General features: G+C 64.5%; 50 protein-coding genes and 1 pseudogene. 21 read left to right on the top strand and 30 right to left on the bottom strand.

Annotated features, from left to right (window positions below; all coding sequences use genetic code 11):
• Positions 1-201: 201 nt before the first annotated feature.
• Positions 202-762, top strand: coding sequence for a TetR/AcrR family transcriptional regulator (locus tag BN1233_RS25175; RefSeq protein ID WP_046866367.1), 561 nt, complete (start codon positions 202-204; stop codon positions 760-762).
• A 422-nt stretch (positions 763-1,184) separates the two neighbouring features.
• On the opposite strand, the gene BN1233_RS25170 is transcribed toward BN1233_RS25175, so the two are convergent.
• The 5 genes from BN1233_RS25170 to BN1233_RS25150 all read right to left on the bottom strand — a co-directional run bounded on the left by BN1233_RS25170 (position 1,185) and on the right by BN1233_RS25150 (position 4,980).
• Positions 1,185-1,790: a glutathione S-transferase family protein gene (locus BN1233_RS25170; RefSeq protein WP_046866366.1), complete on the bottom strand. Its 606-nt coding sequence runs from the start codon at positions 1,788-1,790 to the stop codon at positions 1,185-1,187.
• A 66-nt stretch (positions 1,791-1,856) separates the two neighbouring features.
• The gene (locus BN1233_RS25165; RefSeq protein ID WP_046866365.1) at positions 1,857-2,705 is read right to left on the bottom strand and encodes a 23S rRNA (adenine(2030)-N(6))-methyltransferase RlmJ; all 849 of its coding nucleotides are present in this window, start codon (positions 2,703-2,705) and stop codon (positions 1,857-1,859) included.
• Positions 2,706-2,813: 108 nt separating this feature from the next.
• Positions 2,814-3,491: a ribonuclease T2 family protein gene (locus tag BN1233_RS25160; protein WP_244470732.1), complete on the bottom strand. Its 678-nt coding sequence runs from the start codon at positions 3,489-3,491 to the stop codon at positions 2,814-2,816.
• On the bottom strand, positions 3,488-3,919 hold the full coding sequence (locus BN1233_RS25155) for a hypothetical protein (RefSeq protein WP_147707519.1): 432 nt from the start codon (positions 3,917-3,919) through the stop codon (positions 3,488-3,490). Before BN1233_RS25155 ends, BN1233_RS25160 begins: the two co-directional genes overlap by 4 nt.
• Positions 3,920-4,008: 89 nt before the next feature.
• A complete protein-coding gene (locus tag BN1233_RS25150) occupies positions 4,009-4,980 on the bottom strand; it encodes an extensin-like domain-containing protein (protein ID WP_046866364.1) in 972 nt (323 codons plus the stop codon).
• Between the two features lie 119 nt (positions 4,981-5,099).
• Here BN1233_RS25150 and BN1233_RS25145 point away from each other — a divergent pair, with 119 nt between their 5' ends.
• On the top strand, positions 5,100-6,350 hold the full coding sequence (locus BN1233_RS25145) for an amidase (protein WP_046866363.1): 1,251 nt from the start codon (positions 5,100-5,102) through the stop codon (positions 6,348-6,350).
• A gap of 350 nt (positions 6,351-6,700) precedes the next feature.
• On the opposite strand, the gene BN1233_RS47270 is transcribed toward BN1233_RS25145, so the two are convergent.
• The 6 genes from BN1233_RS47270 to uvrC form a co-directional block, all read right to left on the bottom strand.
• Positions 6,701-7,018, bottom strand: coding sequence for a hypothetical protein (locus tag BN1233_RS47270; protein ID WP_147707518.1), 318 nt, complete (start codon positions 7,016-7,018; stop codon positions 6,701-6,703).
• 29 nt (positions 7,019-7,047) lie between these two features.
• Complete coding sequence (locus tag BN1233_RS25140) at positions 7,048-7,302, bottom strand: hypothetical protein (RefSeq protein ID WP_046866362.1); 255 nt, start codon at positions 7,300-7,302, stop codon at positions 7,048-7,050.
• Between the two features lie 60 nt (positions 7,303-7,362).
• The gene (locus tag BN1233_RS25135; RefSeq protein WP_046866361.1) at positions 7,363-7,833 is read right to left on the bottom strand and encodes a molybdenum cofactor biosynthesis protein MoaE; all 471 of its coding nucleotides are present in this window, start codon (positions 7,831-7,833) and stop codon (positions 7,363-7,365) included.
• A 6-nt stretch (positions 7,834-7,839) separates the two neighbouring features.
• Positions 7,840-8,091, bottom strand: a complete 252-nt coding sequence (moaD, locus tag BN1233_RS25130; RefSeq protein ID WP_046866572.1) for a molybdopterin converting factor subunit 1 — start codon at positions 8,089-8,091, stop codon at positions 7,840-7,842.
• 73 nt (positions 8,092-8,164) lie between these two features.
• A complete protein-coding gene (pgsA, locus tag BN1233_RS25125; protein WP_046866360.1) occupies positions 8,165-8,764 on the bottom strand; it encodes a CDP-diacylglycerol--glycerol-3-phosphate 3-phosphatidyltransferase in 600 nt (199 codons plus the stop codon).
• Positions 8,765-8,837: 73 nt separating this feature from the next.
• Positions 8,838-10,883 carry an excinuclease ABC subunit UvrC gene (uvrC, locus tag BN1233_RS25120; protein ID WP_046866359.1) on the bottom strand — a complete coding sequence of 682 codons (2,046 nt, stop codon included), beginning with the start codon at positions 10,881-10,883 and terminating at the stop codon, positions 8,838-8,840.
• A gap of 136 nt (positions 10,884-11,019) precedes the next feature.
• Here uvrC and BN1233_RS25115 point away from each other — a divergent pair, with 136 nt between their 5' ends.
• The 9 genes and pseudogenes from BN1233_RS25115 (at position 11,020) to BN1233_RS25075 (ending at position 19,030) form a co-directional block, all read left to right on the top strand.
• A complete protein-coding gene (locus BN1233_RS25115) occupies positions 11,020-12,171 on the top strand; it encodes a M24 family metallopeptidase (protein WP_046866358.1) in 1,152 nt (383 codons plus the stop codon).
• A 152-nt stretch (positions 12,172-12,323) separates the two neighbouring features.
• Positions 12,324-12,860: a hypothetical protein gene (locus BN1233_RS25110; protein WP_046866357.1), complete on the top strand. Its 537-nt coding sequence runs from the start codon at positions 12,324-12,326 to the stop codon at positions 12,858-12,860.
• Positions 12,861-12,946: 86 nt separating this feature from the next.
• Positions 12,947-13,927, top strand: a complete 981-nt coding sequence (locus tag BN1233_RS25105; RefSeq protein WP_046866356.1) for a ribose-phosphate pyrophosphokinase — start codon at positions 12,947-12,949, stop codon at positions 13,925-13,927.
• A gap of 227 nt (positions 13,928-14,154) precedes the next feature.
• Positions 14,155-14,775 (top strand): annotated as a pseudogene (locus BN1233_RS25100) (50S ribosomal protein L25/general stress protein Ctc); the annotation flags it as partial.
• A 96-nt stretch (positions 14,776-14,871) separates the two neighbouring features.
• Positions 14,872-15,495: an aminoacyl-tRNA hydrolase gene (gene pth / locus BN1233_RS25095; RefSeq protein ID WP_046866354.1), complete on the top strand. Its 624-nt coding sequence runs from the start codon at positions 14,872-14,874 to the stop codon at positions 15,493-15,495.
• A 66-nt stretch (positions 15,496-15,561) separates the two neighbouring features.
• A complete protein-coding gene (gene ychF / locus BN1233_RS25090; protein ID WP_046866353.1) occupies positions 15,562-16,659 on the top strand; it encodes a redox-regulated ATPase YchF in 1,098 nt (365 codons plus the stop codon).
• 169 nt (positions 16,660-16,828) lie between these two features.
• Positions 16,829-17,107, top strand: coding sequence for a hypothetical protein (locus tag BN1233_RS47265; RefSeq protein ID WP_147707516.1), 279 nt, complete (start codon positions 16,829-16,831; stop codon positions 17,105-17,107).
• 369 nt (positions 17,108-17,476) lie between these two features.
• Entirely contained in the window at positions 17,477-18,157 is a 681-nt protein-coding gene (gene nfi / locus BN1233_RS25080; RefSeq protein WP_046866351.1) for a deoxyribonuclease V, read from the top strand.
• A gap of 81 nt (positions 18,158-18,238) precedes the next feature.
• Positions 18,239-19,030: a DUF2189 domain-containing protein gene (locus tag BN1233_RS25075; protein ID WP_046866350.1), complete on the top strand. Its 792-nt coding sequence runs from the start codon at positions 18,239-18,241 to the stop codon at positions 19,028-19,030.
• 494 nt (positions 19,031-19,524) lie between these two features.
• Here BN1233_RS25075 and BN1233_RS25070 read toward each other — a convergent pair whose 3' ends face one another.
• Positions 19,525-19,779 (bottom strand): DUF6894 family protein, encoded by a 255-nt coding sequence (locus tag BN1233_RS25070; protein WP_046866349.1) that lies wholly within the window; start codon positions 19,777-19,779, stop codon positions 19,525-19,527.
• Positions 19,780-20,056: 277 nt separating this feature from the next.
• Between BN1233_RS25070 and BN1233_RS25065 the strand changes: the two genes are divergently transcribed.
• Positions 20,057-21,061 (top strand): MaoC family dehydratase, encoded by a 1,005-nt coding sequence (locus tag BN1233_RS25065; RefSeq protein ID WP_046866348.1) that lies wholly within the window; start codon positions 20,057-20,059, stop codon positions 21,059-21,061.
• 6 nt (positions 21,062-21,067) lie between these two features.
• On the opposite strand, the gene mtnA is transcribed toward BN1233_RS25065, so the two are convergent.
• The 7 genes from mtnA to BN1233_RS25030 all read right to left on the bottom strand — a co-directional run bounded on the left by mtnA (position 21,068) and on the right by BN1233_RS25030 (position 28,839).
• Complete coding sequence (gene mtnA / locus BN1233_RS25060; protein WP_046866347.1) at positions 21,068-22,162, bottom strand: S-methyl-5-thioribose-1-phosphate isomerase; 1,095 nt, start codon at positions 22,160-22,162, stop codon at positions 21,068-21,070.
• Positions 22,163-22,196: 34 nt separating this feature from the next.
• A complete protein-coding gene (locus tag BN1233_RS25055; RefSeq protein WP_046866346.1) occupies positions 22,197-22,742 on the bottom strand; it encodes an adenine phosphoribosyltransferase in 546 nt (181 codons plus the stop codon).
• 47 nt (positions 22,743-22,789) lie between these two features.
• Positions 22,790-23,668 carry an S-methyl-5'-thioadenosine phosphorylase gene (locus BN1233_RS25050; RefSeq protein WP_046866345.1) on the bottom strand — a complete coding sequence of 293 codons (879 nt, stop codon included), beginning with the start codon at positions 23,666-23,668 and terminating at the stop codon, positions 22,790-22,792.
• A gap of 200 nt (positions 23,669-23,868) precedes the next feature.
• Entirely contained in the window at positions 23,869-24,750 is an 882-nt protein-coding gene (locus BN1233_RS25045; protein ID WP_082145658.1) for a cytochrome c1, read from the bottom strand.
• A gap of 23 nt (positions 24,751-24,773) precedes the next feature.
• Positions 24,774-26,054 (bottom strand): cytochrome b, encoded by a 1,281-nt coding sequence (locus tag BN1233_RS25040; protein ID WP_046866343.1) that lies wholly within the window; start codon positions 26,052-26,054, stop codon positions 24,774-24,776.
• A gap of 55 nt (positions 26,055-26,109) precedes the next feature.
• On the bottom strand, positions 26,110-26,646 hold the full coding sequence (gene petA / locus BN1233_RS25035; protein ID WP_046866342.1) for a ubiquinol-cytochrome c reductase iron-sulfur subunit: 537 nt from the start codon (positions 26,644-26,646) through the stop codon (positions 26,110-26,112).
• Between the two features lie 333 nt (positions 26,647-26,979).
• Positions 26,980-28,839: an ABC transporter ATP-binding protein gene (locus BN1233_RS25030; protein ID WP_046866341.1), complete on the bottom strand. Its 1,860-nt coding sequence runs from the start codon at positions 28,837-28,839 to the stop codon at positions 26,980-26,982.
• 163 nt (positions 28,840-29,002) lie between these two features.
• On the opposite strand from BN1233_RS25030, the gene BN1233_RS25025 reads away from it, so the two are divergent.
• The 3 genes from BN1233_RS25025 (at position 29,003) to BN1233_RS47260 (ending at position 30,840) form a co-directional block, all read left to right on the top strand.
• Positions 29,003-29,485 (top strand): tRNA (cytidine(34)-2'-O)-methyltransferase, encoded by a 483-nt coding sequence (locus BN1233_RS25025; protein ID WP_046866340.1) that lies wholly within the window; start codon positions 29,003-29,005, stop codon positions 29,483-29,485.
• Between the two features lie 39 nt (positions 29,486-29,524).
• On the top strand, positions 29,525-30,421 hold the full coding sequence (gene hemF, locus BN1233_RS25020) for an oxygen-dependent coproporphyrinogen oxidase (RefSeq protein ID WP_046866339.1): 897 nt from the start codon (positions 29,525-29,527) through the stop codon (positions 30,419-30,421).
• Positions 30,422-30,639: 218 nt separating this feature from the next.
• A complete protein-coding gene (locus tag BN1233_RS47260) occupies positions 30,640-30,840 on the top strand; it encodes a hypothetical protein (RefSeq protein WP_147707514.1) in 201 nt (66 codons plus the stop codon).
• Between the two features lie 396 nt (positions 30,841-31,236).
• Here the strand turns inward: BN1233_RS47260 and BN1233_RS47250 are convergent, their stop codons facing one another.
• The 3 genes from BN1233_RS47250 to BN1233_RS25000 form a co-directional block, all read right to left on the bottom strand.
• Positions 31,237-31,761, bottom strand: a complete 525-nt coding sequence (locus BN1233_RS47250) for a hypothetical protein (protein ID WP_063776644.1) — start codon at positions 31,759-31,761, stop codon at positions 31,237-31,239.
• Positions 31,762-31,810: 49 nt separating this feature from the next.
• On the bottom strand, positions 31,811-32,206 hold the full coding sequence (locus BN1233_RS25005; RefSeq protein ID WP_046866338.1) for a hypothetical protein: 396 nt from the start codon (positions 32,204-32,206) through the stop codon (positions 31,811-31,813).
• Between the two features lie 465 nt (positions 32,207-32,671).
• Entirely contained in the window at positions 32,672-34,021 is a 1,350-nt protein-coding gene (locus BN1233_RS25000; RefSeq protein WP_048708245.1) for a caspase family protein, read from the bottom strand.
• 1,158 nt (positions 34,022-35,179) lie between these two features.
• On the opposite strand from BN1233_RS25000, the gene BN1233_RS24995 reads away from it, so the two are divergent.
• Positions 35,180-35,440, top strand: coding sequence for a hypothetical protein (locus BN1233_RS24995; RefSeq protein ID WP_048708248.1), 261 nt, complete (start codon positions 35,180-35,182; stop codon positions 35,438-35,440).
• A 716-nt stretch (positions 35,441-36,156) separates the two neighbouring features.
• On the opposite strand, the gene BN1233_RS24990 is transcribed toward BN1233_RS24995, so the two are convergent.
• The 5 genes from BN1233_RS24990 to BN1233_RS24970 all read right to left on the bottom strand — a co-directional run bounded on the left by BN1233_RS24990 (position 36,157) and on the right by BN1233_RS24970 (position 39,313).
• Positions 36,157-36,420: a hypothetical protein gene (locus BN1233_RS24990; protein WP_046866337.1), complete on the bottom strand. Its 264-nt coding sequence runs from the start codon at positions 36,418-36,420 to the stop codon at positions 36,157-36,159.
• 53 nt (positions 36,421-36,473) lie between these two features.
• Complete coding sequence (locus BN1233_RS24985; RefSeq protein WP_147707510.1) at positions 36,474-37,745, bottom strand: CCA tRNA nucleotidyltransferase; 1,272 nt, start codon at positions 37,743-37,745, stop codon at positions 36,474-36,476.
• Positions 37,742-37,999 carry a DUF6111 family protein gene (locus tag BN1233_RS24980; protein ID WP_046866335.1) on the bottom strand — a complete coding sequence of 86 codons (258 nt, stop codon included), beginning with the start codon at positions 37,997-37,999 and terminating at the stop codon, positions 37,742-37,744. The genes BN1233_RS24985 and BN1233_RS24980 overlap by 4 nt, the downstream gene beginning before the upstream one ends.
• 73 nt (positions 38,000-38,072) lie before the next feature.
• A complete protein-coding gene (locus BN1233_RS24975) occupies positions 38,073-38,705 on the bottom strand; it encodes a CoA pyrophosphatase (protein ID WP_046866334.1) in 633 nt (210 codons plus the stop codon).
• Complete coding sequence (locus BN1233_RS24970; protein ID WP_046866333.1) at positions 38,702-39,313, bottom strand: DUF1285 domain-containing protein; 612 nt, start codon at positions 39,311-39,313, stop codon at positions 38,702-38,704. The genes BN1233_RS24975 and BN1233_RS24970 overlap by 4 nt, the downstream gene beginning before the upstream one ends.
• A 317-nt stretch (positions 39,314-39,630) precedes the next feature.
• On the opposite strand from BN1233_RS24970, the gene BN1233_RS24965 reads away from it, so the two are divergent.
• The 4 genes from BN1233_RS24965 to BN1233_RS24950 all read left to right on the top strand — a co-directional run bounded on the left by BN1233_RS24965 (position 39,631) and on the right by BN1233_RS24950 (position 46,574).
• Complete coding sequence (locus BN1233_RS24965) at positions 39,631-40,647, top strand: AAA family ATPase (RefSeq protein WP_046866332.1); 1,017 nt, start codon at positions 39,631-39,633, stop codon at positions 40,645-40,647.
• 10 nt (positions 40,648-40,657) lie between these two features.
• Entirely contained in the window at positions 40,658-41,584 is a 927-nt protein-coding gene (locus tag BN1233_RS24960) for a DUF58 domain-containing protein (protein WP_046866331.1), read from the top strand.
• A 3-nt stretch (positions 41,585-41,587) separates the two neighbouring features.
• The gene (locus tag BN1233_RS24955) at positions 41,588-44,395 is read left to right on the top strand and encodes a DUF4159 domain-containing protein (protein ID WP_046866330.1); all 2,808 of its coding nucleotides are present in this window, start codon (positions 41,588-41,590) and stop codon (positions 44,393-44,395) included.
• Positions 44,396-44,495: 100 nt separating this feature from the next.
• Positions 44,496-46,574 carry a membrane protein gene (locus BN1233_RS24950; protein WP_046866329.1) on the top strand — a complete coding sequence of 693 codons (2,079 nt, stop codon included), beginning with the start codon at positions 44,496-44,498 and terminating at the stop codon, positions 46,572-46,574.
• Between the two features lie 10 nt (positions 46,575-46,584).
• Here the strand turns inward: BN1233_RS24950 and BN1233_RS24945 are convergent, their stop codons facing one another.
• Together BN1233_RS24945 and BN1233_RS24940 are read right to left on the bottom strand one after the other, a co-directional pair.
• A complete protein-coding gene (locus BN1233_RS24945; RefSeq protein WP_046866568.1) occupies positions 46,585-47,091 on the bottom strand; it encodes a GNAT family N-acetyltransferase in 507 nt (168 codons plus the stop codon).
• 191 nt (positions 47,092-47,282) lie between these two features.
• The gene (locus tag BN1233_RS24940; protein WP_046866328.1) at positions 47,283-47,783 is read right to left on the bottom strand and encodes an NUDIX domain-containing protein; all 501 of its coding nucleotides are present in this window, start codon (positions 47,781-47,783) and stop codon (positions 47,283-47,285) included.
• A 475-nt stretch (positions 47,784-48,258) separates the two neighbouring features.
• On the opposite strand from BN1233_RS24940, the gene BN1233_RS24935 reads away from it, so the two are divergent.
• The gene (locus BN1233_RS24935) at positions 48,259-49,173 is read left to right on the top strand and encodes a metallophosphoesterase family protein (protein WP_046866327.1); all 915 of its coding nucleotides are present in this window, start codon (positions 48,259-48,261) and stop codon (positions 49,171-49,173) included.
• Positions 49,174-49,238: 65 nt separating this feature from the next.
• Here BN1233_RS24935 and BN1233_RS24930 read toward each other — a convergent pair whose 3' ends face one another.
• Positions 49,239-50,303, bottom strand: coding sequence for an acyltransferase family protein (locus tag BN1233_RS24930; RefSeq protein ID WP_244470734.1), 1,065 nt, complete (start codon positions 50,301-50,303; stop codon positions 49,239-49,241).
• Between the last annotated feature and the right edge of the window lie 451 nt (positions 50,304-50,754).

Raw genomic sequence — 50,754 nt, 5'->3', positions numbered from 1 at the left:
CCCACCGTCTGAATTTCAGGGATCCGGCAGCCGCAGACACGAGCGCGCCCCGGCACCGAATCAACCGGTGCCATTGCCAGCAGCTTTTTCAGTCCTATCTACCTTCCAGAAGGTAGGGGCGCCGTCAAGCTGCGGTGCCTCTACGGTGAACCTGACTGACACATTGCGACTCCCGCCTCCGGCCCATAGGCACGATGCGTCATGAATGACACCCGCGCAGAGTTGATCCTGCAAGCCGAACTCCTCGTTCGGAGACAGGGCTATTCGGGGTTCAGCTATGCCCACCTCGCGGAGGTCGTCGGCATCCGCAAGGCCAGCATCCACCACCATTTCCCGACCAAGACCGATCTCGCGCTCGCTCTCGTGGCTGCTTACGACGCTCGGTACGATGAGGCCCTCGCTGCCATCCTAGCAGACAGCGACGATGGCGTAGCCCGCGTCGAGGCTTACGCAACGCTCTATCTCGAAGGGATCGAGAAGGGCCTGGGATGCCTGTGCGCAGTGCTGGCCATAGAAATGGACATCTTGTCGCCGCAACTGCGGGCCGAGGTGGAACGCTTCTTCGCCAAGCATGTTGCATGGCTCGAGACAGTGCTCGCGGACGGCATCGCCAACGGGACGATCCGAGCCAGTGTTGACCCAGCATCCTTTGCCCGAATGGTCATCAGTACTCTCGAGGGAGCGCTGATGGTGGAACGGCTCCTTGGGGATGACGAAGGCTTTCACCGCACGATCTCTGCACTGAAGGACAGTCTTCGGTAGGCTGTGCACGAGATTGGGCGACAGAGATTCCGCTCCGCCACTGATCGCGTGTCTCTTAGCCTTCACAACCACGCGGCCGCACGCGACTGGCGAACACGAGTATTAGCAGTTCTCATTTTGACCTGAGGGGTCGATTCTTGCCGGCCACACCGGCCTGGAAGTGTCGTGGAGGGAGTTTGCGCGAGCGGAAATTTCTCAATCATATTTGCCGTCCGATGCTTCGATCCTCGAGCGGCGCGTCGTTCGACGCCGAAAAGTGGACCCACTTTTTCGCACGATGCGCTAGGTGATGATTGTTCACCCGGCTGCCGTGCAGCCGGCCTCTCCCGTCAAGGGTGATGTGCGCGCTGGATTGAACTTCGAGTTCTGAGCCTCATGACAGAGGTCCGGCGGGACCGGACCTCCACCTGCCCTACCTGTGCTTACGAAGTCGCGCGGGTCCGCTCGAAAGCCGGGACGCGCTTCGCGAAGTCGTCGAGCCAGGCGACGAGGCGCGGATACCGCTCACGCCAGCGCCCTCCCATGCGGAGATCGAGATAGCCGAGCGCGCAGGCTTGCGCGATCTGTCCGACATGGATCAGTTCGTCGGGGCGCGAGAGCTTCTCCTCGGCAACGGCGAGCCCGCGGTCGATCTTGCCGGCCTGGTGTGCGAGCCAGGCCGCCTCGCGCCGATCCTCGGACCGCCAGCGGCCCTCGTAAACCTGCAGCAGGGCGGCATCGAGGATCCCGTCGGCGAGCGCCTGCTGGCGTAGCGCAGGAAACCTGGCTTCTCCCGCCGGAATGACCTTCCCTCCCCCGGCCAGCCAGTCGAGATATTCCACGATGACCCGTGAATCGTAGAGCGTCTCGCCGTTTTCGAGGATGAGGGTCGGAATCTTCCCGAGCGGGTTCTCGTGACGCAGCCTCTCGTTCGGATCCATCGTATCGGCGAAGTCGACCTTCAGGCGATCGGTTAGCCCGAGGAGATCGGCGGCGATTTTGACCTTGCGGCCGAACGGCGATGCGGGCGATGAGCGCAGGACGAGCATTGAGAGCCTCACGAGTTTGTGCCTCACGCGTTCTATGCGGCCGCCGCCGCCGACGGCAACCAATGATTACGCGGTTTGGCCGAAACGCTCGCAGCGAAAGGCTCCATACCCGGAGCGGGACAGCCGCTCTGCAAGCGCCGGCAGAAGCCGCTCCGCCTCGTCCTCCAAAGTCCAGGGCGGATTGACGACCACGAGTCCGCATCCGTTCAGGCGATCCGGGATCGCGGGATCATCGACGAGAAGTTCGAGACGCAGTGCCGGCCGATCGAGACCTTCGGCAAGCGTACCATACATGGCTTCGATCACGCCGAAGCTCTTGATCGGATACCAGCCCGCGAAGACTCCGGTTGCCCATTTCCGCAGGGCTGTCCTCAAGGATCGGGCGAGACGATCGTATTCGTCGGGCTGTTCGAAAGGCGGATCGACGAGCACGAGACCGCGCTTCTCCTTCGGAGGCACGAGCGCTTGCAGCGCAACCCAGCCGTCGAGGTGCATGACCTTGATATTCTTCACCGCATTGTAGCGCGCGGCGAGCGTGGCGTGATCCGCGGGATGGAGCTCGACGAGAACTCCGCGATCCTGCGGCCGCAGCATTTCGCGCAAGATGGCGGGAGATCCCGGATAGGCATATTCGCCATACCGAGCCCGAACCGCTTCGAGCACGTCGCGATACGGCTTCAGGAGATCCTCGATGTCGGGCGCAAATGGTGAACCCAGTCGCCCGACTCCATTCTCCCATTCGCCCGTACGCTCGGCCTCGTCCGCCGTAAGATCATAGAGGCCGATGCCCGCATGAGTATCGATGACGCGAAGCGGCGTTTCCTTGCGCTGCAGGTAGGCGAGCGTGCGCACCAGCAGCGCGTGCTTCATCACATCCGCGAAGTTGCCCGCATGAAAGGCGTGTCGATAGTTCATCGCGCGCGACTCGGAATCACGCCTCTTCGCTCCGCGAGCGAAGCGAAAACATGACCTGCCTGAAACGTGTTTCGCTCATTCATCGGCGTGGCCGCGTCGCCGCGTCGCTCAACGCGGCGGGTGAATATCGATGGCGCCGGCGCGGCAACCATCGCGGTCGACCTCCGGACACGTTCGGAAGGCGCGTAGATCGCGGCTCAAGCAGATCCGGATCTCCTGGAAGATCCGCCGTCCGCAGACGACAGCCATCATGTCCGGGCGCAATCCCCGATTTGCCTCGGCAAAGGCCCGCTCGATCTCGATCGGCAAAGCCTTCGTGAAGGTCGAGGTCGATTCGAGACCATCGGGGATCTGCACGAGGGCGCGCGCCCGGCGAACGGCCGAGAAATACGCGCTCGGGCTCAAGCCGCTGCAGCTCCCGTGCTTGCGCCACTGATAGCGGGCAAGCCCTTCGCTCGGGAACAGATCGCGGGCATCCTGAAGGGCTGGCCTCGGGATCGGGCGTCGCCCCGGCTCGCAGAAACTCGGATATCCTTGCTCACTCTGCGGCCAGAGGCCGTGCACCACGAAGCGGAGGCCTGACCCGGCTTCACACTGGTCACGATCGCGGTTTCCGTTCGCCTCGCAGAAACCCGGGGACCAAGATAGGGCGAGTATATAGAAATCGAACTGTCCGGCCGGCGCGCCTCGCGTCTCCCTCGGGGCCTGCGCCCAAGCAACGGATGCGGTGCCTGCGATCACGAGAGCGCTCGCCGCGACCGCGGCAAGCGCCCGAATCAACGTCACGGGCGTGCCTGGCGGCAGGCCGGGGCATAGGCGTAATGCCGGTCGAACCCAGCAACGCAGAATTCCGTTCCCCATCCGACGCCGATGAAGCCGAGGTCCTCACGGATCGAGTAATCGATGCGGCGCTTGAGTCCATCCGAGGTCAGCACGGTACCGGAGCAGAACCGCCGGGGGATGTAGTCGAGCCCCCAGGGCCGCCAGGCGACCTCTTGGACACGTTCGAATGCGAGGATCTCGGCCCCGCTGTTCCAAAAGCGCCACTCGCTCGAGGAGAAACGGTTCTGGATATTCCCGAGGACTCCTGCGTCGCTGCAGGCCGGGAGTGATGCATCGTAGGGCACTTCCCGACGCTCTGCCGGGTCGATCTCCCGGGCGAGAGCGGGCGCCACCGACAGCGCTCCCAGGATCAGAACGGCCAACCAGCGCATATGAGGCTCCACGTGATGAACTTTCCGACCATGTGGGCGCAGCGCACGGGCGTCAAGATTGACGATACGATCGCGCCCGCTCGTCGACATCAGTAGAGGCCATGCCCATTCGAAATCGCCGGTGCGGCGGGTGGCCGATTGTAAAGTGGCAGGCCGGCCGGCTCCCGAATCGGCCGCGGCAAGGGATCCGAGACGCCGGGACCGGAGCGTGGTCCCGACGTCAGAGGAACACCCAGAGCCCGCGAGACCGGCTCGTCATCGGGAGCCGGTTCCTCCTCAAAGTCGAGCGGCGGGAGGTCTGCGTCGCGCTGTGGAAGGTCCGGCGAGAACCGGGACCAGTTGCGCGAAGTCGCAGCCGGGCGCCCGACCGCGGGCTCGATCCTCGGCGCGAATTTCAGGACCGGCTTGCAGATCCGCCGCTGCCCCACGGGATCATGGCGCGCCAGATCGATGTGAAGGTGATCGGAGTGGAAGCGATCCGCGCCCGGCCCGAGCACCGTCGTGAAATGGCGGCAGGCGCCGACGAACACCTCGCGGAGGAACTCCTGCTCGGCAGGATCACCGCGCCAGCCGCGCAGGACGGAGACCTCGCGCCCATCGGACAGCACGAAACCCATGACGTCGACGGCATTGCCGAACGAGTGCTCCGACAATTTCGCTCCGCGCTGATTGTTGCGGGAGCGGCAGGAATAGGAGCCGGCTTTCAGATCGACCACGCGCTGCCCGAAATAGAGGAGAGCTGCAGGCTTCACAACTTCGTCGAGCCAGGCATCGACGCGGGGAATGATGGGACAAGCGAGCGTCGCCTGCTTGCGCAGGGCAATCGAGCCGCCGGCGAAGGCCGAAACCTTGAACGGATAGTCCATGCCGCAGGAGCCCGGGCCGTCGATCCGCGACGCACGCGACATATAGGCATTGGGCTGGACGAGCCGTTGCGAGAGGCACGCTTCCTCGGCCTCCGTTCGCCAGGGCTCGCGCTGCTCCCAACGGAACAGCCCGCACCCGCTCAGGCCGAGCCCGATCATCACCAGAGTGGATAACGCAACCAACGCACGACGCATGGTGCGGAGAATGCGCAGAACCCGGTAAACGGCCGGTCAACCGCATCGCAACGGAGACGACAGCTTGCCCGCGCAGTGCAGAGGGGCGATAGCAGCGCAGCCAGGAGGGATGGTTCTTCATGATTTCACTTCTAGATCTGTGCCGGCGCATCGAGTCAGGTGCGCTCTCCCCGAACGATGCCTTGTGCGAATCCCTTGCCACGATCGCACAAGCCGACTCGGAGATCGGCGCCTTCGTTGCTGTCGATGCCGGCGTCCGCCCGGGAGGCGCGGGGCCCCTCCAGGGCATCGCGGTCGCCGTCAAGGACATCATGGACACGGCCGATTTACCGACCGAATACGGCTCCCCGATCTATTCGGGTTGGCGTCCCAAGGCCGACGCTTCGATCGTGGCGCTCCTGCGGCGAGCCGGCGGAAGCGTGATCGGCAAGGCGGCCACCACGCCCTTCGCCTTTCTCGACCCGGCCGCGACGCGCAACCCGCACAACACGGCCCATACCCCGGGCGGATCCTCATCGGGCTCTGCCGCGGCGGTTGCAGCCGGCATGGTGCCCCTCGCCTTCGGAACCCAGACGGGCGGATCGGTGATCCGGCCGGCCTCCTATTGCGGGGTGGCGGCCATCAAGCCGTCCTTCCGGATTCTCCCGACCGTCGGCACCAAGACCTATTCTTGGTCCCTCGATACGCCCGGCCTCTTCGCCGCCACAATCGCCGATGTCGCCTATGCCCTCGCGGCCCTCACGGGTCGCGACGAGATGAGGATCGATCAACGCGCCCCCGAGGCGCCGAAGATCGGACTCGTCCTGCAGGACTTCGCAGGAGATCCGGAGGACGCCAGCCGCGAGGCCCTGGAGCGAGCCGTCTCGGCCGCTTCCCGAGCCGGCGCGACCGTCATCGATCTTTCGCTCCCGGATCCGGTTTCGGCTGCCTTTCCCGAGCATCCGACCATCCAGGATTTCGAGGTCCGGCAAGCACTCGCGTGGGAATACGATCACCACCGGGATGCCCTTCCACCAATCCTGCGCGAGTCCCTCGATGCCGCGCAGGGCATCACCCCGGTGCAGTACGATGCCGCCCGCCGCATCACCAACCGTGCGCGTATCGCGCTGCGGGACGTCTTCTCGGATTGCGACGTGCTCCTGACCTACGCCGCGCCGGGCGCAGCGCCGAAGGGCCTCTCCTCGACCGGGAACTCCCGTTTCAATCGGCTCTGGACATTGATGGGCAACCCTTGCGTGTCCGTGCCGGGCCTGTACGACGGAGCCGACCTGCCGGTTGGAATTCAGGTGATCGCCTCATTCGGAGCTGATGACAAAGCGCTCGCGGCGGCAGCTTTCCTCGAAAAAGCGATCCAGGACTACCAGTCCTGAGTATCCGTCGAGCATAGTTACGGGCACGGAAAGCTATGACTATACAGAGCCTTAACACTTGAGAAAGGATGATCGACGCCGGCTATCCACCGACAGCCTCGCTTTTGGGCTTCTCTACCGGAAAAGGATTTGCTAGCGTCCGCGCCGCAGAGTTCAGACAGGAGGTTCTGGATGGACCTGATCACGAAGCTTGATTGGGCTTCGAAAATGAACATCGCTGCGGTCTGCGCATCGCTCGTGTTCATCGCCGCAATCATTGCAGGCGCTCTTTAAGAACGATGCGCGAGGGCGCTCAGGCGCCCCGCCTCACCAGCCTTACTGCCGCCGGTTTCGCCGGCGGTGGTTACACTTCAATAGAGTCTTTGAGAGTAGAACGCTGCGCGATCGTGCAGTGATCTGATGTTGCTTGAGTTGTTTTGAAAGCTGGTGCTGCCACCCTCATCCGCCCCTTCAGGGCGGGTGAGGTGGGAAATGTTGCGTTCACAATACCGGGCAACAGAACCGGCGCATATCCGCAGCATGACGTTGCACCCGCCGCCACGCAGGCGTGCATGCGACTGGCTGCTTACTCCTCCAGTAGGTGAGCGACCGAACTCATTAAAGTTTTCGGTGCCTGACATGATCGCCAGGAAGTCTTTTTCGTGCCGATGCGCCAACGCGATCTGCACGAAAGCTGATTTCCTTTACCGGTACCGGATCAGGATTGCGGACACGGAGTTTCGGTCACGCCCCAAGACATCACGTTCGTGATCATCTCGCAGCGCGCCATCCGATTGCCCTGGGCCGTCTTGAGGCAGACCATCTCGCCTTCGGCGAACATGCGGCCCTGGGCCCGGCAAAAGCACTCCATCGCGCTCTGGGCGTGAGCGGCAGGACGCGGTGTTGCATCATGAGCGTGCGGCGCCGCCGAAGCGACGGTGAGGAAAAACAGGAGCCAGGCCAGATGTCGCATGGCGGCCTTCCGACGTGATCGCCGCCCCCCGAGAGATGCTCCTCCCGGCCGTTTCTCGCGTCAAGCGGACTTGGTTTGCACCCAGCGCTCGGTCGCGGCCTCGTCAGCGTCCTTGGCTTCGACCCAGCCGCCGACCTCTCCTCCCGCGAGATGTTCCCGCTTCCAGAAGGGAGCCCGCGTCTTCAGGTAGTCCATCAAGAATTCGCCGGACTCGAAGGCCGCCCGGCGGTGACCCGATGCGGTCACGACGAGAACGATGTTCTGACCCGGCAGGATGCGTCCGAAGCGGTGGATGATCGTGAGGCCCGAAAGGGGCCAACGCCGCTCGGCCTCATCCGCGACCCGCGCGATTTCCGCTTCCGCCATGCCGGGATAATGCTCGAGCTCGAGAGCGGCCAACCTGCCCCCCTCGTCCCGGCAGAGGCCCGTAAAGCTCACCACCGCACCGATATCGGACCGGCCCATCGTGAGCTCCGCGATCTCCGTCCCGGGCTCGAAATCCTCGGACTGGATCCGGATCTTGCGACGCACGGTGCGTTAGCCCCCGGTCATCGGAGGGAAGAAGGCGACTTCACGCGCGCCGGCGAGAGCAGCATCCGGCCGGGCATGCGCGCGATCGATCGCTGCCCGCACGACATCGCCGGCCTCGAAGGCATATTCGTATTCCTCTCCGCGCGTCTTCAGCCAGCGGACAAGATCGGCGACGGTCTCGATGCCCGGCGGAAGATCGACCTCCTCCTCGGGAATCCCGACCCGTTCGCGCACCCAGGCAAAGTAGACGAGCTTCACCCTGCTCACCGATCACCTTCCATCACATGCCGCCGGCGCCGGCCTCCACGGCCTCGAGCCGGCTCGAACCCGATCAATGATCATCCTCCATAACGTGGTGCAGGCCAGCCTTCAGATAGTCCCAACCCGTATAGATCGTCAGGATCGCCGCACCCCAGAACAGGACGGTCCCAATTCGGATAGTGCCGGGCAAAACGGCCTCACCGGCCGGTCCGGCGATCAGGAACCCGATCGACACGAGCTGGAGGGTGGTTTTCCATTTGGCTACCCGGCTGACGGGCACCGAGACCTTCAGTTCGGCCAGGAATTCCCGCAGGCCCGAAACGAGGATCTCGCGGCTAAGGATAACGATCGCTGCCCAAAGCGAGACTCCGTTGATGGTCTCGTCCGCCACCAACATCAGGAGGCAGGCTGCGACCAGGAGCTTGTCGGCGATCGGATCCAGCATCCGGCCGAGCGCCGATTGCTGGGCATAGGCGCGCGCGAAATACCCGTCGAGGTAGTCTGTGACTGCGGCGAGGATGAAGATCGTCAGCGCCGCCCAGCGCGACCAGGTGTCCTCCGGCCAGAAGAGGAGCGCGACCACCGCCGGAACGGCGACGAGCCGACCATAGGTCAGAAGGTTCGGGAGGCTGAGGGCCTTCGAACGGCGCATGGAGGTTGCCGTGCTCATCGGGATGGAGGAAGCACGCGTGGGTGCAAGCGTCAACCTTCGCCCGGAGCCTTGCCCATGCAGGGCGTGCAGGTCAGCCGCGCTCGTGGAAGAACTCGTAGACAGCCCTCGCCGTTGCCGCATTCACCCCAGGGGTCTTCATGAGATCCTCCAAGGCCGCGCTCTGGATGGCCTTGACGGTTCCGAACTGGTGCAGGAGCGCCCGCTTCCGGGATGGGCCGATCCCGGCGATCTCGTCCAGCGGATTGCGGGTCATCTCCCGCTTGCGCTTGGCCCGGTGGGCGCCGATCGCGAATCGGTGCGCCTCGTCGCGCAGCCGCTGCACGAAATAGAGAGCCGGGTCCCGCGGGGGCAGCTTGAAGGGCGGCTCGTCGGGCTTGAAGAAGGTCTCCCGGCCGGCATCCCGGTCGCGCCCCTTCGCGATCCCGACCAGGGCGACCTGGTCCTCGCCGAGGCCGGCTTCGGCAAGCGCGGCGCGCGCGGCCTCGAGCTGCCCCTTGCCGCCATCGATGAGCACGAGGTCCGGCCATGCCGGAAAGGGCGTCTCGTCCGTGGGCTGCTCGGACTGCTCCGTGTCGCCGCCGGCTTCCTCCCGAGGAGCCTCCTTGGCGAGGCGCGAGAACCGGCGCAGCAGCATCTCGCGCATCATCGCGTAATCGTCGCCCGGTGTCAGATCCTCCGAGCGCATGTTGAACGTCCGGTAGTGCTGCTTCATGAAGCCGGCAGGCCCGCAGACGATCATCGCGCCGACGGCACTCGTCCCCATGATGTGCGAGTTGTCGTAGACCTCGACCCGGCGGGGCGCCCGCGGGAGGCGCAGCGCCTGGCCGAGGGCGATGAGAAGCTTCTGCTGCGACGCCGTTTCGGCGAGCCTCCGGCCGAGCGCTTCGCGCGCATTGCGCAGGGCATAGTCGATGAGCTGGCGGCGCTCGCCGCGTCGTGGCGCATGAATTTCGACGCGGCTTTCGGCCCGTTCTGAGAGAGCGGCCGCAAGCAGTTCGGCATCCTCGATATCATGCGAGAGCAGGATCACCGCAGGCGCGGGCTTGTCGTCATAGAACTGCGCCACGAAGGAGGCGAGCACCTCCTCGCGCGCCATCGAGCGGTCGGCTTTCGGGAAATAGGCGCGGTTTCCCCAGTTCTGCCAGTTGCGGAAGAAGAAGACTTCCACGCAGAACTGCCCGGCCTGCTCGTCGATCGCAAAGACATCGGCTTCCGCGACACTCTGCGTGTTGATGCCCTGAACGCCCTGGATCGCCGAGAGCGCCGCCAGCCTGTCCCGGTGGCGCGCGGCGGCCTCGAACTCGAGCGCCTCCGCCGCCGACTGCATCTCGGCGGTGATCCTCTCCTTCACGGCATTCGACTTGCCCGTGAGGAAGGCACGCGCCTCGGCGACGAGCCCCGCGTAATCCTCGCTCGAGATCTCCCCCGTGCAGGGCCCCGAGCAGCGCTTGATCTGAAAGAGAAGACAGGGCCGGGTACGGTTCTCGAAATAGGAATCGTTGCACGACCGCAGAAGGAAGGCGCGTTGCAGGGCATTCACCGTCCGGTTAACGGCCCAGACGCTCGCGAATGGCCCGAAGTAATCTCCCTTCCGTTTCCGCGCGCCGCGATGTTTCACGATCTGCGGCGCCGGATGATCCCCCGTCAGCAGGATGTAGGGAAGCGATTTATCGTCGCGCAGGAGAACATTGTAGCGTGGGCGCAGCTGCTTGATGAGATTCGCTTCGAGCAGGAGCGCCTCGGTCTCCGTTGCCGTGGTGACGAATTCCATGCTGGCCGTTTCGCCGATCATCCGGGCGATACGATTCGAATGGGCCTGGCCGCGGGCATAGGAGCCGACGCGGTTCTTCAGGCTCTTGGCTTTCCCAACGTAGAGGACGTCCCCCTTCTCGTCGATCATCCGATAGACGCCGGGAGCGTTCGGAAGCGTCGACCAGAAACGCTTGATGACCTCGGTGCCGCGCTGAATCGATCCGGGATTTGCCTCGAGGTCGAACTCGACATCGGAACCCTCCTCGAGCGCGACGACCTCATCGTCGTCCTCCTGGAGGACTTCCGGCGGCACATCATTGCCGGTGCTGCGCCCGGGCAGGCTGGGGCTCGATGAACGACTCATCGCTGTGATTTAGGAGACCCTGAATCCGGAAGAAAGAGCGACAGAGAGCCCGAGATCGCACCCTCCGGGGCTCGTCATTCTTGACCCTGTCCTCCCGACATGGTGCAGACCGATCTCGCCTTGAGAGGTCTCCACCATGGCTCTGCATTTCGAACCTGCCGAATTCGACCGTCGACGGGACGCTCTTCTTGCCGCGATGCAGGAGCGCCGCCTCGACGCCATGCTACTCTTCCAGCAGGAATCGATGTACTGGCTGACCGGCTACGACACCTTCGGCTTCTGCTTCTTCCAGTCGCTCGTGCTGAAAGCCGACGGGCAGATGGCGCTTCTGACCCGCTCGGCGGATCTGCGGCAGGCGCGTCATACATCCACCATCGCCGACATCCGTGTCTGGAAGGATTCCGCCGGTGCAAATCCGGCTGTCGACCTCCGCACGCTCGCCGCGGAACTCGGCCTCGCAGGCTGCACGATCGGTGTCGAATACGAGTCGTATGGCCTCGTCGCTTCGAACGGTTTCAAGCTCCAGGCCGCCTTCGAGGGTTTTGCTCCGCTCGTCGACGCCTCCGATATCGTCACGCGCCTGCGCGCCGTGAAGTCGCCGGCGGAGCTCGCCTATGTGCGCGAGGCGGGCCGCCTCGCAGATCTGGCCGACGAAGCAGCTCTCGCCCGCATCCGCGCAGGCGCCGACGAGGGTGAAATCCTCGCGGCGCAGCATGCGGCGATCTTCTCGGCCGGCGGCGATTATCCGGGAAACGAGTTCATCATCGGCTCGGGGCGCGACGCGCTTCTGTGCCGGTACAAGGCCGGACGCCGGCGCCTCGACGCCACCGACCAGATCACGCTCGAGTTCGCCGGAGTGTTTCGCCACTACCATGCAGCGATCATGCGAACGGCGGTCGTCGGTGAGCCGCGGCCTCAGCATCTCGCCTATCATCAGGCCGCACGGGAGGCTCTCCTGGCCTGCGAGGCCGAGATGAAGCCCGGACGGACAGCGGGAGATATTTTCGCCGCTCACGCGCGTGTCTTCGCCGAGCAGGGCATGTCGGAGCACCGCCTCAATGCATGCGGCTACTCCCTTGGCGCGAAATTCACCCCGTCCTGGATGGACTGGCCGATGTTCTACGAGGGCAATCCTTGGGTGATCGAACCCGGAATGGTGCTCTTCGCCCACATGATCCTGATGGATTCCGAGTCCGGAACGGCGATGTGCCTCGGCAGGACCTCCATCGTGTCCGAGCATGGGGCCGAGCCCGTGACGCTGCCGAGCCTCGAGCTCGCGGTTCGTTAGTCGCCCCTTCGCGAATGATGTTTCCCTTTCGGGCCACCATCGTCCGGTCTGCCATGATTTTTGATGCCAGGAAGCGCCAAGCCCCTCGACTGCCCGTGCGATCCTTGTAGAAACGTTAACGGCGCTTAACCGAGTCGCTGCGGGAGGGGGGCGTGGTGACGTTGCGAGAAGGGCTGATCCTGGCTGTGCTCGGCATCGGATTGGCAGGGTGCCAGAGCAATGGCACCGCCAGTTTCGCCAGCCTGACATCGTCGCTCGATGGCACGCCACTGACGGTCGAGAGCATCGATGGTCCTCCCGAGCCGATCCTGGCCGCCATCGTGGACGAGCTTGCTTCGGCCGCGGCCCGGAACGACGTCAGGCTCGTGACGGACGGCTCGCCGGTCCGCTTTCGCATCAGGGGTTATCTCACGGCCGAGACGAGCGCAGCCGGGAAGCCAGAGCTGGCCTATGTCTGGGACGTGTTCGACGCGCAGAAGCGGCGCGCCAGGCGTGTCTCCGGCACCAGCACCCTCGAGGCTCGCTCGACGAGAATGTGGGATGAACTCGACAGGGAGGCTCTCGCCAAGCTTGCAGGCGAGAGCATGGCGGAGATCGCTTCGTTCCTCGCCGAGACCAGGACGGAAGTCGCACTCGCCGGGTCCGATGGGATGGCGCCCGACTCGGCCCTGAGCTATGCCGCCCCGTGACAACAACGCTGCGCGTGCTTCCGCGGATCGTATTGTGACGATTTGCCAACGCTGCTAAGACCGCCGCGCCCGGGGCGCCGGCGCCCATGATCGTGTGGCTCGGGACTCTGCTCGTCACCACGCCAAAGGTCAGTATGAAACTCGTCGCGGGTAACTCCAACCGTCCGCTCGCGGAGGCCATCTCCGCTTATCTCGACCTTCCTCTCGCCAAGTGTCAGGTGAGGCGGTTCGCGGACATGGAGGTGTTTGTCGAGATCCAGGAGAACGTGCGCGGCGAGGACGTCTTCGTCATCCAGTCGACTTCGTTCCCGGCCAATGATCACCTCATGGAGTTGCTGATCATCACCGATGCCCTGCGCCGCTCATCGGCCCGGCGCATCACGGCCGTGATCCCGTATTTCGGCTATGCGCGGCAGGACCGGAAACCCGGCCCTCGCACACCGATTTCGGCCAAGCTCGTCGCAAACCTGGTGACCCATGCCGGGGCGGACCGCGTGCTCACGCTCGATCTCCACGCGGGCCAGATCCAGGGCTTTTTCGACATCCCGACCGACAATCTCTTCGCGGCGCCCGTGATGGTGCGCGACATCAAGGAGCGCATGGATGGCGGCGCCCGCATGGTGGTGTCGCCGGATGTCGGCGGCGTAGTGCGCGCCCGCGCCCTCGCCAAGCGCATCGACGCCCCACTCGCGATCGTCGACAAGCGCCGCGAAAGGCCGGGCGAATCCGAGGTGATGAACATCATCGGCGACGTGAGCGGGCGATCCTGCATTCTCGTGGACGATATCGTCGATTCCGGCGGCACCCTCGTGAATGCAGCGGACGCGCTCCTGAAACATGGGGCCCGGGAGGTCTACGCCTACATCACCCACGGGGTACTCTCCGGAGGAGCCGTGTCGCGGATCGCGAATTCCAATCTGAAGGAACTGGTGATCACGGATTCGATCCAGCCGACCGAGGCCGTCAAGGTCGCCCGCAACATCCGCGTGATCTCGATCGCGCCTCTCATCGGCGAAGCGATCGGCCGGACGGCGACGGAGAGTTCGGTTTCAAGCCTGTTCGACTGATTTCGCTGCCGAGGGGCACTCCGCATCCGCGACCGTCGGGAGAGCAGGGCAGAAGATCTCCGAATCCTGGGCGGCATGTGACGCAGGCGAATGTCTTGCTCCACCGGCCCTTTTTCGCCTATAAGCCCGCAGCGCTCGTCTGACACCCTTGGAGGCTCGGGCGCGCCGCCGATGAGGCCGCCGAGAGGCGGCCTTCGGCTTTTGCATCATACAGAAGGACCACGACCATGAGTGCAAAGCAGCTCCAGGCCGTGGCGCGCGACCGGGCTGGCAAGGGGGCCGCCCGGGCCGTTCGTCGCCAGGGCCGCGTTCCCGCCGTCATCTATGGAGGCGGTGAGCCCGCCCAGTCGATCTCTCTCGATTCCAACCAGACGAAGCAGCTGATCTTCGCCGGTCAGTTTCTCACGACGGTCTTCGAGATCGACGTCGACGGCCACAAGACCCGCGCGATTCCGCGCGACTACCAGCTCGATCCGGTCAAGGATTTCCCCGTGCATGTCGATTTCCTTCGCTTGGCCGAAGGCAAGTCCATCAGGGTGGTCGTTCCGGTCCGTGTCGTCGGCCAGGACAAGAGCCCTGGCATCAAGCGCGGCGGCACGCTGCAGGTCGTGGGGCACGCCGTCGAGCTCATGGCTCCCCCGGATGCGATCCCGGATTTCATCGAGGCGTCGGTGGCCGATCTCGACATCGGCGGGACGATCCATCTCGAGAACATCACCCTTCCCGAAGGTGTGCGGCCGGTCTCGACGGAGAACGTCACCCTCGTGACGGTCGTGCCGCCGTCCGGCATGCAGGAAGAGGAGCCCGCAGCCGCGGAGGCTGCCGCTGCCGCAGCGCCGGCCAAGGCTTGATCAGGGCCTGAGGCGCGAGAGGCCGGGCAAAGCCCGGCCCATTCCGGCGCTCCGACCGCAAGGCCGGAGCGTTTCACTGTCAGGCCACTCGCGATGCAGCTTTTCGTCGGACTCGGGAATCCCGGAAGCCGATACGCCCGAAACCGTCACAATATCGGCTTCATGGCCGTCGATGCGATCGCCCGGTTTCATCGGGCTTCGCCATGGCGGAGCCGCTTCCAGGGCCAGGTGACGGAAGTGAGCCTCGGGGGAGAACGCGTTCTCATTCTCAAGCCCGAGACCTACATGAACGAATCCGGGCGGTCAGTGGCGGAGGCGATGCGGTTCTTCAAGATATCGCTCGCGGAGACGACCGTGTTTTACGACGAGCTCGACCTGCGCCCCGCGAAGCTGCGGGTGAAGGTCGGAGGCGGGAATTCCGGTCACAATGGACTGCGTTCGATCACGGCGCATTGCGGAAACGACTACCGCCGCGTTCGCCTCGGCATCGGTCATCCCGGCCACAAGGACATCGTGCATTCCTATGTGCTGGGCGATTTCGGGAAGGCGGAGGAGCCGTGGGTCGAGGACCTCTGCCGGGCTGTGGCAGAGGAAGCGGAACTCCTGGCCGCGGGCCAGGACGCTCAATTTCAAAACCGCGTCCACCTCGCCATGGAAGCGCGCGGCTGGACCGATGTGAAGCGGCCCGGCGAGAAAGCCGCCGACGACAAGAATTAGCGCCCTCCCCTCCGGCTCGATGACGAGCAGCGGGAACGGGTGAGCGGCAGCCGAAGGAGCAATGAGATGGGTTTCAAGATGGGCATCGTCGGCCTGCCGAATGTCGGCAAATCGACGCTTTTCAACGCGCTGACCCAAACAGCCGCAGCGCAGGCTGCGAATTATCCGTTCTGCACCATCGAGCCGAATGTCGGCGATGTCGCGGTGCCGGATGACCGCCTCGAGGCCCTCGCGGGGATTGCCGGATCGGCACAGATCATCCCGACCCGCCTTACCTTCGTGGATATCGCCGGCCTCGTGCGCGGCGCTTCCAAGGGCGAGGGCCTCGGCAACCAGTTCCTCGCCAATATCCGCGAGGTCGATGCGATCGCGCATGTGGTGCGCTGTTTCGAGGATAGCGACGTCACGCACGTCGAGGGTCGGATCGACCCGATCGCCGATATCGAGACGATCGAGACCGAGCTGATGCTAGCCGATCTCGAAAGCCTCGAGCGCCGGGTGACAGCGCTCGAGAAAAAGGCGCGCGGCAATGACAAGGAAGCGAAGGACACGCTCGCTCTCGTCGAGCGCACCCTTCCCTATCTGCGGGATGGAAAGCCGGCGCGGATGGTCGAGCGCAAGCCCGAAGAGGAACGGCTGTTCGAGATGCTGGGTCTGCTGACGGCGAAGCCGGTCCTCTATGTCTGCAACGTCGACGAGGCTTCCGCGGATCAGGGCAACACGTTTTCTCAACAGGTCTTTGCTCGCGCGGCGGAGGAAGGCGCCAAAGCTGTCTTGGTTTCCGCGAAGATCGAGAGCGAGATCGCGGTTCTGCCTCTCTCCGAGCAGCGTGACTATCTCGATGCCATCGGGCTATCGGAGCCGGGGCTCAACCGTGTGATCCGCGCCGGTTACGAACTCCTGGGCCTGATCACCTACTTCACCGTAGGCCCCAAGGAGGCGCGTGCCTGGACCGTGACGCGCGGCACGCGCGCGCCGCAGGCCGCCGGCGTGATTCACACGGACTTCGAGAAAGGCTTTATCCGGGCCGAGACGATCGCCTATTCCGATTACGTCGGACTGAAGGGCGAGGCCGGCGCCCGGGATGCCGGCAAGCTCCGGCTCGAAGGCAAGGAGTATCAAGTGCAGGACGGCGACGTCCTGCACTTCCGCTTCGCAAACTGACGGCGGGACATTATTCGCCGCTCCGGCGAGGCCGCGATCCCCTTCGGAAGGGCCTCGGGCCCGCGAACGCGGTAGCACGCTCTTCGCGGAAGTACGCCCGGCGCAGGATTTACCGATCCATCCTGCAGGGCGACTATGGTGACGCATTCAGGCACGGGGACTTGCCGGCATGTCACCTCCGCTCGTCTTTGCAGCCATCCTCGCGCTCCTCGCCACACCGGCTGCGGCCCGTTCCAGGGCCGCGGAGTTCCTGGTTCGTGTGCAGATCAACGAGGCTTGCGATGGCATGGAGGGGAAGATTGATCCCCGCGCTGTCATCGAACGGGATCTCATCGGCGACGGCAGGGCCGACCTCATCATCAGCCACGAAGGCATTTCCTGCACCGGCGGCGCACCCTGGAGACGGAGCAGCTTCTGCGGCGCACAGGTCTGCCCGGTGAACATCTAAATCCGGCGCGGTGCGCTGCTGAAGCTCCAGCGCGAAATACTCGGAGCCGGCGTCGAGGTCGGTGACGACCGGATCCCGGCGATCCATTTGCATGCCCAGGGTGGAGCGCCGGACGCGTTGCGGTGGAACGGGCGTGAGTTCCGCTGAGGCGCGATCCTCCTCTGCACGAGGCCAGACGCCACGTCGGGCCTCTCTTCTCGTTCAGCGAATCGATGACGCCGGCGCGCAGTCTCGATCTTCTGGTGCCCTGCGGCGTTACTCGCAGGAGAGGTGCTTCACGATGACGATCTGTTCCCGTCCGAGCGCAGCGTTGGACCGCCCATGTCAAGGATTGATTGAGCCGGTCTTCCGGCTGGCGCGTCCGTCCCGATGAAACTCCATGAACTCCATAGCTGGGACCTGAGCCCTACCGAGGCCGTCGCGCTGCAGCGGAAGCTGCGCCGGGAGGTCGTTTCGGATCGGCCGATCCCGCTGGAGAACGTCCATGTCGTCGCCGGAGTCGACGTCAGCGTGAAGGATGAGATGTCCCGGGCTGCCATCGTGGTGCTGACCTATCCGGACTTCCAGCCCGTCGAGACCGTGCTGGCGACCCGGCCTACCCCGTTTCCCTATGTGCCGGGGCTCCTGAGCTTCCGTGAGGGGCCGGTACTCGAGGAGGCCTTCAGGCAGCTCGGGACCGTTCCCGACGTCTTTCTATTCGACGGCATGGGCATCGCCCATCCGCGGCGAATCGGGATCGCGAGCCATATGGGCCTGTGGCTCGAGAAGCCGACGATCGGCTGCGGAAAGACCCGCCTCGTCGGACACTATGGATCGCTCCAGGAGGAGCGAGGCGCTGCCGCTCCTTTGATGGATCATGGCGAGCGGATCGGGGTGGTGCTTCGGACCCGCACCGCCCGCAACCCGCTTTTCATATCACCCGGCCATCTTGCCGATATCGACACCGCCGCCGAGTTGGTCCTGCGCTGCGCCCCGCGCTTTCGCCTGCCGGAGCCGATCCGGGCGGCCCACAACGCTGCTGCCCTCGGGGGTCCCTCCTCTCGAGTCTGATCCGGGCCTGAGGAAATCTCTTGAAGGCCGCATGCATTTTCGCCGACATTCGGTGCACGCTGCGGCTCTCCGAGATCTTCCATGACCGACCTGGCCCAACCTCAAGCGCCTCGCTCGACCGGAGCCGGGATCAGACCCGTCTCGTTCGGCGATCTCCGCCAGGCACTCTCCGAGGGCTGGCAGGACTTTCGCGCAGCCCCGCAATTCGGGCTGCTCTTCGGCTCGATCTATGTCGCGGGCGGACTGCTGATCCTCCTGTGCGCCCTCGTCCTCGAGATGGGCTATCTGGTTTATCCCCTCGCGGCAGGGTTTGCGATGATCGGTCCCCTGGTCGCCGTTGGCCCTTACGAGGTCAGCCGCCGTCGGGAGATCCGGGAGCCTCTCTCGTGGCGATCCATTTTCCGGGCCATCACGACACAGGGTGGCCAGCAGCTCGGATGCATGGCCTTCGTGACGCTCTTCCTGTTCATCATCTGGATGTACCAGGTCCGGCTGCTGCTCGCCCTGTTCCTGGGTCTGAAACCGATTGCGAGCCTCGATCGCTTCATCACGGTCGTGCTGACGACGCAGGACGGGCTGATGTTCCTGGCGGTCGGGCACGTGGTGGGAGCGGTCCTGTCGCTGGTCGCATTCTCGCTTACCGTCGTCTCGCTGCCGCTCCTCGTCGACCGCGATGTGGATTGTGTGACGGCCATGATCACGAGCGTTCAGGCGGTGATCGCCAATCCGCGCACGATGCTTGCCTGGGGGCTCATCGTCGCCGCTCTCCTCGCGATTGCCATGCTGCCCCTGTTTCTCGGTCTGCTCGTGGTGCTGCCTGTGCTCGGCCACGCGACCTGGCACCTCTACCGGAAGGTGGTTGCGCCGGCCTGACCGGGTTTCAACAACTTGCTGGAAGACTGGGCGATAAAGCGCATCCCGCTCTCTGGCCGCGGACGTCAGGGCGTCGTTGAGACGGAGCGCTGTGGGAGCCTGTGACCGTGCCTGGTCATAGTGAAACGGGCCCTGTCGCGGGGCGACGGGCCCGTCTTGACCCAAGGGTCACACGTCACTGACGTTGTTCCGGATAGTCCGGCTAAAAGGCTCATATTGTGGAGCTGAGACATGCACCTCCACCGCATGTGAAGGGTGGGAGGCGTTCTCGGCTCAGGCGGTGTCTCTATCTCAACCTCCCTTCGGCTGAAGCCACGGCGGGTACGCGGCCAAGCAATTACGTAACCGAGGCTGCTTGAGAAGCCCGCAAGGAAACCATCGATCCACCCGCAGAATGCACCCACCGTCACGAGTCCGCATTAACCTGGATCGAACAGAGCTGCAGAAATATGTCGGCGAGCCCAATAGACGCAAAGTGCTTAGAGTCGTCTGGTCTAGTGACCTGCGCGCGCAAAACCACTGACTTCCGCGTCGCTCAGCCCGAGCGACATAGCTATGCCACCCCATGCATCGGTCACTTCGATCCGCCAATCCTTCCACTCGGCGGCAGCGGCGGATTGCTCCTGCCGGAATTCACGAATCGCTTCGATGACTTCTGCGCGAACTTGCTCGAGGTCGGTAACGTCGAGCCCGGTCTTGTCAGGAATGATCTCGTGTCCATCCACAAGATGGAAGTAGTAGCGCTTCACGATAGTGACCTCCGGTTGGGCGACCTCGGGTTCCTCTGACCGGACCTCTATCACACCCTGGCGCTGAGCGAACTGATCGAGGTTAACATTAGCGAACTAAGCAGAGCGGAATCCCCAACGGGCGCGGCCATTGGTTTTGCAGCCCGACGCGTGTGCAGTGGATCACCTCCGGCCCGAGCGCCTGCGTGTGCCATCAAGGCGACATCGCAACGGCCGTCATGGATGCGGAAGCTCTCCCACCCGCGACAGCGAAGCCTCGGCATGGTAGGGGCACGGCATGCCACGCCTCCACTTCGAAGACTTCATTCCCGGCACATCGCAGATCTACGGCTCTCATGAGGTGTCGGAGGAGAGTATCATTGCCTTCGCGCGCGAATACGATCCGCAGCCATTTCACGTCGATCCGGAGGCCGCGAAGGACACCTTCGTCGGGACCCTGATCGGCTCAGGCTGGCACAGCTGCAGCATCAACATGCGGCTGATCTCCGATGGATTTCTCCTGGACACAGCCGCCATGGGCGCGCCGGGGATCGAGGAGGTCCGCTGGCTCAAGCCGATGCTGCCCGGCGACGTGCTGTGCTCGCGCGTCACGGTGATGGAGACTCGCACCTCCCAGAGCCGGCCCGAACTCGGCCTCGTCCGGTTCGGCCTCGAACTGATAGACCAGAGCGACAAGGCCGTCCTAACGCAGACGAACTGGATCCTGATCGCACGCCGTGGCGCCCCGCCGCCAACACCCCTGCGCCCCCCGCAAGAGACGAGTCCCGCAGGAGAAGACGTCGAGCCGGCAGATCCGCAGCCGTCGAACCTGTTCTTCGAGGACATTCAGACAGGCGTGACCCAGGATCTCGGGGCCTATCATTTCTCCGCCGAGAGGATCGTCGGCTTCGCGCGGGAATTCGATCCCCAGCGCTTTCATGTCGATCCTGATGCCGCGCGGGAGAGCCTGTTCGGCGGGCTCTGCGCCTCGGGCTGGCAGACGGCCGCCGGCTGGATGAACCGTATGTGCGCGCATCGGAATCGCGTGGCGCAAGGGGCTCGCGCGCGGGGCGAAAGGGTGGCCCGTCTCGGCTCCTCGCCGGGGTTCAAGAACCTGCGCTGGCTGAAACCCGTCTATGCCGGGGACACGATCCGCTATCGCTCGACATTCACCGACAAGCGCCGTTCCGGCTCGCGGCCCGGATGGGGCCTCGCCTTTCACCACAATACCGGAACGAACCAGCGCGGCGAGGAGGTGTTCTCGTTCGACGGTGTGGTGTTCTGGGAAGCCCGGGACGGCTGACGAACGCTACGCAGCCTTCCGCTCGGGAAAGAGCGCGAGGAGCCCTTCCGGGCTCGCGGGGGTGATGCCTCGCTCGGTGATGAGCGCCGTCACGAGCCGAGCCGGCGTGACGTCGAAGGCCGGGTTCGCGGCCGGGCTGCCGGGGGCGGCGATCCGCACCGTGGCGAGCGTGCCATCCTCCCGGGCTCCCGTCATGTGCGTCACCTCGCGTTCCGAGCGCTCCTCGATCGGGATCTCGCGCACCCCGTCCTCGAGCGACCAGTCGACGGTCGAGGACGGCAGCGCGACATAGAACGGCACACCATTGTCCTGGGCGGCGAGCGCCTTGAGATAGGTTCCGATCTTGTTGGCGACGTCGCCCCGGGCCGTGGTGCGATCCGTCCCGACGATGCACAGATCGACCATTCCGTGCTGCATCAGGTGGCCCCCGGCATTGTCGACGATGACCGTATGGGGAACACCGTGGGCGCCGAGTTCGAACGCCGTCAGCGCAGCGCCCTGATTGCGCGGCCGTGTCTCGTCGACCCAGACATGGACCGGGATTCCGGCTTCCTGCGCGACATAGATCGGGGCGAGCGCCGTGCCCCAATCCACGGTAGCAAGCCAACCCGCATTGCAATGGGTGAGGATGTTGACGACGCGGCCCGTCCGCCGATGGACCGCTTCGATGAGTTCTGCCCCGTGGACGCCGATGCTGTGGCAGCATGCGACATCCTCGTCCGCGATCGCGCCCGCCTCCGCAAACGCTGCGGCGGCACGATCCGCGGGAGCGAGCGGCCGAACCCGACGCTCCACGCGCGCGAGCGCCCAAGCGAGATTCACAGCGGTCGGGCGCGTGGCGCCGAGCAGCCTGACCGCCTCGTCGAGTGCGGAGTCGCTGGCGTCATCGCGGAGCCCGAACCAAAGCCCGTAGGCCGCGGTGACACCGATCAGCGGTGCGCCGCGGACGACCATGGACCGGATCGCCTCCGCTGCTTCCTCGAGCGTCGCGATCCGCCGGGTCGCGAATTCATGCGGGAGCAGGATCTGATCGATGACCTCGACCGAGCGCCCGTCGGCGCCGGGCCAGATCGTGCGATAGGAGCGTCCGTCGATTTTCATGTTCCTCTCCCGGCGTCCCGCCTGTCGGGGTGGATCAATGCCCCTCGAATTCCATGAGCGTGCGCACCTCGACGCCGAGCTCGCGCAGCTTCTGCGCCCCGCCCAGTTCGGGTAGGTCGATGATGAAGCAGGCGGCGACGATCCTGGCGCCGATCTGGCGCAGGAGGTTCGTGGCCGCGACGGCCGTGCCGCCGGTGGCGATGAGATCGTCGACGAGGATCACCCGTTCGTTCTGCCCGATCGCATCGGTGTGGATCTCCATCTCGTCGACGCCGTATTCGAGCGAATAGGCAATTCGCACCGTCTCGTGCGGAAGCTTGCCCTTCTTCCGGATCGGCACGAAACCGGCAGAGAGCTGGTGCGCCATCGCGCCGCCGAGAATGAACCCTCGCGCCTCGATGCCGGCGACCTTGTCGACCCGGCCTCCAGCATAGGGATGGACGAGTTCATCGACGGAGCGCCGGAAGGCGCGCGCATCGCCGAGCAGCGTGGTGATGTCCCGAAAGACGATGCCGGGCTTGGGATAGTCCGGAATCGAACGGACCGTGGCCTTGAGATCGAGGGCGAGGCGCGGATCCATGGGAGCGTCCTGGCGGGAGGGGGAAAGGCGGCTACGCGCGGCGGATGTCACGACCGCTCGAGGACACGACCCGCGACCGCGTCCAGCTTCTGGACGAGTTCCGGATCGCGCAAGGCGGGCGCGGTCATGATGGCATGGTCCAGCGCGTGATGGGATCCGGCGGGACAGGGCTCGCGCTCAGCGGGGAAATCCCGCGCGACGCGCGCGACGAGACGGGCCGCCTTCTGCGCGTTCGTCCGGACGACCTCCAGCACCTGGGCGACGTCGACATCGTCATGCTCGGAGTGCCAGCAATCGTAATCCGTCACCATGGCGATCGTCGCGTAGGTGATCTCGGCTTCGCGGGCGAGCTTCGCTTCCGGCATGTTCGTCATTCCGATGACGTCAAAGCCGAGCGAACGATAGGTCACGGATTCCGCATAGGAGGAGAATTGCGGCCCCTCCATGCAGACATAGGTTCCACCGCGGCGGACCTCGATGCCTTCGGCAGCGGCGGCCTCCGCGATACGCTCTTGAAGACGCGGGCCGACCGGCCGCGCCATCGAGACGTGCGCGACGCAGCCCTTGCCGAAGAAGGAGCTCTCTCGCCGGTAGGTCCGGTCGACGAACTGGTCCACCAGGACGAACAGGCCAGGATAAAGCTCCGGCTTGTAGGATCCGCAGGCGGAGACCGAAATGATATCCGTCACGCCGGCGCGCTTCAGGACGTCGATATTGGCGCGGTAGTTGATGTCCGATGGCGAGAGGCGATGGCCGCGCCCGTGGCGAGGAAGGAACACCACCTTCGTGTTGCCGACCCTGCCGATCCGCACGGCATCGGAGGGCTCGCCCCAAGGCGATGCGATCAGCTCCTCCCGGATCTCCTCAAGGCCCGGAAGGTCATAGACTCCCGAACCGCCGATCACGCCCAGTACAGCCTGCGCCAATCATCCCTCCGTTACTCAACAGTTCCAGCCAGGCGCCCAGTGTGCCGTGGTGAATCTCGCTGCGAGATCCATGTGTTAGCACAGTTCTGCGTCGGCCCGATCCACTTTCAGTGGGCAAGACCCTCTGGTCCCCTGACCCGCAATGAAGAAGGGCCTGCCGCCTTCGGCGAGCAGGCCCTTTAACGTGATGGTGCTGCTCGTCAGCGTGGCAGAATGGGCGGCGTAGCCTGGCCGTCGACCTCACCGCCGACACGCGCCCAGACCTTCTTCTTGGTGAAGTAGAGAAGTCCTGCGAACACGATCAGGAACAGCATCACCTGGAAGCCGATGCGCTTGCGGGCCTCGAGGTGAGGCTCGGCAGCCCAGGCCAGGAATGCGGTCACGTCGCGCGAATACTGGCTGACCGTCTCAGGAACGACGGCATTGCCGTCCGGCCCCTTCGGATATTCCACCTGCCCATCGCTGAGCGGGTTCGGCATCGCGATGACATGGCCAGGATAGTAGGCGTTGTAGTGACCGCCTTCCGGAACTTCGAACCCTGCCGGGGGCTCCTCATAGCCGTGTAGCAGAGCCGCAACGTAATCGGCGCCGTTCTCGGAATACTGACGGAACACGTCGATGATGAACCAGGGGAAGCCCCGCTCGTAGGTGCGCGCCTTCGCGATCAGCGAGAGATCGGGCGGAGCCTTGCCGCCGTTCGCGGCAGCCGCGGCATTCTCATTCGGGAACGGCGACGGGAACGCGTCCGCCGGCCGGCCCGGCCGATCGAACATATCGCCGGAGTCGTTGGGACCATCGTGGATCTGATACTCGGCCGCGAGAGCCTTGACCTGGGCTTCGGAAAACTCGGGCCCACCCGGTTCTGCGAGATTGCGGAACCGGATGTAGCTGAGCCCGTGGCACGCGGCACAAACCTCACGATAGACCTTGAAGCCCCGCTGGAGCTGAGCACGGTCGAAGGTCCCGAACGGCCCCTGCCAGCTCCAGGACAGTTGCGGCGGCACCGGTGTCTCGCCCGCGGCGAACGCGGAACCCGAGAGCGCGACGGAAGCGGCGGCGGCGAGGAGAATGCGTCTGATCATGATTGTATTATCCTGACTCGCCATCAGCCCTTCGAATGAGCTTCCGCGGTCTCTGCCGCGGGAACGCGCGACACGGTCTTCTGCACCCCGAGCACCGATTCCAGGATCGAGCTCGGCAGCGGCAGAGGACGCTCGATGAAGCCAAGCAGCGGCAGCACGATCAGGAAATGCGCGAAGTAGTAGACTGTGCTGATCTGGGCGGCGGTGACATACCAGCCCGAGGCAGGCTTTGAACCCAGCCATCCGAGGAAGATCGTGACCGCCACGAAGACCCAGAAGAACTGCTTGTATACTGGCCGATACGCGGTGGAGCGAACGCGCGACGTGTCGAGCCAGGGCAGGAACGCCAGGACAGCGATCGAGCTGAACATGGCGAGGACGCCGCCGAGCTTGTTCGGGATCGCCCGCAGGATCGCGTAGAACGGCAGGAAGTACCATTCCGGCACGATATGGGCGGGCGTCACCGCGGGATTGGCCGGGATGTAGTTGTCCGCATGGCCGAGATAATTCGGCATGTAGAACACCCACCACGCGAAGAAGATCAGGAAGAGGACGAGCGAGAAGCTGTCCTTCACCGTCATGTAGGGGTGGAACGGCACCGCGTCCTTGCCCGACTTGATCGGCACGCCCGTCGGGTTGTTGTTGCCTGGCACGTGCAGTGCCCAGACGTGAAGGAGAACCACGCCGAAGATCATGAAGGGCAGCAGGTAGTGGAGCGAGAAGAAGCGGTTCAGCGTCGGATCACCCACCGAATAGCCGCCCCACAGGTATTCCACGATCGTCCTGCCAACGACGGGAAGGGCCGAGAACAGGTTGGTAATCACCGTAGCGCCCCAGAAGCTCATCTGGCCCCAGGGAAGCACGTAACCCATGAAGGCGGTCGCCATCATGAGGAGGAAGATGATGACGCCGAGGATCCAGAGAATCTCGCGGGGCGCCTTGTAGGAGCCGTAATAGAGGCCGCGGAAGATATGGATGTAGACGGCGACGAAGAACATCGACGCGCCGTTGGCGTGCAGATAGCGGATCAGCCAGCCGTAGTTCACGTCGCGCATGATGTGCTCGACGGACTGGAAGGCCAGCGTCGCATCCGCCGTGTAGTACATGGCGAGGAACACGCCGGTCACGATCTGCGCGACCAGCATGAACATCAGCACCGCGCCGAACGTCCAGAAATAGGTGAGGTTTCGCGGGACCGGGAAAGCCACGAAGGAGGAGTGGATCAGGCCGATGACCGGCAGGCGGCTCTCGAACCACTTCGCGAAAGCGCTCTTGGGAACGTAGGCTGTTGGATGCTCGCTCATTTTTCTCGCCTGGAGATCAACGATTAGGTTCGGCCTTTTTCGAAGGGCCGTCGCGTCACGCCGTACCGATCACGATCTTCGTGTCGGACACGAAGCTGTAGGGAGGAACCGGAAGGTTGATGGGCGCCGGCCCGCTCCGAATCCGGCCGGACGTATCGAAGACCGAGCCGTGGCAAGGGCAGAACCAGCCATTGTACTCACCCTGATGCCCGAGCGGCACGCAGCCAAGATGAGTGCAATTTCCGTAGACGACGAGCCACTGGTCGTGCCCCGGCTTGACGCGCGCGGAATCGGGCTCCGGATCGCGCAAGCTGTCGAGATTGACGTCCTCCGCGGCTTTGATCTCCGCTTCCGTGCGGTTGCGGATGAAGATGAGGCTGCCGCGCCAGAACACCTTGACGATCTGACCCTCGGCGATCGGCGCGAGATCCACTTCGACCGGAGCGCCCGCGGCTACCGTATGGGCGTCCGGCGCCATCGACGAGACGAAGGGCCAGATCAGGGACGCAGCACCGACGGCGGCTGCAGTGCCGGTCGCGATATAGAGAAAGTCGCGGCGTGTGGGTTCAGCGGCGGTTGTGGTCTCGGCCACGCGGCTCTCCAGCAAGCTCGAAACGGACGGGAAACGCGCGTCACCCCTGTCTTGACGACGAAGGCGCCTTACGCGGAGCCAGGGGACCAAGCACCCGCGTCAACGCGCACGCAATGCGACGGGCCGTCGCCGCGCGGCCGCTCTTTGGCATGGTGTCGCGCGCCTGTCCATACCGCTAAGCGCGGCATCCCCGCTCACGGACAAGCTGGCGGCCCGTGAAAGCGTGCGTGTTCCTCCTCCTGCGGTTTTTTGTGGCACCATGGCGGCTGGAGCGACGAGGAGCCCTTCAGGCGCCAAGATGCCCGGGGACTGCCCCGAGCGCCGGTGGCCGACTCACGCCACCGAGGTCTCTTCGGTCTGGAGGAAACCGCCCGATTGCCGGTTCCAGAGGCGTGAATAGATCCCCCCGGCCCGCAGGAGTTCGGCATGGGTCCCCTGCTCCGCGATCTCGCCGCGGTCGATCACGACGAGCCGGTCGAGGGCGGCGATCGTCGAGAGACGGTGAGCGATCGCGATCACGGTCTTGCCCTCCATGAGGGTCGCCAGCGCCTCCTGGATCGCAGCCTCGACCTCGGAATCGAGGGCGGAGGTCGCCTCGTCAAGCACGAGAATCGGCGCATTCTTCAGGAGAACGCGAGCAATCGCGATCCGCTGCCGCTGCCCGCCGGACAGCTTCACGCCCCGCTCGCCGACATGGGCGTCGTAGCCCCGGCGCCCGCGATGATCCTCCAGATCGACAATGAAGTCATGCGCATGCGCTAGGCGGGCCGCGTGCTCGATCTCCGCGTCGGACGCACCCGGCCGCCCATAGGCGATATTATCGCAGATCGACCGGTGAAGGAGCGACGTGTCCTGCGTGACCACGGCGATGTGGCGCCGCAGGCTGTCCTGGGTGACCCTGGCGATGTCCTGTCCGTCGATCAAGATCCGCCCGCCGTCGAGATCGTGGAGGCGCAGAAGCAGCGAGGCAATCGTCGTCTTGCCGGCGCCGCTTGCGCCGACGAGCCCGACCTTCTCCCCGGCAGCGATCGTGAGATCGAACCTGTCGAAAAGCTTCTCTTCGCGCCCATAGCGGAACGAGACCTTGTCGAATCGCACCTCGCCGCGCGTCACCACGAGATCCCTCGCGTGCGGAATATCCACAACGGCATGCGGGCGGGCGATGGTCTCCATGCTCTCCTGGACGATACCGATATTCTCGAAGACGCTGCGCACCACCTGCATGACCCAGCCCGACATGGTCGAGAGGCGCAGGGCCAGCGCTAGGCCGGCCGCGATCGCCCCCGCGCTCATGAACCCGCGGGACCACAGCCACAGGGCGATGGCGGCCGTCGACACGAGATAGACCGAGTTGAGAACCTGCAGGATGCAGTTCGTGACGGTAATGAGCCGCAGGGAGTGCAGATAGCTCCCGGTCTGCGCCGCGACGGCGTCGCGCACCGTCGAGCGCTCCTCGGCGCTTCGCGCAAACAGCTTCACGGTGAGGATGTTGGTGTAGCTGTCGACGATCCTGCCGATCATGACCGAGCGCCTGTCGGCATTGTTCCGGGACCGCTCCTGGGCGCGCGGCACGAAGAACAGGATCAGCGCGACGTAGCCGGCGATCCAGCCGAGGGTCGGCAGGGCGAGCCAGACGCTCGTCAGCGAGAAGGCGCCGAGCGCCGTAAAGGCATAGATCGCGACATACCAAAGCCGGTCGATGATCTCGACGGCGGCCTCCCGTAGCGCCGGGCCAGCCTGCGTGATGCGGTTCGCGAGCCGGCCCGCGAAATCGCTCTGGAAATACGAGACCGCGTGGCCGAGCGTGTAGCTGTGCGTCCGCCAGCGGATCATGTTCGTGGTTTGCGGCACGATCGCCTGGTTCACGACGGCCTCGTGCAGGAAGTGCAGAAGCGGACGCACAATCAGCACCACGAAGGCCGCAAGCCCCAGCCAGGGCGCGTACTCTGTGAAGACCTGGTCCGGGGCCTTGGTGGTCAGGAGATCGACGAACCAGCCGATCAGGAAGAACAGCCCGGTCTCCAGGCCGCCGATCAAAAGGTTCGACAGGAAGACGAGGAGCAGCCAACCCCTGACGGGTCGCAGGTAGTGCAGGGCGAAATGCCAGACCGAATCCGGAGGCATCCTCCGGTCGTCGAAGGGGGCGAAAGGGTCGATCCGCCGTTCCAGCCAGGAGAAAAGGCCGCTCAACATCGCCGCTCCCTAACGCCCTCCGTCGTCCACCGATCCCTTAACCTGCAAAGCCTGGGCGCCGTTCGCCAGGGCGATGACTTGACGCGCGGGCAGCCGGAGCCGATGCACCGCATCGCTGACCGCCTGGGCCACCGCCCGGGGCTGCATTCCGCACCAATCATCCATGCCCGGCCTCGCCCTCTACCAGCCCGACATCCCGCAGAACACCGGCACGATGCTGCGCCTCGCGGCCTGCCTCGGGATCGAGGTGCATCTGATCGAGCCGGCCGCATTCGACCTTTCCGACCGGAATCTCCGCCGCGCCGGGATGGACTACCTCGAGCGGGCCGGGATCGTCCGGCACGTCTCCTGGAGCGCCTTCGAGGAATGGAGGAGCCGTGCCGGGGCGCGCCTGCTGCTCGCGACGACGCGGGCTGCGGCGCCCTATACCGCCCTCTCCTATGGCCCGGACGATATCATACTGGTCGGTCGTGAATCGGCCGGCGTGCCGGACGAGGTCCATGCGGCCGCGGATGAGCGCATTATCGTCCCGATGCGTCCGGGCCTCCGCTCACTGAATGTCGCCGTCACGGCTGCAATGATCCTGGGCGAAGCGCTTCGGCAGACCGGTTGCTTTCCCGACCCGGCGGGCCGACAAGGGCCCTGAAAGCGGGCGTGCAGCCTGGATATCGTGAAAAGGAACCGCATGAACGACACCGCGGCGATCGAGCGCCTCAAGACCGAGACACCCGTCTGGTTCGCGGCCCTGCGGGACCGGATCTGCGCTGCCTTCGAAGCGATCGAGGACGAGGCGACCGGCCCATTCCCCGCCGAGGCGCGGGATCCCGGCCGCTTCGAGCGCAAGCCCTGGGATCGTCGCGACCACTCCGGGCAGCCCGGCGGCGGCGGCGTGATGTCGATGATGCGCGGGCGCATCTTCGAGAAGGTCGGCGTGCATGTCTCAACCGTTTATGGCGAGTTCGCACCCGAGTTCCGCGGACAGATTCCGGGTTCCGATGCCGATCCGCGTTTCTGGGCCTCGGGAATCTCGCTCATCGCCCATCCCTGGAACCCGAACGTGCCGACCGTGCACATGAACACCCGCTTCGTCGTGACCACGAAGGCATGGTTCGGCGGAGGCGCCGACCTCACGCCCGTTCTCGACGCGCGCCGGACGCAGGACGATCCCGATACGAGACTATTCCACGGCGCGATGCGCGGCGCCTGCGACCGGCATGCCTCCCACGCTCCTTATGACAAATACAAGGCGTGGTGCGATGAGTACTTCTTTCTCAAGCACCGCAACGAGCCGCGCGGCATCGGTGGAATTTTCTACGATTATCACTGGTCTGGAAGTCCCGACGACGATTTCACCTTCACGCGCGATGTCGGCGAGGCCTTCCTGGCCGTCTATCCGGAGATCGTACGCCGCAATGTCACGACGCCGTGGGGGCCAGCCGAACGCGAAGAGCAGCAGGTACGCCGCGGCAGATATGTCGAGTTCAACCTGCTCTACGACCGCGGGACAATCTTCGGGCTGAGGACGGGCGGCAACGTCGAATCCATCCTCTCGTCGATGCCACCGACGGTGCGCTGGCCGTGACACGCGACGATATTGATCCGACTGGCGACACAAACCGAGTTGAGACACGACTTTGGCTCGAAATTCAGCCCCTGGGCTGTCGCTCGACCGCTCGGAAGCTCGGGGATAAGTGGCTTTCAGAAATCTGTAGCGTGGTCGAATAACTCCATCCCATCTGCTGCACCCGTGAGTGGAGGGAGCCCGCAGCCCCGCTAAGGATTATCCGGAAGACGAGGCTGATGACGAATATCATCACCACCGAGTCAAGGGTCAAAGCCTTGGGAACTGGTGTTTCGAAGCTATCCGTTTTCGACGCGCCGACGAGATGGGGCGCAACGATGAATGCGACGGCAAGGACTCCAAGGGGCAAGGACTGCTCGACGACGAGCAAGGCCAACCCGATACCCGTCGCCACCGCGGCCGCGACCTACCAGATCTGACGCTGGTCGAGTTCAGCTGCAGGCATGGCCGGCAATTCGGGGGAAGTCCGACGCCGGGTGCGAAGGCAAACCCGGCACATCCCGGATTGCGCTCGTCAAATCGAGCGGAGCATCTCGCGTGATACGGCCCTCCGGGCGGCAACTGCGGTGTGCTGCGACCCGCCCGTGAATCTCGTCGTCTGAAGGCCAGGTCTTCGCGAGATAGATCAAGGAGCCGCAAGCGACTGGACCAGCGCCTCCTGGTGGCGGCTCCTGCTCGAGCGTGCGCCTCCTCTCACAAGCGTCAGGCTGTTGCCGGCCAGGGCTCAAGAGAGAAACACAAGGGACAAGGACCGGACGATCTTCCCATCGAGAAAACGGCCCGCCGTTCCCGCTGAATGGGTCTACCTCCTCAACTCAACGGCAAACCCGAACCCGGCGGAGATAGGTGTATCCTGAGGCGGTCATGACACGGCGAGGCGCGACGTAGCAGCGAGGAGCCGTGCGGGCAGCAGCATTCGCCAGAATGGCGCCCAGGGCCATTCCACCGATCAGACCCGCCGCAAGTGCCGGACCGGAGTTGGAGTGCCGCTTGCGATAATAGTAGCCGGGATAATAGCCATAGCCTCCATAGTATGCCGGGCCAGGGCCATAGCCGCCGTAGTACCCTGGATCGTAACCGCCATTCCCATAGCCGTACCCAGGATAGCCGTACGGTCCGCCGTATCCGGCACTATAGTAGCCAGGGTAGCCGCCGTAATCGGCGTGATAGGCCGGAGCGAAGGAGCCGCGGGGACCATACCAGCCGATCCCGTATGGGCCCGCGACCATCCCATTGCGCCAAGTTCCGGTGCTCATCCCGGCTTCCGCGAGGGTCGGAGGCAAGCCAAAGCTCGCGCAGGTGAGAACTGCCAGTGCGATATTTGCGAACTTGGAAGCCATGATCCCCTCCTGGGATCGTTGACGTCAGCATACCATCGAATGGGGGCACCTATTCGGGAGCGAGTTCTGCTCCGCCCTCGTCTGGAACGTCAGCCGGTGACAGCGTTGGATCCACCGGGTTGGGATAGACCTCCTGTGGAGGTGAATGCGTCCACGGCTCTCCGGCGGATGCCAGACCTGTCGGACCGCAATCGCGAGCGCGTGTCAGACGCTCCTCGCCCCAGGCGTTCGTGCGCCGTTCGACAAAGGTTCGGCATCGCTCGCTCTGGATGCCGTTCGCAGGGTCGGAGTAGAGACTGTGCTCATAGACGCGCTCGGTCCCGCCATAGCGGTCGTGCTGAAATTCGCTGTATGAGACCTCGGTGCCTGCAACGCACCCGGCGAGCGCCGTTGCGAGCGTTAGCAGGACTGCGGGCGAGCTCAGTCGATTGGACCAGCTCAACATAGGAGCCTCCTGTATTGCCTGGAGATGCCGGTCAGCATCGTCCAGCAATGACTGGCAGGATCAGGCAGCACCATTGAACCAGGCATGAACAGATTCCCGCTTTCTGGCCGTAATCTATGGCCTGAATAGCGGACCTTCTTTTTCAAGAAGCATCGCGACTCTATAGAGTCGAGGTAGTGTGGAAGTCCGCATCAAGTGCGCCGCCCTCTGAGCACGCCCCCAACATGGAAGGCTCGGCGGGGCGCTCGGCTTTGGCAGCATCGCCAGAGCGACTGTCCGGGCGGAAGCTCCGCGGTCGAGAACGAGCTGAAGTTCTACCTCAACCGCCTCTCCCGCCGGGACACTCCTTCGGCGGCTCCATCATCAAGGACTCGTTATCAATTGATCTGTGACGGTGAGGCCGAGCGGTTCATCTGCAATCGGCCCCAGAGGTCCCTCGCTGAGCAATCAGATCAATTGTCCAGGTTAGAAGCCGATCCCCAGGCCTCCAAGGCCAATGCCGATGCCCAGTCTCGGGCGATGATGGCCGAATGGTGCTGTTAATACAGGAGCATGGTACTGTACCTGAACCTGAGGCTCCGGCTGAGGGGCTGGACGGTACTGCATCTGTGCCTGAGACTCCGACTGAGCTGCTCGAGACACCGTGCGTACTTCTTTCTTCCGCGTGGGCGGCGCAACACGCACCGCTGGGCGTACACTGCGCGGCGAGGATTGCTCATCCGGGGTGTTCTTCACCGTCTGAGACTTCGGGTTTCGAACTGGCCTAACGCCTCGCTGGTCCTTAGCTCTGCTCTTCTCATCGGCCGTGTTCTGTGCTTTCGGCAGGTCAGTGGGCCTCGAGGAAACATTGCTCAGATTTGACGTCGAGAGAGCTGCGATGCGTTCGTCCGCAAGGGCTGCAAAGCGGCCCTCGCTGCCGAACTCCCGCTTGTAGGCCTCAAAAGCAGCCTTGGTCCCGATGCGTTCCGCCGACTGCCAGAACGAAAGGTCAGTGTCTGACTCGTTCTTGTAATTTTCAGATTTGACTTCAGCTGCTAAGCTTGAAGGTGGTGAACTCGGGGTTGGTACTAAGACTATCTCGCCTGTCAGGGACGAGTTCTCCCATGGAACCTGCTTCCCGCCTGTCGCCGCTATGACGTCGTTCCGGACGCGCGAGAGCATGGCTCGGATCTCGAGCCCAGGCGTCTTCAGGTGCTTGAGCAAGGCCTGCGTAAAAGGACTATTCCGACCACTGCCGTCCAAAGCGATGTTGTTGGGCTGCGTCGCGAATGCGATGAGCGAGCCGACGCTGCTATCCTGTTGCGCAAGGCCTCGGCTGGAAATCGAGCGACCACCTGAAAGAAGGGAGTTCGCAAACGGATTGTCTCGACAGGCGTCGAGAAAAATCAGATTGACGCGCTTCTCGGCCCCCATCTCCTCCATGATTGTACCGACGTCGATTGTGTCGAGTTTGACGTCACTTGTCGTCTCAACCTTCACATCGGTCGGCAGGAGGTAGTTGTTGCCTCCGATTTGCACTCCGTGCCCCGCATAGAAGAAAAGGGCAATATCAGAGCCCGGAAGGTTGCGCGAGAAGCGGCGAACAGCATCTGCCATCCCGCGTCTGTCCAAGTCGCGCCCCTCCACCACATCAAAGCCAAGGTTGCGCAAGGCGACCGCGATGTCTTCAGCGTCGTTGCGCGGATTCGGCAGAGTGGGGACGCTTGTGTAGCTGCTATTGCCGATGACGAGCGCAACCCGGTTAGCGGCATTCGCGGTCGACGCGCCGGCCAGCAGCAACCCTGCCATGATAGCCCAAAGTGCCCGGACGCTCATATCCGTTCCCTCCTCACGAGAGATTACGCTATCACCACGCTCTACTTAGCGTGTACGAGCCCTTCCCGCTGTGTGAGATGTCACACTCACGAGCGTGGGAACTCCGCCAGCCTGCTCTAAGCTGAGCCTGTAGCCGATATCTCCAGCCCGCCAAGGAGGACCACTGATCGCGAACAGGAGCAACGGGCATGTGGAGCGCCGGATCTGGGTGAGCTGACGGAGGTGAAGAATTGCACGGCGACAAAATCGCCTGACGCGAAGACGGCGGCATCGTCTTCATTCGTTGGCTCGAGTTCACGACCAGAGCCTACCAGGCCCGATGGGCCACTGCCGCTATGCCGCGGCAATTGGCGCCAGTGCTGGCTTATCGCCGCTTCAAGATCTCAAAATCGCGTTACTCTCCTGCAGCGAATGTTCGGCCTCGGCTACCCTGTTTGACAGTCAACACGATCTTGCCGAGGGCTGCACGCAAGTGTGAGGCCAACCACATCAAGTTGGACATCACAGGACTAGACTGGCGCGCATCAGCACTCTGAGAGGATGCCCTCGGAAAGCCGCGCTCAAGAGGATGTCTCATGGCGATGCATTCCCGGCATTGATGTTGCGAGAGGTTGGCCTATGGACTGGCGCTTCTCCGCGGCCGTGACGGCTTGCGGTGTATCTCTCGCGATCATTGTTGCCGCGGTTGCGCTCGCCTCCCTTGGCAATACTTCAGGTGATCTCAGGGAGGCACCTCCAAGAGTTCCGCTCCTCGTGGAAAGTCGAGCTGCCAATATCGCCGCACTGGAAGCCGCACCGGAATCCCAGACCAATACCGCTTTGTCAGGAGCATTCTCCTCCGACGCTTCGATAGCCGTAGCCTCCGGTCCGGCTGGGAGTGCGGCATCGTCCTACGTACCCCTAACTCCTATCGTCCCTGCACCTGCTTCGAAGGGCATTACCGAAGTCATACGCAATCGTCTTGGCCATACACCAGAGAGGCCATTCACTGAGCCAGCGCCGAAATCCAACCTTGCAGCGCTTCCCACGAGAGAACCTGAGGTGAGCACTCTGGCTCGATCGAGGCCACTTCCTGCTCAAGGGATGGCACCTTCTCCCGGACGCCCACCGCCGGATCGACGCTACGAAGGCGTATTCACGGACTCGGAGATCGGACGCATGAGGATAGCCCTTCGACTTACTCCCGACCAAGTGCGATACTGGCCTCCCGTCGAAGCGCTGCTGCGCGAGATTGGCGCGCAGCAGATCGCCCTCGTTCAAGCTGGACGACAAGCTAAAGAAGCTTTTGGGATAGGGATCTCGATGCGCATGTATTCGGCCGCACGCCCCCTATTGGGCTTGCTGCGAGAGGATCAGAAGGCCGAAATCAGAAGGCGTGCTCGGGCAATGGGCTTTGAGCAGGTTGCTTCTTCGATCTGAGGTTTGATTTGGAGGCTTCGCATCAATCCGCCATATTGCGGCACACTCTAAAGCTTACCGGCTCGGCAGCGACGTCCGCTCTCGGATGAGTGATCTTCTGGGTAATAAACTTGGCCGGCGTGTCGGACAGAACGCCGATGCAAGGCGAGATCAGCTGGCCCGATCAGTTCCGGAACTGCGCAGCTTCGACGCCCCCTCGATTGCTTCTCCGGTTGAAGGAGGATGACTGCTGGTCTTGTGCGGTCGCTCACAGACCACTGTCCTGCCTCGCGCAATGGTGGATCATCGAAGGATGAATCCCATGGCACAGCACATCATGCCGTTCACGTTAGGGGTGATTGGACCTCTCATCCTGGTGAGCTGGCTCGTCCTCCATTGATCAAGACGGCCCGGGAACTGAGCGCCCCGGGCCTTACCTGATCCACAACGAGCCAATCTCGGTCATAGATTGGACCTGGGGATCGTCCGCTTTCCATGTCCTCCGGCGGATCGTTTTGAAGTTCACCTGTGATCAAGACAAACTTCGAATCGGCCGCTGTCATCTCTGCCTTGCGAAACCTCCCGAGCAGTCGAAGAGGTCGAGCTTCCTCCGGTTCAATTACTTACCGGGCAATTGGTGGTCATTGCTACCGAATGCCGTTTTAATTGTTGATTGCGATGTTCCCACCGTCACTTGCGTGCGTGAGGCTGCCGCGCCATGCTTCAGGACGAGTGCCTCAATCCGCACTTGGCAGACGCCGCATCGTGAATTCGATAGCGTCACCATCGAGCACGCGCCAGCTTTCGACCTCGGTCATGTAGGCAGCTTTGGGATAGCGCTCGAACCATTCGCGCGCGGTGCGCTGCGCTTCCGCCCGAGGAAGACGATAGGTCTGGCGCCGCCAACCATCGGACCGCGTGGTCCCTCCGGCACGCTCGTCTGCACGCCGGGCCGCGATGCGGCGGGCGAGATCGGCCGGTGTTTCAGGCGTGCGCGGCATTGAGCATCTCGGAGCCCTGACACGATCGGCACCAGAGTAGAGCAGGCGCGCCCTTAAAGCGAGTCGATTCGAGAATCGGGCTCGGCGAGCGCAAGCGCGAGGAGGCTCGACTTGACCTCCTCTCCGGTCGGGCAGCCCTCTGCGAGCCAAGCCTGCCGCGCACGCTCGAGCCGCTTGCCGATGTCCGGTCCTTTCGCGATGCCGGCCGCAACGAGATCGGCACCGCGGAGCGGAAAGAGCGGAAGAGGCTCGCGCCCGTTTCGCAAGTCGTCGAAGGCGCGTCGCGCCTGCTCGGACAAGGCCGGACGCGGCTCGCCGGCAACAGCGAAAAGTGTATCCGTGACAGTCTCGAGGCCAGCCTCGGCGACGAGGCTCCGCATGGCTCGCTCGTCGAGTTCGTCGCGCATGTCCTTGAGGCGGGTGACGAGGGCCGCAAAGGCTGTAAGCCTGCGGTATTCCTCGTTCGAAAGACGCAGCCGCTCCCGAAGACGCTCCGCATCTTCCGTCACATGAATTGCAAGCGCTGCGAGGCGCCGCACCGGATCCGCCGCAAGGCCACGCTCCAAGTCGCGGACCCGGATGAAGCGCCCCTCGTTCGTGACGCCTCCGAGAAGCAGCAGCAGGAATCCGTGGTCGGATAGGACGCGCAACGTCTCGGCAGCCCTTTCCGCGACGAGCAGCTTCATGATCTCAGCGCGCACGCGTTCCGCGGACAGGCGAAGAAGTCCACGCCTTTCAATAACGGCGGCATGTAGGCCGACGGGGTCCGGCTCGCCCATCGCGTATTCGGCATGGAAGCGGAAGAAGCGCAGGATGCGAAGATAGTCCTCACGAATCCGCGTTATCGCGTCTCCGATGAATCTGACGCGCCGTTCCCTGAGATCGGCAACGCCGCCGACGATATCGTGCAGCGTCCCGTCGAGCGAGACAGAAAGCGCATTGATCGTAAAGTCGCGGCGGCGTGCATCCCTGGCGAAATCGCGCCCGAATCGCACGACGGCGTGACGACCGTCGGTCTCGACGTCTTCGCGAAGCGTCGTGACTTCAAAGGGCTCTCCGTCGACGATCACCGTGATCGTTCCATGCTCGATTCCGGTAGGAACGGCCTTGAGGCCCGCGGCCGTAGCGCGTGCCGTGACGGTTTCGGGCAGCGCGGTCCCGGCGAGATCCACCTCGTGCACGGGCTTCCCGACCAGGGCGTTGCGGATAGCGCCGCCGACGATGCGGGTTTCCTCACCGTCTCCGTTCAAGACTTCGAGCAGATGCTTCAGGTTCGGTCGCGTGAGAAGTTCAGCGATCGCTGTCCTGTCGAGGAATTCCATCATTGGAACTGCCCCGGCACGACACGTCCGTTCTCCACATGGGTCGGCGTGAACGCTCCGGTTTTCCGCTCTGCCGTCAGTCCCGTATAGAGCAGGGCCACGATCACGCAGCCGAGGCCGGCTAGGACGAGCCACCCGATCTTGTCGTTCCAGGCTGCAAAAGCAAGGGGATTGCGACGTCGCACGACGAGATACAGGCCGAAGACGACAAAGGGCAGAAGGAAGAGAATAAGCTCACTGAAAAGCGCACGAGTCATGACGTGCCAATCATCTCACGGACGCCGTGCACCAGCCCGGCCGCAGTGTTCCGGATGCAGAGCATCGCATGAATCATGGCTCGCCGATGGTCTCGTAAAGATTCCGCACGATGCCTGCCGTGACGCCCCAGATGTACCGATCGCCGAACACGATCGCATAATAGCGTCGCTGCATGCCGCGCAATTCGCGCGTGTGGAGCTCGTGGCGCCGCGGATCCATCAGGAATGCGAGCGGAACCTCGAAGGTGTCTGCGACCTCGTTCGGATTGAGGTGAAGCGTGTATCCCGGGGAGACGAGTCCGACTACCGGCATCACGAGATAGTTCGTCGAGGACAGATACGGGTCGAGATATCCGAGCGGTCGAATGAAGCGGCGATCGAGCCCGATCTCCTCCTCGGCCTCCCGATAGGCGGCGGCGAGCACGCTTCCGTCCTCCGGATCGACCCGGCCACCCGGGAAGGCGATCTGGCCGGCATGGTGGCGCAGCCCGGAGGCGCGCTCGGTCAGCAGGACCGTGGGCCCGGTATCGCGGGCAACGATCGGCACCAGCACGGCAGCGTCCTTTGCGTCGTCTGGAACCGTGAGGACGTGGTTCTGCAGGGTGTGGTCACCGCGCGGATTGACGAGTACCTCGGAGCGTCGCGCCGGAGCCGGGCGGAGGCGCTCCACGGCGCGCTCTAGGAAGCGATCGACGACGACCGTCACGGCCGATCACCGGTGTCGGCCCGGCCTATCGGGAAAAATTGCCTTGCTGCGCTCACGCCGAACACCACTCCATCCTGGGTTTCGCGCTCCTCTCCGAGTTCGATGAGGTCGAGAGCCAGCGACCGGGTCAGCCGGGCCCAGAGGCCGCCACGCACCCTCACGGCCGGGCGCACGCCGCCTCGCTCGTCCGAGTCGAAGCGTAGCGGATTCTCGCGCGACACCGCAACGACATCGTCCACGCTGGTCCGGAAGGCGATCTGACGATCGCCGGCTGATCCTTCGACGGCCATCTCGACGGCCGTGAACGGCAAGTCATCGACGGTGATTCCGACCCGCTCCACCGGCGTAACGAGCACATAGCGTTCCGGATCCTTTCTGAGGATTGACGAGAACAGGCGAACGAGCGCGGGCCGGGCAATCGGCGTGCCCATGTAGTGCCAGGAGCCGTCGGCAGCGATGCGCAGGTCGATCTCACCGCAAAAGGCTGGATTCCACTTGTCCACCGGCGGAGGGCCGCGCCGGGCAGGCTCCTTGTCGATCGCCTCGAGAAGCCTGCCGAGAGCCCCTTCGGGCCTGTCGCCGGAAGTCGCATTTTCGTCGGTCGTCATGGCGTATGCTCCACGGGCGGAGAAGCATGGTGCCCGGGAGCCTCTTCGGGTGTAGACTCGAACGAAAGGCCGAGATCCGTCATAACCTCTTCGGGTGCAGCCTCGGAGGCAGAGTCGAGATCCGTCATGACAAGTGCGTGAGCGTGGAAGGAGGAGGGCAGGCTCGACGGTGCAATATCCGCCGCTACCTTTTAGCATAGAACGTCCCGGGAACTCCTCCAGGGACAAACGTATTGCGGCCGATCGACCCGCTTGCATAGGCAACTCGACTGGACGCACATAGGTGGCGGGGCAGGCCGGGCGATTAGGAGATCCTTATGACAGCCAGCATCGCGCAGGCGCCCACCACAATCGATGATGCGATCGTCCACAACGCGGAAGCGACTCTCGAGATCCTGGGCCAGGCGCGCGAGGCCATTCATTCTGTCATCTTCGGCCAGGAGCAGGTCGTCGACCTGACGCTCGTGACGCTCTTGTCGAGCGGACATGGGCTTCTGATCGGCGTCCCCGGTCTGGCAAAGACGAAACTGGTCGAAACGCTCGGAATCGTGCTCGGACTCGATGCGAGACGCGTTCAGTTCACGCCGGATCTGATGCCGTCGGACATACTGGGATCGGAGATCCTCGACGAGGGTGTGGATCGCAGGCGGTCGTTCCGGTTCGTGCGGGGGCCGATCTTCGCGCAGCTTCTGATGGCCGACGAGATCAACCGCGCGAGCCCCCGCACCCAATCCGCCCTGCTCCAGGCCATGCAGGAGCACCATGTCTCGGTCGGCGGCGAGCGGCACGATCTCCCCCGGCCATTCCACGTCCTCGCGACACAGAATCCGATCGAGCAGGAAGGCACCTATCCCTTGCCGGAGGCGCAACTCGACCGCTTTCTGCTCGAGATCGACGTCACCTATCCGAGCCGGGATGCCGAGCGGCGAATCCTGATCGAGACGACCGGCGCGGAGGAGCGCCAGCCCGCCGCCATCATGACCGCCGAAGCACTGACGAACGCGCAGCGCCTCGTCCGTCGGCTTCCGGTCGGGGAGAGCGTCGTGGAGGCGATTCTCGACCTCGTCCGATCCGCTCGCCCGGGCAGCGAGGGCGATGCATCGGTAGCCGACAAGCTGCTGTGGGGTCCCGGACCGCGGGCGAGTCAGGCCTTGATGCTTGCCGTCAGGGCCCGGGCGCTGATCGAAGGTCGTGTCGCCCCCTCGATCGCGGATGTCGTCGCGCTCGCGGAGCCGGTACTGAAGCACCGGATGGCCCTCACCTTCGCGGCGCGGGCCGACGGCGAGACCATTCCGGGCGTCATCGCACGACTGACCGAGCGCTTGCGGTCTTGAGGCGATCAACATGGCCCGCGTGACGGTCCTCCCCGAGGAGGCGCGCAGCCCCGGTCGGCGCGAGACCAACGACGCCCTCGCGCTCTCCAAGCGCATGCCGCGTCTCGTGCTGGAGGCGCGGCGGGTTGCAGCCACCCTCGCTCACGGGCTGCACGGGCGTCGTCGCGCCGGCACCGGGGAGAGCTTCTGGCAGTTTCGCCCGTTCGTCACCGGCGAAGCGGCACAGCGCATCGACTGGCGCAGATCGGCGCGCGACGACCGCCTTTACGTCCGCGAACGGGAATGGGAAACGGCCCATACGATCTGGCTCTGGGTCGATCGCTCGGCTTCCATGGGATACCGGTCCGACCTCGCTCAAACCTCGAAGATCGACCGCGCCCTGGTGCTCGGCCTCGCCCTCGGGGATACTTTCGTGGAAGGCGGAGAACGCGTCGGCGTGCTGGGGCTGATGCCTCCGCGGGCAACGCGCCAGATCGCTGAGAAGATCGCCGAATCCTTCGTCTCGGACCGATCGGCTCTCGAGGACGATCTTCCGCCCGCCGCCCCGATCGCCACGCTCGACGAGGCCATCCTGATCGGCGACTTTCTCTACCCGACGAACGAGATCGAGGAGGTCGTGAGGATCATTTCCTCACGCGGGTCCCGCGGCCACCTCGTCATGATCGTCGATCCCGTGGAAGAAACCTTCCCCTTCCAGGGGCAGGCAGTCCTGCATGACCTCGAGGCCGGGCTCAGGCTGCGGGTCGGCGATGCCGGCGCATGGGGGGGCGCCTATCGGGATCGCATGGCGCGCCACCGGGGCGCGCTTGCCGAGCTGGCGCGCAATCGGGGCTGGACCCTGACGATCCACCGGACCGACCGGCCAGCAAGTGAGGCCGCTCTGCGCATCCTCACTCTCGTCACGACGTCGCGCGGCTCGAAGCTCGGAGGACGCTGATCCATGCTCGGATTGCCCCTCACCTTTGCGGCTCCGCTGGTCCTTGCCGCTCTTGCAGCCCTGCCGGCCATCTGGCTCCTGCTGCGCGTGACACCGCCGCAGCCGAGGAGGATCGATTTCCCGCCGCTGCGGATCCTGGCGGATCTTCGCCCGGAGCGAGAGACGCCCGCGCGCACGCCCTTGTGGCTCCTGATCCTGCGCATGGTGCTTGCCGCGCTCCTGATCCTGGCGGCCTCGGGCCCAATCTGGAATCCCGGCGTCGCCGAATCGGGCCGCGGCCCAGTGCTCGTCCTGGTCGACAACGGCTTCTCGGCTGCTCACGACTGGCGTGAGCGCATCGCGCTCGCAATCGAGCGGATCGAGGCCGCCGGGCGCGACGGCCGTCCGGCTGCCGTGGCCGGGCTCGCCGAGAGTCCGTCCGGCCTCGAGGCCGCGGCACCAGCAGGCGTGCTCGAACGTGCCCGCTCGCTGCGCCCCCTTCCCCATCTCCCCGATCGTCGTGCCCATCTCGAAGCGATCGCCGGCTTCATGAAAGCCAATCCCGACGCGGAGATCGTCTGGATCAGCGACGGCGTCGGCGGCGCCGACGACCAAGTCTTCGTTGATGAGCTTGCACGCATCGCCGGCGACCGTCCCGTGGCGATTTTCAAGACGGAGCGAGCTCAGGCTCTCGCGCTCGCTGGAACCGAGAATGCAGGCGGAAGGTTGCAGGTGCGGGTCGTTCGCGCCGAGCCCAACGGACGCAATCAGGGCGTCGTCCGGGCCGTCGACCTGAAGAACCTCCCCTTGGCGGAAGGGCGGTTCGCCTTCGAGAGCAACGCCGTGGATACGTCGGCCACCTTCGATCTTCCGATCGAAATCCGCAACGCGATCGCCCGAATCGAGATCCTCGGCGAAGGCTCCGCGGGAGCCGTGACTCTTCTGGACGATCAGAGCCGCCGGCGTCGGGTCGGTCTCGTATTCGGCGGCACGGCCGATCAGGCACAGCCGCTTCTCGCACCCACCTATTACATCGCCCGGGCGCTGGCTCCCTATTCGGAGATCCGTGAAGGCCACGGCGGCGTAGCCGAAGCGGTCAATCAGCTCATCGATGAACAGGTTTCGATTCTCGTCCTCGCTGATGTCGGCGGCATGGATCGGGAAACGACGGAACGGGTCGCCTCCTTCGTCGAGCGTGGTGGTCTGCTCCTCCGCTTCGCGGGGACGAGACTGGCGGCCGGCAACGACGAACTCGTGCCCGTGCATTTGCGGCGCGGAGGGCGCAACATCGGTGGAACGCTCTCCTGGGATACGCCGAAAACCTTCGCGCCGTTCACCCGCGAGAGCCCCTTCTTCGGGCTGCCGGTCCCGACCGAGATCGGCATTCGCCGGCAGATCCTGGCCGAGCCGGACAGCGAGCTGTCGCAGAAGACCTGGGCCTCGCTCGAGGACGGAACGCCGATCGTGACCGCGGACCGGCGTGGCAACGGACTCATCGTGCTGTTCCACGTCACGGCCGACACGACCTGGTCGAACCTGCCGCTGTCGGGACTCTTCGTCGACATGCTGCGGCGGGTGACGGCTCTTGCCGGCAGCCCGAACGATGTCGGAGCGGAGGGACGCAATGCGGAAACCGAAACCGTTGCGCCACGACTGACCCTCGACGGCTTCGGCTCCTTCGTTTCGCCTCCCCCGCAGGCCCGTGCGGTTCCGCGCAGCTACGCCGAGCGCGCTACCGGCGAGCATCCTCCCGGCTTCTACGGCCCGCTGGACTCGAGCCTTGCCGTAAATGCGCTCCTTCCATCGGACCGCATTGCCCCTCTGAATTACGATGCCCTGAACGCCAGGGTCCAATCGCTCGCCGGCGCGCGCACCGTCGATTTGCGAGCGCCCTTACTTGCAGCCGCACTGCTGCTGCTCATGATCGATACGCTCGCGTCGCTCTGGCTGAGCGGACATCTCGCAAATGCTTTCGGCCGGCTCAGGCGCGCCGGAGCTGCCGGCACGATCGTCCTGGCCGCTCTGGCGGTCGCACAACCGGTACCCGCACGTGCCCAGAACCAGCCATCGCCTCTGCCCCCCATTGCTCCCGGGAGCTTCGATGCGGCTCTCGTGACACGCCTCGCCTTCGTGATGACCGGAGACAGCCAGGTCGATTTGACGAGCCGGAATGGGCTGCAGGGACTTACGCAGATCCTGGCCGGCCGGACCGCCCTCGAGCCGGGCGAGCCGGTGGGAGTCGATCCGGCCCGCGATGAGCTTGCCTTCTTTCCCTTGCTGTACTGGCCGGTCGTCGCGAACCGGCCACTCCCGAGCGAGGCGGCAATCCGGCGTCTCGACGCATTCATGAAGGGCGGCGGCACCGTGATTTTCGACACCCGCGACGCGCTCTCGAGCCGCTCCGGCAACGTGACGCCGGAGGGCGAGCATTTGCGCCGGATGCTGGCGACGCTCGACATTCCGGAACTCGAGCCGGTTCCTCCCGACCACGTCCTGACCAAGACCTTCTACATCCTGGACACGTTTCCGGGGCGCTACAGTTCCGGGCAGACCTGGGTAGAAGCCCTGCCGCCCGAGACGGCGGACGAGGTCGGCCGCCCCGCCCGTTCAGGAGATGGGGTCTCGCCGATCATCATCACGGGCAACGATCTTGCAGCCGCCTGGGCGATCGGACGCCGCGGAGAAGCGCTCTATCCGCTGGTCGGCTCGGATCCGCGCCAGCGCGAATTCGCTTTCCGCGCCGGCGTGAACATCGTGATGTATGCGCTCACGGGGAACTACAAGGCAGACCAGGTCCATGTCCCGGCGCTGCTGGAGCGTCTCGGACAGTGATGGATGACCTCGGCTCAAGGGAAACGCCGCCCGGGATCCACATGATCCGGAGACCTGATTGGCGCGGGAGCCTCGGAGCTCCCGGCAGGAGAACACGGGATTGCTTTCGGTAAACTTCTCACCGCTCGTGCCCGCGTTCGTGCTCTGGGCCGGCGCGGCGCTCGTCACCCTGCTGGCGGTCTTCGCACTCATCTCGCGCGGGCCGATTGCGATTCTACGGGCCGTCGCCCTGGCACTCGTGCTCCTCGCCCTCGCGAACCCGTCACTGGTTCAGGAGGAGCGCGAAAAGGTCAAGGATATCGTCGCCGTCGTCGTCGATCACTCCGGCTCGCAGCACCTGGGTGACCGCACCGCCATGACGGATGCGGTTCGTACCGAGTTGCAACGGCGTCTCGGCTCGATGGCCGAGGTGGAGCCGCGCTTCATCGATGTCCCGGATGGAGAGAACGACGACGGCACCCGTCTTTTCGCAGCCACCTCGAACGGGCTCGCGGACGTGCCCCCGGATCGGCTCGCGGGCGTAATCATGGTGACGGACGGCGTCGTGCACGACATTCCTCCGTCGCTGGAAAGCCTCGGATTCCGCGCGCCTCTGCATGCCCTGATCACCGGCCACCCGAATGAGCGCGACAGGCAGATCAAGCTCATCGAGGCGCCCCGTTTCGGCATCGTCGGCCGCGATCAGACGATCCGGGCCGAGGTGCTCGAACGCGGCGGCACCGGCTCGACCGAGGTAACGGTCCGCCGGGACGGCCAGATCCTCCTGCGCCAGCAGGTGCGGACCGGAGTCCCGTTCTCCGTTCAGGTGAGGATCGATCACGGCGGGCCGAACGTCGTCGAGATCGAGACGGCGGGGCTCCCGAACGAGCTCACAATGGCGAACAACCGTGCCGTTATCACGGTCGAAGGAATCCGCGAGAAGCTGCGCGTTCTCCTCGTCTCGGGCGAGCCCCATGCGGGCGAGCGGACCTGGCGCAATCTTCTGAAGTCCGACGCCAATGTCGACCTCGTCCATTTCACGATCCTGCGGCCGCCGGAAAAGCAGGACGGCACGCCGATCAACGAACTCTCCCTGATTGCCTTTCCAACGCGGGAACTCTTCCAGCAGAAGATCAAGGAATTCGACCTGATCATCTTCGACCGCTACGCCAACCAGAGCGTTTTGCCGTCGACCTATTTCGACAACATCGTCCGCTATGTCCGGGAGGGCGGAGCCGTCCTCGTGGCCGCCGGACCTGAATTTGCCGGACCGGCGAGCCTCGCGCGAACCCGGCTGTCGCCGATCATTCCGGGCAACCCGGACGGGCGCATCGTCGAGGAGCCTTACAAAGCCCTGATCACCAACAGCGGCGCTCGCCATCCAGTGACGCGCGAGCTGCCGGGTTCGGAAACAACCCCGCCGAGTTGGGGTGAATGGCTCAGGATCGTGGGCGCACAGGTTCCGACGGGCGCAGCGCTCATGTCGGGCGCCGCCGACATGCCCCTTCTCGTGCTTCGTCGCGAGGAGAAGGGCCGTGTCGCGCTCCTCCTGTCCGACCATGCCTGGCTCTGGGCGCGCGGTTACCGCGAAGGCGGCCCCCATCTCGATCTGCTGCGCAGGCTTGCCCATTGGCTCATGAAGGAGCCGGCCCTCGAAGAAGAGGCCCTGCGCGCGACGGCAGCCGGCCGGGAGATCCGGATCGAGCGTCAGACCATGAAGGATACCGCCGATCCCGTGATCCTCACGACGCCCGGCGGAGCCGAGCGGAATGTCGAGCTCACCGAGGAGCGTCCAGGGCTGTTTACGGCGCGTGTCGAGAGCCGCGAGCTCGGGCTGCACACGCTGCGCTCGGGCGATCTGGTCTCCTTCGTGAGCATCGGGCCTGCCAATCCGCGGGAGCTCATGGACGTGTTCAGCAACACCGAGCAGCTCCTGCCGATCGCCCAGTCGACGGGCGGCTCGGTCCGCCGCGTGGCAGAAGGCGGCACGGGCGACGACGTCACCGTGCCGCGCATCCTGTCGGTGCGTTCGGGATCGCGCTTCGCGGGTGGCGACTGGATCGGCATCCGCCCGAGCGAAAGCGCGATCGTGCGCGGGATCTCGATTTTCCCTCTGGCCCTCGGCCTCCTCGGCCTTGCGCTTCTCGTCGGCGCGACGCTCGCGGCCTGGGTCGCCGAAGGTCGGCGGCAGTCGTCCTGAGCGAGAGTGATCAGCCGACCCGCTTCGGAAGGACCGGCCCCCGCGCACGGGCGAGGACTCCCTTGTCCATTTCGAGGGCCAGGAGCCGGTCCGGGTTCACGGGCCCCGGAAGCTCGAGCTGGCGCGGCGGCACCCGGACGAATCCGAAGCGCGCGTAATAAGGCAGGTCGCCGACGAGGAGGACGAGCCCGTGTCCCTCCTCGCGCGCAGCATCGATGGAGCGCCGCATTAGCGCGGCACCGATGCCACGGCTCTCGAAAGCCGGATCGACCGTCAGGGGACCGAGCATGAGCCCCTCCACATCGCCCGCGGTAATGGGGCTCATCCGGACGGATCCAACGATCAGGGTGCCGACGAGCGCGGTGAAGGAGAGGTTCGCGAGGTGAGGAGCACCTTCGCGAAGCCTAAACGCCGTGCGCGCGAAGCGGCCGGGACCGAAGGCGCGCTCGTGCAGGCGCTCGATGGCCTGGGCATCGATGGGAAGTTCAGGGCGGATAACGAGAGAAAGCTCGGTCACGGGTTGCAGACCTCTGCGGATGACTGATCGACGGCGGAGACGCTCAGCCGTGTCGTCGTCGCAGGATCCGGATGTCGACCATGGATTTTCTGTCTCGCTTGCGCCGCGCGCGGGCATATCAGCGCTGCGGGGCCCGTGCAAACGCTTCGGAGTAAAGCACTCGGGAGAGCCCTCGAGCCCTGCACTCCCCTCTACCAGTATGGGTCGGGTGCGTGCCGCCCCTCGAGCTTCAGCTCTTCCAGACGGCGGCGCGTTGCGGATGAGGTCCCTTCCGGAAGGCGATCGATCGGAAAGAATCCGGCTTCGGCGATCTCGCGATCGGGCTGCTTCTCGGCGATGACCCTGAAGTCGCGAATGACATACAGGGCCACGTGATCGCGCGGCGATGCATTGCGGTTGAAGTAGAAGCCGGCAAGAACTGGTATGCCGGCGAGTTCGATCCCGGCCTCCTCGCGCAGCTCCCGCGTCAACGCATCCAGTGCCGACTCGCCGGTCTCGATCCCGCCCCCGGGCAGATGCCAGCCGGGAACATAGGTGTGGCGGACGAGGAACACGCGGCCGTCGTCAATGACCGCTGCCCGGACCCCCAAGGTCATGCCGCGGCTGAACCGCCAATAGGTATGCAAGAGCCGCGCGATGGCGGCTCGGACCTGGACGGGCTTTTCGCTGGGAGGCTGGGCTGAAGAGGACATTTGACGCAAGGTCACGCTAATACGTCAAGATTACCGGAATATGAATCGAGACATGCATTCGGTGCATCGCTGACCCGGCGCATCTGCGCGTGACCTGTGCAGTAAGCGGAGCTATGAGAGGTCAACACAGGTGGCGTCATGTTTCTCTCGATCGTTCTCTCCGTCCTCCGCAGCCGTTCGTTCAGGTGGTCGCCGGCTCTCGATCTCACCGATCGCTCAGTCTACTCGACTCTGATCCCCGGCGCGCAGTACTGAGACACCAGCCTCGCGCCCGCCCCGCCCGACATCCGCTCGACATCTGCGTCCTCCTGCTCCGCGCATTGCGCCGGGCTGTTCTCGCTGATCGCTTTCGCTTCGCGGGCGATTGAGATGGGCGACCAAGCCATTTTGCATTGGCCTGAGAACCGGAACGAGCTTCACTGGATCGCGTCGAGCGATTCGGGGTTATGATCGAGCCACTCGCTCGGCCGTTTCCATGATCCGTCTCGCCCATCTCACCGATCCGCATGTCGGACCCCTGCCCCGTCCGCACTGGCGGCAGCTTCTCAGCAAGAGGCTGACGGGCTGGTTCAACTGGCACCGCTCCCGTGCCGTGCTCCACGACATGGGGCTGCTCGGCGAGCTGGTCATCGACATGCTGGAGCAGAAGCCGGACCACATCTTCTGCACGGGCGACGTGTGCAATATCGGCTTGCCCGAGGAGTGGCTGTCCTCCCACATCTTCCTGGAAGGGCTCGGCTCCCCCGAAGACGTCAGCTTCGTCCCCGGCAATCACGACGCCTATGTTCCCGGCGCGCTCGAAGGCCTCCTCAGGGAGATCACTCCCTATGTGCGGGGCGACGACGGCGTGGCCGGCTTTCCCTATCTCAGGCGCCGGGATGAGCTCGCGATCATCGGGCTCTCCTCGGCGATTCCCACGCTGCCCTTCGTGGCCAGCGGGCGGATCGGTTCGAAGCAGTTCCAGGCCGCGGAGGAGATGCTCGGGGATCTGGGACAGGATCGGGACTGCTTTCGCATCGTGCTGGTGCATCATCCGCCCCATCCCGGGGGAGCGCCCTCCGGCCGGAACCTGACCGATGCGAGCCGTTTTGCGGCGATGATCGCGCGCGTCGGCGCGGAACTCGTCCTTCACGGCCACAACCATGTGGGCTCCCTCGCCCACCTGCCCTCCCCACGCGGGCCCGTCCCGATCATCGGAGGTCCTTCGGCCTCGGCGAGGCCGGGTACCGTTCAGCACTGCGCAGGCTATCATCTCTACACACTGGGGCGCGACGAGACCGGCTTCTTGCTGACTGCGGAGCTGCGCGGGCCGCTGCTCGAAGGCGGGATCGGTGGCCTCGGCATGCTGTCGCTCGCACCGGCGCTTACGCAGCCTCAAGGCCGGGGGTAACGCCGGCAATCACCATTCGCGAGGGCCGAGCCCGGCGTAATCGGGATGCGCTCACGAACGGCCTCTCATGCGGCCTGCAGGCGTGATGCTCCCTCGAGGCGCTGTCTCAGCCATGCGGTCGCGGGGCGCTCAAATCCCCGGTAGATCATGACAGAGACGCCCGTCGTGATCACGAGGACGATCACGACATAGAGCCAACCGCCAATCATCCCGAAGAGCCCCAGTTGCGCGACCATCTCCCGGGTCGCGCGGATCACGAAGGGGTGCACGAGATAGAGCGCGTAAGAAGCGTCACCGAGCAGGACCCCGAAACGCCACATCGCATGCTGCGGCCGGCGCTCGTGGCCGAGGGAGACAGCCGCGACGAGGAGGGCTGCCGGAATGCCCCAGCCAATCCAGCGTGGGAGCATGCCGTTGCCAGTGAGGTCCTGAGCGAGCACCACCACGGCAAGAGCTGCGAGCACGCCTCTCAGGGGCAATGAAACTCGAATCCCTTCCGCCCTTGCCAAACCAAGCGCCAGGCCCAGGGCGAATTCTAGAATGATCGGATCCGTCCAGAAGCGGAATGGCTGTGGGAGATGAATCGCCGACCCGAGCACTGTCAGGAGCGACAGCATCGCGATCAGCCCCAGCACCGCGACTCGTCTCGGCAGAACGACGAATCCGGCGAACAGCGCGTAGAAGGCCATCTCGTAGTTCAGCGTCCAGCCGAGCGAATACACCGGCTGAGCGAGGCCGTCCGGGCGGTCGAAGGGGATGAACAGGTAAGAGGCGACGATCGGCCAGGCCGACAGCAGCTCGCTGTTCAGAAGCATCGGGGCCATTAATGCGATGAGCAGGTAGAGAGTCGTTGCCGCCCAGTAGATCGGCACGACGCGAGCAATCCGGCGCGAGAGGAAAGCGGTCGACGCTCCGGGCTCCGCGAACAATTTAGCCGAGGCATGCACCATGACGAAGCCCGAGATTACGAAAAACACGTCGACCCCTGCGGCCCACGGAATGGTCTCCAATGGCCTGAATGTTCCGCCGAAACGGGCGCTCAGGGGCGCTGCGTCGTGCTGAGCATGCAACACCGCAACGGCCATCGCCGCGAGGACGCGGAGAACCTGAATGGCGGCGAGTTTTGGCATGGCACCCCAGGGAGGACGACAGGTCTTAGCTGAAAGAGAGATCTGACGCGAGCATTCGGGGGACCGGTTGCTCTGCACCTGCCTCGGTAAAGCGAAGTCTGCGCGCGCCGCATCTCTGGCGTGACGTAAAGCAGGCGATCCAGCGCCGGGTGGATTCAACATCAGGGTTTCACAACTTGGTATCTGGCATACCAAATACCAACGTATTACCGCGCTTTTACGGTTGTGCTTTCCGAAGGCGCTGGCATATTGCACTCCAAATACCAGCGCCAGAACTGGGCCATTTCAACTTCACCTCCGACTTTCAAGTTCATCTTTAAGTGAGGAATCGCCAATGAAGTCAGCTGCCCCAGGGCAGACTCGGTCTGCTCCGCCGCATCCGCTTCGCAACCGCTGGGTTCAGCTTGCGGCCGGCATCGCCTGCATGGTCGCGGCCGCCAATGTGCAATAT

This window comes from Microvirga massiliensis, from assembly GCF_001006805.1.
GTDB classification, from domain to species: Bacteria; Pseudomonadota; Alphaproteobacteria; order Rhizobiales; family Beijerinckiaceae; genus Microvirga; species Microvirga massiliensis.
The sequence above is the reverse complement of the archived record's forward strand: the minus strand, read 5'-3'. Positions and strand labels throughout refer to the sequence as shown.

What these genes read in the sequence shown, in the direction of transcription:
- nfi (WP_046866351.1), top strand. Translation starts at nt 17,477, where the DNA reads ATGAAACTCCATGAACTCCATAGCTGGGACCTGAGCCCTACCGAGGCC.
- BN1233_RS25165 (WP_046866365.1), bottom strand. Translation starts at nt 2,705, where the DNA reads ATGAACTATCGACACGCCTTTCATGCGGGCAACTTCGCGGATGTGATG.
- BN1233_RS25170 (WP_046866366.1), bottom strand. Translation starts at nt 1,790, where the DNA reads ATGCTCGTCCTGCGCTCATCGCCCGCATCGCCGTTCGGCCGCAAGGTC.
- BN1233_RS24935 (WP_046866327.1), top strand. Translation starts at nt 48,259, where the DNA reads ATGATCCGTCTCGCCCATCTCACCGATCCGCATGTCGGACCCCTGCCC.
- BN1233_RS25145 (WP_046866363.1), top strand. Translation starts at nt 5,100, where the DNA reads ATGATTTCACTTCTAGATCTGTGCCGGCGCATCGAGTCAGGTGCGCTC.
- BN1233_RS25030 (WP_046866341.1), bottom strand. Translation starts at nt 28,839, where the DNA reads ATGTTGAGCGGCCTTTTCTCCTGGCTGGAACGGCGGATCGACCCTTTC.
- BN1233_RS25055 (WP_046866346.1), bottom strand. Translation starts at nt 22,742, where the DNA reads ATGGATCCGCGCCTCGCCCTCGATCTCAAGGCCACGGTCCGTTCGATT.
- BN1233_RS47250 (WP_063776644.1), bottom strand. Translation starts at nt 31,761, where the DNA reads ATGGCTTCCAAGTTCGCAAATATCGCACTGGCAGTTCTCACCTGCGCG.
- BN1233_RS25105 (WP_046866356.1), top strand. Translation starts at nt 12,947, where the DNA reads ATGATCGTGTGGCTCGGGACTCTGCTCGTCACCACGCCAAAGGTCAGT.
- pth (WP_046866354.1), top strand. Translation starts at nt 14,872, where the DNA reads ATGCAGCTTTTCGTCGGACTCGGGAATCCCGGAAGCCGATACGCCCGA.
- BN1233_RS25115 (WP_046866358.1), top strand. Translation starts at nt 11,020, where the DNA reads ATGGCTCTGCATTTCGAACCTGCCGAATTCGACCGTCGACGGGACGCT.
- BN1233_RS25045 (WP_082145658.1), bottom strand. Translation starts at nt 24,750, where the DNA reads ATGATCAGACGCATTCTCCTCGCCGCCGCCGCTTCCGTCGCGCTCTCG.
- BN1233_RS47260 (WP_147707514.1), top strand. Translation starts at nt 30,640, where the DNA reads ATGACGAATATCATCACCACCGAGTCAAGGGTCAAAGCCTTGGGAACT.
- uvrC (WP_046866359.1), bottom strand. Translation starts at nt 10,883, where the DNA reads ATGAGTCGTTCATCGAGCCCCAGCCTGCCCGGGCGCAGCACCGGCAAT.
- BN1233_RS47265 (WP_147707516.1), top strand. Translation starts at nt 16,829, where the DNA reads ATGTCACCTCCGCTCGTCTTTGCAGCCATCCTCGCGCTCCTCGCCACA.
- BN1233_RS24940 (WP_046866328.1), bottom strand. Translation starts at nt 47,783, where the DNA reads ATGTCCTCTTCAGCCCAGCCTCCCAGCGAAAAGCCCGTCCAGGTCCGA.
- BN1233_RS24930 (WP_244470734.1), bottom strand. Translation starts at nt 50,303, where the DNA reads ATGCCAAAACTCGCCGCCATTCAGGTTCTCCGCGTCCTCGCGGCGATG.
- BN1233_RS25025 (WP_046866340.1), top strand. Translation starts at nt 29,003, where the DNA reads ATGCCCGGCCTCGCCCTCTACCAGCCCGACATCCCGCAGAACACCGGC.
- BN1233_RS24985 (WP_147707510.1), bottom strand. Translation starts at nt 37,745, where the DNA reads ATGATGGAATTCCTCGACAGGACAGCGATCGCTGAACTTCTCACGCGA.
- BN1233_RS25175 (WP_046866367.1), top strand. Translation starts at nt 202, where the DNA reads ATGAATGACACCCGCGCAGAGTTGATCCTGCAAGCCGAACTCCTCGTT.
- BN1233_RS25150 (WP_046866364.1), bottom strand. Translation starts at nt 4,980, where the DNA reads ATGCGTCGTGCGTTGGTTGCGTTATCCACTCTGGTGATGATCGGGCTC.
- BN1233_RS25075 (WP_046866350.1), top strand. Translation starts at nt 18,239, where the DNA reads ATGACCGACCTGGCCCAACCTCAAGCGCCTCGCTCGACCGGAGCCGGG.
- hemF (WP_046866339.1), top strand. Translation starts at nt 29,525, where the DNA reads ATGAACGACACCGCGGCGATCGAGCGCCTCAAGACCGAGACACCCGTC.
- BN1233_RS25065 (WP_046866348.1), top strand. Translation starts at nt 20,057, where the DNA reads ATGCCACGCCTCCACTTCGAAGACTTCATTCCCGGCACATCGCAGATC.
- BN1233_RS24955 (WP_046866330.1), top strand. Translation starts at nt 41,588, where the DNA reads ATGCTCGGATTGCCCCTCACCTTTGCGGCTCCGCTGGTCCTTGCCGCT.
- BN1233_RS24980 (WP_046866335.1), bottom strand. Translation starts at nt 37,999, where the DNA reads ATGACTCGTGCGCTTTTCAGTGAGCTTATTCTCTTCCTTCTGCCCTTT.
- BN1233_RS25040 (WP_046866343.1), bottom strand. Translation starts at nt 26,054, where the DNA reads ATGAGCGAGCATCCAACAGCCTACGTTCCCAAGAGCGCTTTCGCGAAG.
- pgsA (WP_046866360.1), bottom strand. Translation starts at nt 8,764, where the DNA reads ATGAGCACGGCAACCTCCATGCGCCGTTCGAAGGCCCTCAGCCTCCCG.
- BN1233_RS24965 (WP_046866332.1), top strand. Translation starts at nt 39,631, where the DNA reads ATGACAGCCAGCATCGCGCAGGCGCCCACCACAATCGATGATGCGATC.
- mtnA (WP_046866347.1), bottom strand. Translation starts at nt 22,162, where the DNA reads ATGAAAATCGACGGACGCTCCTATCGCACGATCTGGCCCGGCGCCGAC.
- BN1233_RS24990 (WP_046866337.1), bottom strand. Translation starts at nt 36,420, where the DNA reads ATGCCGCGCACGCCTGAAACACCGGCCGATCTCGCCCGCCGCATCGCG.
- BN1233_RS25000 (WP_048708245.1), bottom strand. Translation starts at nt 34,021, where the DNA reads ATGAGCGTCCGGGCACTTTGGGCTATCATGGCAGGGTTGCTGCTGGCC.
- BN1233_RS25155 (WP_147707519.1), bottom strand. Translation starts at nt 3,919, where the DNA reads ATGCGCTGGTTGGCCGTTCTGATCCTGGGAGCGCTGTCGGTGGCGCCC.
- ychF (WP_046866353.1), top strand. Translation starts at nt 15,562, where the DNA reads ATGGGTTTCAAGATGGGCATCGTCGGCCTGCCGAATGTCGGCAAATCG.
- BN1233_RS25140 (WP_046866362.1), bottom strand. Translation starts at nt 7,302, where the DNA reads ATGCGACATCTGGCCTGGCTCCTGTTTTTCCTCACCGTCGCTTCGGCG.
- BN1233_RS25005 (WP_046866338.1), bottom strand. Translation starts at nt 32,206, where the DNA reads ATGTTGAGCTGGTCCAATCGACTGAGCTCGCCCGCAGTCCTGCTAACG.
- BN1233_RS24970 (WP_046866333.1), bottom strand. Translation starts at nt 39,313, where the DNA reads ATGACGACCGACGAAAATGCGACTTCCGGCGACAGGCCCGAAGGGGCT.
- BN1233_RS24960 (WP_046866331.1), top strand. Translation starts at nt 40,658, where the DNA reads ATGGCCCGCGTGACGGTCCTCCCCGAGGAGGCGCGCAGCCCCGGTCGG.
- BN1233_RS24995 (WP_048708248.1), top strand. Translation starts at nt 35,180, where the DNA reads ATGAGGATAGCCCTTCGACTTACTCCCGACCAAGTGCGATACTGGCCT.